54 protein-coding genes and 2 riboswitches (1 of these 56 running past the window's edge) are annotated in these 56,783 nt (G+C 66.3%); of the genes, 39 read left to right on the top strand and 15 right to left on the bottom strand.

The window, feature by feature from the left end; genetic code table 11:
- The 7 genes from kdsA to J2X06_RS09350 form a co-directional block, all read left to right on the top strand.
- A protein-coding gene (gene kdsA, locus J2X06_RS09380) for a 3-deoxy-8-phosphooctulonate synthase (protein WP_310061463.1) crosses the window boundary here: on the top strand, positions 1-635 show its 3' portion. 196 nt of this gene lie to the left of the window's left edge; 635 of the gene's 831 nt are visible here — the last part of the coding sequence; its start codon lies off the left edge, out of view; its stop codon occupies positions 633-635.
- A gap of 120 nt (positions 636-755) precedes the next feature.
- Entirely contained in the window at positions 756-2,042 is a 1,287-nt protein-coding gene (eno, locus tag J2X06_RS09375; protein WP_310061461.1) for a phosphopyruvate hydratase, read from the top strand.
- Between the two features lie 9 nt (positions 2,043-2,051).
- Positions 2,052-2,408, top strand: coding sequence for a cell division protein FtsB (gene ftsB / locus J2X06_RS09370; protein WP_430539555.1), 357 nt, complete (start codon positions 2,052-2,054; stop codon positions 2,406-2,408).
- Positions 2,405-3,109 (top strand): 2-C-methyl-D-erythritol 4-phosphate cytidylyltransferase, encoded by a 705-nt coding sequence (ispD, locus tag J2X06_RS09365; RefSeq protein ID WP_310061458.1) that lies wholly within the window; start codon positions 2,405-2,407, stop codon positions 3,107-3,109. The genes ftsB and ispD overlap by 4 nt, the downstream gene beginning before the upstream one ends.
- 28 nt (positions 3,110-3,137) lie before the next feature.
- Complete coding sequence (ispF, locus tag J2X06_RS09360) at positions 3,138-3,617, top strand: 2-C-methyl-D-erythritol 2,4-cyclodiphosphate synthase (RefSeq protein ID WP_310061454.1); 480 nt, start codon at positions 3,138-3,140, stop codon at positions 3,615-3,617.
- Complete coding sequence (truD, locus tag J2X06_RS09355) at positions 3,596-4,684, top strand: tRNA pseudouridine(13) synthase TruD (RefSeq protein WP_430539554.1); 1,089 nt, start codon at positions 3,596-3,598, stop codon at positions 4,682-4,684. Before ispF ends, truD begins: the two co-directional genes overlap by 22 nt.
- Positions 4,685-4,838: 154 nt before the next feature.
- Complete coding sequence (locus tag J2X06_RS09350; protein WP_310061449.1) at positions 4,839-5,078, top strand: hypothetical protein; 240 nt, start codon at positions 4,839-4,841, stop codon at positions 5,076-5,078.
- A 48-nt stretch (positions 5,079-5,126) separates the two neighbouring features.
- Here J2X06_RS09350 and J2X06_RS09345 read toward each other — a convergent pair whose 3' ends face one another.
- Positions 5,127-5,690, bottom strand: coding sequence for a Smr/MutS family protein (locus tag J2X06_RS09345; RefSeq protein ID WP_310061446.1), 564 nt, complete (start codon positions 5,688-5,690; stop codon positions 5,127-5,129).
- Between the two features lie 113 nt (positions 5,691-5,803).
- Between J2X06_RS09345 and surE the strand changes: the two genes are divergently transcribed.
- From surE to J2X06_RS09320, 5 genes are read left to right on the top strand one after another with little or no spacing between them, the layout of a single operon-like run.
- On the top strand, positions 5,804-6,592 hold the full coding sequence (gene surE, locus J2X06_RS09340) for a 5'/3'-nucleotidase SurE (protein WP_310061444.1): 789 nt from the start codon (positions 5,804-5,806) through the stop codon (positions 6,590-6,592).
- A complete protein-coding gene (locus J2X06_RS09335; RefSeq protein ID WP_310061442.1) occupies positions 6,589-7,272 on the top strand; it encodes a protein-L-isoaspartate(D-aspartate) O-methyltransferase in 684 nt (227 codons plus the stop codon). Before surE ends, J2X06_RS09335 begins: the two co-directional genes overlap by 4 nt.
- Positions 7,273-7,297: 25 nt before the next feature.
- Positions 7,298-7,915 carry a YqaA family protein gene (locus tag J2X06_RS09330; protein WP_310061441.1) on the top strand — a complete coding sequence of 206 codons (618 nt, stop codon included), beginning with the start codon at positions 7,298-7,300 and terminating at the stop codon, positions 7,913-7,915.
- A gap of 8 nt (positions 7,916-7,923) precedes the next feature.
- Positions 7,924-8,727 (top strand): peptidoglycan DD-metalloendopeptidase family protein, encoded by an 804-nt coding sequence (locus J2X06_RS09325; protein ID WP_310061437.1) that lies wholly within the window; start codon positions 7,924-7,926, stop codon positions 8,725-8,727.
- A 56-nt stretch (positions 8,728-8,783) separates the two neighbouring features.
- Entirely contained in the window at positions 8,784-9,659 is an 876-nt protein-coding gene (locus tag J2X06_RS09320; RefSeq protein ID WP_310061434.1) for an endonuclease/exonuclease/phosphatase family protein, read from the top strand.
- Between the two features lie 33 nt (positions 9,660-9,692).
- Here J2X06_RS09320 and J2X06_RS09315 read toward each other — a convergent pair whose 3' ends face one another.
- Both J2X06_RS09315 and yhbY read right to left on the bottom strand, forming a co-directional pair.
- The gene (locus J2X06_RS09315) at positions 9,693-10,067 is read right to left on the bottom strand and encodes an Mth938-like domain-containing protein (RefSeq protein WP_310061432.1); all 375 of its coding nucleotides are present in this window, start codon (positions 10,065-10,067) and stop codon (positions 9,693-9,695) included.
- Positions 10,068-10,101: 34 nt separating this feature from the next.
- The gene (gene yhbY / locus J2X06_RS09310) at positions 10,102-10,407 is read right to left on the bottom strand and encodes a ribosome assembly RNA-binding protein YhbY (RefSeq protein ID WP_310061430.1); all 306 of its coding nucleotides are present in this window, start codon (positions 10,405-10,407) and stop codon (positions 10,102-10,104) included.
- Between the two features lie 82 nt (positions 10,408-10,489).
- Here yhbY and rlmE point away from each other — a divergent pair, with 82 nt between their 5' ends.
- From rlmE to J2X06_RS09260, 10 genes are all read left to right on the top strand, one after another.
- A complete protein-coding gene (gene rlmE, locus J2X06_RS09305; protein ID WP_310061427.1) occupies positions 10,490-11,137 on the top strand; it encodes a 23S rRNA (uridine(2552)-2'-O)-methyltransferase RlmE in 648 nt (215 codons plus the stop codon).
- A 64-nt stretch (positions 11,138-11,201) separates the two neighbouring features.
- Positions 11,202-13,100: an ATP-dependent zinc metalloprotease FtsH gene (gene ftsH, locus J2X06_RS09300; protein WP_430539553.1), complete on the top strand. Its 1,899-nt coding sequence runs from the start codon at positions 11,202-11,204 to the stop codon at positions 13,098-13,100.
- A 295-nt stretch (positions 13,101-13,395) separates the two neighbouring features.
- On the top strand, positions 13,396-14,298 hold the full coding sequence (gene folP, locus J2X06_RS09295) for a dihydropteroate synthase (protein WP_310061425.1): 903 nt from the start codon (positions 13,396-13,398) through the stop codon (positions 14,296-14,298).
- Between the two features lie 785 nt (positions 14,299-15,083).
- The gene (gene miaA, locus J2X06_RS09290) at positions 15,084-16,046 is read left to right on the top strand and encodes a tRNA (adenosine(37)-N6)-dimethylallyltransferase MiaA (protein ID WP_310061423.1); all 963 of its coding nucleotides are present in this window, start codon (positions 15,084-15,086) and stop codon (positions 16,044-16,046) included.
- Positions 16,047-16,239: 193 nt separating this feature from the next.
- Positions 16,240-16,518 carry an RNA chaperone Hfq gene (gene hfq, locus J2X06_RS09285; protein WP_310061422.1) on the top strand — a complete coding sequence of 93 codons (279 nt, stop codon included), beginning with the start codon at positions 16,240-16,242 and terminating at the stop codon, positions 16,516-16,518.
- A gap of 143 nt (positions 16,519-16,661) precedes the next feature.
- Positions 16,662-17,981 carry a ribosome rescue GTPase HflX gene (gene hflX / locus J2X06_RS09280; protein ID WP_310061420.1) on the top strand — a complete coding sequence of 440 codons (1,320 nt, stop codon included), beginning with the start codon at positions 16,662-16,664 and terminating at the stop codon, positions 17,979-17,981.
- A 183-nt stretch (positions 17,982-18,164) separates the two neighbouring features.
- Positions 18,165-19,292 carry an FtsH protease activity modulator HflK gene (gene hflK / locus J2X06_RS09275; RefSeq protein ID WP_310061417.1) on the top strand — a complete coding sequence of 376 codons (1,128 nt, stop codon included), beginning with the start codon at positions 18,165-18,167 and terminating at the stop codon, positions 19,290-19,292.
- Complete coding sequence (hflC, locus tag J2X06_RS09270; protein WP_310061414.1) at positions 19,289-20,152, top strand: protease modulator HflC; 864 nt, start codon at positions 19,289-19,291, stop codon at positions 20,150-20,152. The genes hflK and hflC overlap by 4 nt, the downstream gene beginning before the upstream one ends.
- Before the next feature lie 16 nt (positions 20,153-20,168).
- Entirely contained in the window at positions 20,169-20,357 is a 189-nt protein-coding gene (locus J2X06_RS09265) for a DUF2065 domain-containing protein (RefSeq protein WP_310061411.1), read from the top strand.
- A gap of 210 nt (positions 20,358-20,567) precedes the next feature.
- The gene (locus J2X06_RS09260; protein WP_310061410.1) at positions 20,568-21,860 is read left to right on the top strand and encodes an adenylosuccinate synthase; all 1,293 of its coding nucleotides are present in this window, start codon (positions 20,568-20,570) and stop codon (positions 21,858-21,860) included.
- A 224-nt stretch (positions 21,861-22,084) separates the two neighbouring features.
- Here the strand turns inward: J2X06_RS09260 and J2X06_RS09255 are convergent, their stop codons facing one another.
- The 5 genes from J2X06_RS09255 to J2X06_RS09235 all read right to left on the bottom strand — a co-directional run bounded on the left by J2X06_RS09255 (position 22,085) and on the right by J2X06_RS09235 (position 25,418).
- Positions 22,085-22,480 (bottom strand): VOC family protein, encoded by a 396-nt coding sequence (locus J2X06_RS09255; protein WP_310061407.1) that lies wholly within the window; start codon positions 22,478-22,480, stop codon positions 22,085-22,087.
- A gap of 16 nt (positions 22,481-22,496) precedes the next feature.
- On the bottom strand, positions 22,497-22,868 hold the full coding sequence (locus tag J2X06_RS09250; protein WP_310061404.1) for a VOC family protein: 372 nt from the start codon (positions 22,866-22,868) through the stop codon (positions 22,497-22,499).
- A 145-nt stretch (positions 22,869-23,013) separates the two neighbouring features.
- On the bottom strand, positions 23,014-23,700 hold the full coding sequence (locus J2X06_RS09245) for a hydrolase (protein WP_310061401.1): 687 nt from the start codon (positions 23,698-23,700) through the stop codon (positions 23,014-23,016).
- A gap of 91 nt (positions 23,701-23,791) precedes the next feature.
- On the bottom strand, positions 23,792-24,433 hold the full coding sequence (locus J2X06_RS09240; protein WP_310061399.1) for a hydrolase: 642 nt from the start codon (positions 24,431-24,433) through the stop codon (positions 23,792-23,794).
- Positions 24,434-24,554: 121 nt separating this feature from the next.
- Positions 24,555-25,418: a pirin family protein gene (locus J2X06_RS09235; RefSeq protein WP_310061397.1), complete on the bottom strand. Its 864-nt coding sequence runs from the start codon at positions 25,416-25,418 to the stop codon at positions 24,555-24,557.
- Positions 25,419-25,558: 140 nt separating this feature from the next.
- Between J2X06_RS09235 and J2X06_RS09230 the strand changes: the two genes are divergently transcribed.
- From J2X06_RS09230 to J2X06_RS09190, 9 genes are all read left to right on the top strand, one after another.
- A complete protein-coding gene (locus J2X06_RS09230) occupies positions 25,559-26,464 on the top strand; it encodes a LysR family transcriptional regulator (protein WP_310061395.1) in 906 nt (301 codons plus the stop codon).
- Between the two features lie 296 nt (positions 26,465-26,760).
- Positions 26,761-27,222 carry a hypothetical protein gene (locus tag J2X06_RS09225; protein WP_310061393.1) on the top strand — a complete coding sequence of 154 codons (462 nt, stop codon included), beginning with the start codon at positions 26,761-26,763 and terminating at the stop codon, positions 27,220-27,222.
- A gap of 73 nt (positions 27,223-27,295) precedes the next feature.
- The gene (locus J2X06_RS09220; RefSeq protein ID WP_310061391.1) at positions 27,296-28,432 is read left to right on the top strand and encodes an AI-2E family transporter; all 1,137 of its coding nucleotides are present in this window, start codon (positions 27,296-27,298) and stop codon (positions 28,430-28,432) included.
- A gap of 12 nt (positions 28,433-28,444) precedes the next feature.
- On the top strand, positions 28,445-30,016 hold the full coding sequence (locus J2X06_RS09215) for an efflux transporter outer membrane subunit (RefSeq protein ID WP_310061389.1): 1,572 nt from the start codon (positions 28,445-28,447) through the stop codon (positions 30,014-30,016).
- The gene (locus J2X06_RS09210) at positions 30,013-31,170 is read left to right on the top strand and encodes an HlyD family secretion protein (RefSeq protein ID WP_310061387.1); all 1,158 of its coding nucleotides are present in this window, start codon (positions 30,013-30,015) and stop codon (positions 31,168-31,170) included. Before J2X06_RS09215 ends, J2X06_RS09210 begins: the two co-directional genes overlap by 4 nt.
- A gap of 31 nt (positions 31,171-31,201) precedes the next feature.
- Complete coding sequence (locus tag J2X06_RS09205) at positions 31,202-32,224, top strand: DUF2955 domain-containing protein (RefSeq protein WP_310063571.1); 1,023 nt, start codon at positions 31,202-31,204, stop codon at positions 32,222-32,224.
- A gap of 23 nt (positions 32,225-32,247) precedes the next feature.
- On the top strand, positions 32,248-32,682 hold the full coding sequence (locus tag J2X06_RS09200) for a potassium channel family protein (protein ID WP_310061384.1): 435 nt from the start codon (positions 32,248-32,250) through the stop codon (positions 32,680-32,682).
- A gap of 123 nt (positions 32,683-32,805) precedes the next feature.
- Complete coding sequence (locus tag J2X06_RS09195) at positions 32,806-33,507, top strand: DUF4410 domain-containing protein (RefSeq protein ID WP_310061381.1); 702 nt, start codon at positions 32,806-32,808, stop codon at positions 33,505-33,507.
- A 139-nt stretch (positions 33,508-33,646) separates the two neighbouring features.
- Entirely contained in the window at positions 33,647-34,486 is an 840-nt protein-coding gene (locus J2X06_RS09190) for a carbonic anhydrase (protein ID WP_310061378.1), read from the top strand.
- Positions 34,487-34,553: 67 nt separating this feature from the next.
- Here J2X06_RS09190 and J2X06_RS09185 read toward each other — a convergent pair whose 3' ends face one another.
- The gene (locus tag J2X06_RS09185; protein ID WP_310061376.1) at positions 34,554-34,958 is read right to left on the bottom strand and encodes a hypothetical protein; all 405 of its coding nucleotides are present in this window, start codon (positions 34,956-34,958) and stop codon (positions 34,554-34,556) included.
- A 338-nt stretch (positions 34,959-35,296) separates the two neighbouring features.
- Here J2X06_RS09185 and J2X06_RS09180 point away from each other — a divergent pair, with 338 nt between their 5' ends.
- The gene (locus J2X06_RS09180; RefSeq protein WP_310063569.1) at positions 35,297-36,562 is read left to right on the top strand and encodes a phospholipase D-like domain-containing protein; all 1,266 of its coding nucleotides are present in this window, start codon (positions 35,297-35,299) and stop codon (positions 36,560-36,562) included.
- Between the two features lie 273 nt (positions 36,563-36,835).
- A complete protein-coding gene (locus tag J2X06_RS09175; protein ID WP_310061374.1) occupies positions 36,836-39,493 on the top strand; it encodes a M1 family metallopeptidase in 2,658 nt (885 codons plus the stop codon).
- A 105-nt stretch (positions 39,494-39,598) separates the two neighbouring features.
- Here the strand turns inward: J2X06_RS09175 and J2X06_RS09170 are convergent, their stop codons facing one another.
- Together J2X06_RS09170 and J2X06_RS09165 are read right to left on the bottom strand one after the other, a co-directional pair.
- Positions 39,599-41,296, bottom strand: a complete 1,698-nt coding sequence (locus J2X06_RS09170; RefSeq protein ID WP_310061371.1) for an esterase/lipase family protein — start codon at positions 41,294-41,296, stop codon at positions 39,599-39,601.
- Positions 41,297-41,405: 109 nt separating this feature from the next.
- Entirely contained in the window at positions 41,406-41,891 is a 486-nt protein-coding gene (locus tag J2X06_RS09165) for an MgtC/SapB family protein (RefSeq protein WP_430539552.1), read from the bottom strand.
- Positions 41,892-42,211: 320 nt separating this feature from the next.
- On the opposite strand from J2X06_RS09165, the gene J2X06_RS09160 reads away from it, so the two are divergent.
- The gene (locus tag J2X06_RS09160) at positions 42,212-42,646 is read left to right on the top strand and encodes a BON domain-containing protein (protein WP_310061366.1); all 435 of its coding nucleotides are present in this window, start codon (positions 42,212-42,214) and stop codon (positions 42,644-42,646) included.
- An 82-nt stretch (positions 42,647-42,728) separates the two neighbouring features.
- Here the strand turns inward: J2X06_RS09160 and J2X06_RS09155 are convergent, their stop codons facing one another.
- The 3 genes from J2X06_RS09155 to J2X06_RS09145 form a co-directional block, all read right to left on the bottom strand.
- Positions 42,729-43,127, bottom strand: a complete 399-nt coding sequence (locus tag J2X06_RS09155; protein ID WP_310061363.1) for a low affinity iron permease family protein — start codon at positions 43,125-43,127, stop codon at positions 42,729-42,731.
- A gap of 136 nt (positions 43,128-43,263) precedes the next feature.
- Positions 43,264-45,714: a hybrid sensor histidine kinase/response regulator gene (locus J2X06_RS09150; RefSeq protein WP_310061361.1), complete on the bottom strand. Its 2,451-nt coding sequence runs from the start codon at positions 45,712-45,714 to the stop codon at positions 43,264-43,266.
- Between the two features lie 100 nt (positions 45,715-45,814).
- Positions 45,815-46,534: a response regulator gene (locus tag J2X06_RS09145; RefSeq protein ID WP_310061359.1), complete on the bottom strand. Its 720-nt coding sequence runs from the start codon at positions 46,532-46,534 to the stop codon at positions 45,815-45,817.
- Positions 46,535-46,688: 154 nt separating this feature from the next.
- On the opposite strand from J2X06_RS09145, the gene J2X06_RS09140 reads away from it, so the two are divergent.
- The 4 genes from J2X06_RS09140 to J2X06_RS09125 all read left to right on the top strand — a co-directional run bounded on the left by J2X06_RS09140 (position 46,689) and on the right by J2X06_RS09125 (position 49,442).
- The gene (locus J2X06_RS09140; protein WP_310061357.1) at positions 46,689-47,489 is read left to right on the top strand and encodes a methyltransferase domain-containing protein; all 801 of its coding nucleotides are present in this window, start codon (positions 46,689-46,691) and stop codon (positions 47,487-47,489) included.
- Between the two features lie 52 nt (positions 47,490-47,541).
- The gene (locus J2X06_RS09135) at positions 47,542-47,820 is read left to right on the top strand and encodes a DUF4242 domain-containing protein (RefSeq protein ID WP_310061355.1); all 279 of its coding nucleotides are present in this window, start codon (positions 47,542-47,544) and stop codon (positions 47,818-47,820) included.
- Between the two features lie 51 nt (positions 47,821-47,871).
- Positions 47,872-48,846 (top strand): hypothetical protein, encoded by a 975-nt coding sequence (locus tag J2X06_RS09130; protein ID WP_310061353.1) that lies wholly within the window; start codon positions 47,872-47,874, stop codon positions 48,844-48,846.
- A 92-nt stretch (positions 48,847-48,938) separates the two neighbouring features.
- Positions 48,939-49,442, top strand: a complete 504-nt coding sequence (locus tag J2X06_RS09125; protein WP_310061350.1) for a hypothetical protein — start codon at positions 48,939-48,941, stop codon at positions 49,440-49,442.
- Between the two features lie 90 nt (positions 49,443-49,532).
- Here J2X06_RS09125 and gcvP read toward each other — a convergent pair whose 3' ends face one another.
- The gene (gene gcvP, locus J2X06_RS09120) at positions 49,533-52,403 is read right to left on the bottom strand and encodes an aminomethyl-transferring glycine dehydrogenase (RefSeq protein ID WP_310061347.1); all 2,871 of its coding nucleotides are present in this window, start codon (positions 52,401-52,403) and stop codon (positions 49,533-49,535) included.
- A gap of 60 nt (positions 52,404-52,463) precedes the next feature.
- A riboswitch (glycine riboswitch) is annotated at positions 52,464-52,573 on the bottom strand.
- Positions 52,574-52,576: 3 nt separating this feature from the next.
- Positions 52,577-52,675: riboswitch (glycine riboswitch) on the bottom strand.
- A gap of 404 nt (positions 52,676-53,079) precedes the next feature.
- On the opposite strand from gcvP, the gene J2X06_RS09115 reads away from it, so the two are divergent.
- Positions 53,080-56,783: ESPR-type extended signal peptide-containing protein (locus J2X06_RS09115; protein WP_310061345.1), on the top strand; the 3,704-nt coding region annotated here is incomplete at its 3' end.

Here is a 56,783-nt window from a genome sequence, read left to right as displayed (position 1 = left end):
GCCCCGGCCTGGAAGAGGGCCTGAAGGTGCTGGCCGAAGTGAAGCGACAGATCGGCGTGCCGGTGTTGACCGACGTGCACGAGTACACGCCGATGAACGAGGTCGCCGCCGTCGTCGACGTGCTGCAGACGCCGGCGTTCCTGTGCCGCCAGACCGACTTCATCCAGAACGTCGCCCGCGCCGGCCTGCCGGTAAACATCAAGAAGGGCCAGTTCCTCTCCCCGTGGGAGATGAAGCACGTCACCGACAAGGCCAAGGCCACCGGCAACCAGCAGATCATGGCCTGCGAGCGCGGCGCCAGCTTCGGCTACAACAACCTGGTCAGCGACATGCGCTCGCTGAGCGTGATGCGCGATACCGGCTGCCCGGTGGTGTTCGACGCCACCCATTCGGTGCAGTTGCCCGGCGGCGCCGGCGGCAAGAGCGGCGGCCAGCGCGAGTTCGTGCCGGTGCTGTCGCGCGCTGCGATGGCGGTCGGCATCGACGGCATCTTCATGGAAACCCATCCGGTGCCGGACGAAGCGTTGTCCGACGGCCCCAACGCCTGGCCGCTGCCGAAGATGCGCGCGTTGCTGGAAACCCTGAAGCAGATCGACGAAGTCACCAAGCGCAACGGCTTCCTCGAGCAGGAATAAGCACGCTTCGCATGCCTGGCGCGATCCGCGCCGGCGTCCGGGCGCGCGCCACGGCGCCAACTCGGCTATCGTCCGGGCTGGTGACGCAACCCTTTCCCTTGACCCTTTGATCCATTACCAATGACCACGATTGCCAAAGTCCACGCCCGCGAAATCCTCGACAGCCGCGGCAACCCGACCCTCGAGGCCGAAGTCACCCTGAGCGACGGCAGCTTCGGCCGTGCCGCGGTGCCGTCCGGCGCGTCCACCGGCACCAAGGAAGCCGTGGAACTGCGCGACGGCGACAAGACCCGCTACCTGGGCAAGGGCGTGCGAAAGGCGGTGGAGAACGTCAACGGCGCGATCGCCTCGGCGCTGGCCGGCTTCGACGCCGACGACCAAGCCGGCCTGGATAAGCGCCTGATCGACCTGGACGGCACCGAGAACAAGGGCCGCCTGGGCGCCAACGCGCTGCTGGGCGTGTCGATGGCCAACGCCCACGCCGTGGCCGCCTCAAAGAAGATGCCGCTGTGGCAGCACCTGGCGCATGGCCGCCAGGCCGTGCTGCCGGTGCCGATGATGAACATCATCAACGGTGGCGCGCATGCCGATAACAACGTCGACCTGCAGGAATTCATGATCCTGCCGGTGGGCGTGGACAACTTTGCCGAAGCGCTGCGCGCCGGCACCGAGGTGTTCCACGCGCTGAAGTCGGTGCTCAAGGGCCGCGGCCTGTCGACGGCCGTGGGCGACGAAGGCGGTTTCGCGCCGGACCTGCGCAGCAACGAAGAAGCGCTGGAGACGATTCTCGAAGCCATCGGCCGGGCCGGCTACACGGCCGGCGACGACATCCTGCTCGGTCTGGACGTGGCGTCGAGCGAGTTCTTCGAGAACGGCAAGTACAACCTCACCGGTGAAGGCAAGCGCCTGACCAGCGAGCAGTTCGTCGATTTCCTCGCCGGCTGGGCCGCGCAGTATCCGATCGTCACCATCGAGGACGGCATGGCCGAGCACGACTGGGCCGGCTGGAAACTGCTGACCGACAAGATCGGCAACAAGGTGCAGCTGGTCGGCGACGACCTGTTCGTGACCAACCCGAAGATCTTCAAGGAAGGCATCGAGCAGGGCGTGGCCAACGCGATCCTGATCAAGGTCAACCAGATCGGCACGCTGACCGAGACGCTGGAAGCCATCGCGATGGCCGATGCGGCCAAGTACGCGGCGATCGTCTCGCACCGCTCCGGCGAGACCGAGGACACCACCATTGCCGATATCGCGGTCGCGACCACGGCAACGCAGATCAAGACCGGCTCGCTGTGCCGCAGCGACCGCGTGGCCAAGTACAACCAGCTGCTGCGCATCGAGGAGCAGCTCGGCGCAGCGGCGAAGTACGCCGGCCGCAACGCCTTCGTCTCGCTCAAGCGCTGATCCGGCACGATGCGCTGGACCCGACTCCTGCTGGTGGTACTGGCGGCGCTGCTGGCGCTGCTGCAGTACCGCCTCTGGTTCGGACAGAGCGGCCGCCATGCGGTGGCCGCGCTGGACCAGCAGGTGCTCAAGCAAACCCGCGAGAACGAGGGTCTGCAGCAGCGGAACGACGCCCTCGCGGCCGAAGTCGAAGACCTCAAGTCGGGTGAAGCCGCAGTCGAGGAGCGCGCCCGCAGCGAGCTGGGCATGATCAAGCCGGGCGAGACGTTCTATCGCGTGGTCGAGCCGGAAGGCGCAGCGACCGAAGGCGAGGACAAGGCCGAAGGCGACGCCCCGGCCGGCGACGCCAGCGACAACGCGCCGTGAGCGGCACGGAACTCTGGGCCGTCATCCCTGCCGCCGGTCGCGGAACGCGATTCGGTGGCGATGTTCCCAAGCAATACCTTGAAGTTGCCGGCCGGCCGCTGATCGCGCACGCGTTGCAGGCGCTGCTGGCGCACCCGCGCGTCGCCGGAGCCATGGTGGCGCTCTCGCCCGACGACGCGCGCTGGCCGGGCTGGAAGCAGTGGAACGGCAAGCCGGTCATGCGTTGCGTGGGCGGCGGCGAGCGCGCCGATTCGGTACTGGCGGCATTGCGCGCCCTGCCGGCGCAGGTCGACGACAACACGCTGGTGCTGGTGCACGACGCCGCACGTCCCAATCTTCGCGACACCGATCTCGAACGCCTGATCGCCGTCGCCGAAGCGGCCGAACACGGCGCGATCCTGGCCGCTCCGGTGCGCGATACCCTCAAGCGTGCCGGCGAAGGCGACCGTATCGCGGCGACCGAATCGCGCGAAGGCCTCTGGCGCGCCTTCACTCCACAGGCGTTTCGCCGCGGCGCACTGATCGCAGCGCTGGAACAGGCGCGCATCGATGGCGTCGTGGTCACCGACGAGGCGATGGCGATGGAGCGCACCGGTGCCCGGCCGGCGCTGGTGGAGGGCCGCGAGGACAACCTCAAGGTCACCACGGCGGCCGATCTGGCCCTGGCCGAATACCTTCTTTCGCTGCGTGATCCGCGGTGACGGCGCCAACACAGGAAATCGCAACACCATGAACATCCGCATCGGCCAGGGCTTCGATGTCCACGCATTCGGCGAAGGTGACCACGTCGTGCTGGGCGGCGTGCGCGTGCCGCACGACCGCGGCGTCGTCGCCCATTCCGATGGCGATGTCGTGATCCACGCGTTGTGCGATGCGATGCTCGGCGCTCTGGCGCTGGGCGATATCGGCCAGCATTTCCCGCCCTCCGATGCGCGCTGGAAGGACGCCGACAGCCGCGCCTTCCTGCGCCACTGCCTGGCCTTGGCCAGCGAGCGTGGCTGGCGCATGGGCAACGCTGACATCACCGTGATCTGCGAGCGTCCCAAGGTCGGCCCGCATGCGCAGGCGATGCGAGAACTGCTGGCGCAGGACCTCGCGGTGAGTGTCGAGGAGGTCAGCGTCAAGGCCACCACCAGCGAGAAACTCGGTTTCACCGGGCGTGGTGAAGGCATTGGGGCGATGGCCGTATGCCTGCTGGTGCGCGCTTGAACGCGACCGGACACGCAGCCGAACCGGGTTTGCCGCGTGCGCTTGGCGCCGCGGTGCTGCGCGCTCAGATCCGCACGCAGCCGGAGGATTTCTTCGTCGAGGAAATGGCCGGCTTCGAGCCCACCGGCAGCGGCGAGCACCTGCTGCTGACCATCGAGAAGCGCGGCATGAACACCGCGTTCGCCGCGCAGCGCATCGCGCAGTGGGCGGGCGTGGGTGATGTCGCGATCGGCTATGCCGGACTCAAGGACCGGCACGCCGTCACCCGACAGCGCTTCAGCGTGCACCTGCCAAAGCGTGTTTCGCCGGATACGGCGACGCTGCAGCTCGACGGTCCGGGTGAGGCGCTGCGCGTGATCGACGCGCAATGGCATGCCAAGAAACTGCCGCGCGGCGCGCTGGCAGGCAATCGCTTCGTGCTGGTGTTGCGCGAAGTGCAGGGCGAGCCGGCCGCGATCGAGGCACGCCTGCAGGCCATCGCGGCGCGCGGCCTGCCGAACTACTTCGGCGAGCAGCGTTTCGGCCGTGGCGGCGACAACGTCGCCCAGGCGCTGGCGATGTTCGCCGGACGCCGCGTGCGTCGCGAGCAGCGCACGCTGCTGCTGTCGGCGGCGCGATCGGAGCTTTTCAACCGCGTCCTGGCGGCGCGCGTGAAGTCGCAGTGTTGGGATGAGCCGCTCGAGGGCGAGGTGTGGATGCTCGACGGCAGCCGCAGCGTGTTCGGTCCGGAGCCCTGGAGCGACGAACTGGCGCAGCGGCTCGGCGCGTTCGACATCCATCCGACCGGCCCGTTGTGGGGCAGGGGAACGCTGCGCAGCACCGGCGAGTGCGAGGCGCTCGAAGTCGCCGCGCTCGATGGCAGCGATGCCGCCGCGCTGCGTGCCGGCCTGGAGGCCGAAGGCCTGAAGCAGGAGCGCCGTGCCCTGCGCCTGCGGCCGGAAGGCCTGCAGTGGCGCTGGCTCGAGGAAGGTTCGCTGGAGGTAGGGTTCTCGCTGCCGGCCGGAACCTACGCGACGGTGGTGCTGGCCGAACTGGGCGACATAACCAGCCTCGGCCGCGACGGCTGACCGGCGAACAACGCCGTCTGTCGGGATATAACTTTAGTCACTGGCAGGCTTCAGGCGTCGGCGTATAAGCCACAATTGCGCACTGGCATATTCGTTGCGTGCCTGGCGTCGCCCGCTGCACTGGCACGGGCGAGGTTGTCATGGAGATGTCGTCATGAACGCATCGTTACGCATGGCTGTCCTGTCGCTGTCCGTCCTCGGCTTGGCTGCCTGCGCCGGCACCGAGGTCAAGACCGCCTACACCCAACCCAAAGATCCGTCGATCATGGATAACGACGAAGCCTATATGGCCTATGTCCAGCGCGTGGCCCAGCGTCGCGGGATCGACGTGGTATGGGTGAACACGCCGCGCAAGTCGGCTGAACAGGTGGCCAAGGAAACCGGCGAGAAGTAATCGCTGCTCGGCGCCCTGCGGCTGCCGCCGGGGTTCCTGTGCCCCGGATCAGCGGGGTCGACGGGGCGCGAGCAGTACCAATACCGCTCCCGTGCCGCCCTGGGTGGAAGGCGCGGAGTGGAAGGCCAATACGTCTGCGCGATGCCGCAGCAGGCGATCCACCAGGTTCTTCAGCACCGGCATGCCGCCGCTGGCGATAGAAGCGTGGCCGTGCAATCCCTTGCCGTGAATGATCCGCACGCAGCCCACGCCGTGCTGGGCGGCGTCGCGCAGGAAAGCGCGTAGCAACTGCTCGGCCTCGCGCGCATCCGACCCGTGCAGGTCCAGTTCCTCCTGGACCGCGATCTCGCCCCGTTTCAGGCGCTGCAGCACACGCGGCGACAACTCCTCGCGGCGATAGGAGAGGGCATCGCCCGCCTCCAGGGGTTCCGCTGACGAGCTGAGCGCGTGCCTGAATTCGTCGCGTGCGTGCGCCTCGTCGCGCTCGGTCATCCGGGCGCGCGGCCTGGGCCGCGGCGCCGTCGGCGGAGGCGCCGTCTCGCGGATGCGCCGCACCGGTCCGATCGCGGCGCGGAACAGTTCGGCATCGTCGTCGTCGCGATCTTCGGCCATGCGTCAAGCTTAGGGGCTGGCGGCGACATCGCAAGCCATGGCCGGCAATCCTCATCGGCTATCATTGGGACATCGCGGCGGATCCCTCGCCGCCGGAATGTTCAAGGGAGTTCATGCGAGTCCTGGTCAGCAACGATGACGGCGTCGATGCCCCCGGCATCCGCATCCTCGCCGAGGGCCTGCGCGCCGCCGGCCATGAAGTGCTGGTCGTCGCTCCGGACCGCGATCGCTCCGGCGCCAGCAACTCGCTGACGCTCGACGCTCCCGTGCGCGTGCAGCAATTGGACGCCTCGACCTGGCGCGTCTATGGCACCCCGACCGACTGCGTGCACGTGGCGATCACCGGCATGCTCGAGGTCGAGCCCGACATCGTCGTCTCCGGCATCAACAACACCGCCAACCTCGGCGACGACGTGATCTATTCGGGCACGGTCGCCGCGGCGATGGAAGGCCGTTTCCTGGGCCTGCCGGCGGTGGCGATGTCGTTGCAGACCGTCGACCACATCGGCCGCCATTACGAAACCGCCGCGCGGGCCGCAGTCGAGATCATCGCGCGCCTGGCGACCGATCCGCTGCCGGCCGACACCATCCTCAACGTCAACGTGCCCGACCTGCCGTGGGAGGAGGTCCGCGGTTTCGAGGTTTCGCGCCTGGGCAACCGCCACCGCGCCGAAGCCTGCATCCCGCAGCAGGATCCGCGCGGCCGGCAGTGGTGGTGGATCGGCGCGGCCGGTCCCGAACAGGACGCTGGACCGGGCACCGATTTCCATTCCGTTCGCACCGGCCATATCTCGATCACGCCGATCCAGGTCGACCTGACCCGTTACCAGGCGCTGGAACAGGTTGCCGGCTGGGTCGGCGGACTCGCCGCTTCGCTGCGCACGTCGGACGCGCCGGCATGACCCTGCGCATGCGCCTGCAGGCCGATGCGATCGGCACCGGCATGACCTCGCAACGGGTGCGCGACCGCCTGGTCGACCGCTTGCGCGAGAACGGCATCCGCGACGAGCGCGTGCTCAACGCCATTCGCACGGTGCCGCGCCACCTGTTCGTCGACGAGGCGCTGGCCACGCGCGCCTACGAGGACACCGCGTTGCCGATCGGGCACGGCCAGACCATCTCGCAGCCGTGGGTGGTGGCGAAAATGACCGAGGCACTGCTCGAAAACGAGAAGCTGCCGGTCAAGGTGCTGGAGGTCGGTACCGGTTCCGGTTACCAGGCCGCGATCCTCGCCGCGCTGGGCCTGGAAGTGCACACGGTGGAGCGCATCGGCGAGTTGCTGCGCACCGCGCGCAAGCGTTTCCGCCAGTTGGGCATGAACATCCGCAGCAAGCACGACGACGGACGCATCGGCTGGCCCGAGAACGGCCCGTTCGACGCCATCATCGTCACCGCCGCCGCGCCGGCGCTGGTGGAGGCGTTGACCGAACAGCTCGCCCCCGGCGGCACGTTGGTCGCGCCGGTAGGCGGGCCGTCGTCGCAGTCGCTGCTGAAGCTGCGCAAGGACGCCGATGGCGTGATCACGCAACAGTCGCTGGCGCCGGTGGTGTTCGTGCCGCTGCTGTCAGGGATGATCGATTGAAAGCAGTTGGGCACAGGGGAATGCATTGAAGATTTTTGGACCGCTTTACGAGCGCGCCCTGATCTGGGCCCGCCACCGCCACGCCCCTGCCTACCTGGTTGGCCTCAGTTTCGTCGAGGCGATCATCTTCCCGGTCATGCCGGAGGTGATGCTGGCGCCGATGTGCGTGGCCCAACCCAAGCGCGGGTTCTGGTTCGCAACGTTGAGCCTGTCCGGTTCGATGGTCGGAGCGCTGGTGGGTTATGCGCTCGGCCACTACGCGTTCGAAGCGGTCAAGCCGCTGTTCGCGGCGATGGGCATGCTCGGCGGCATCGAGGCCGGCATCGCGACCGTGCAGGCGAAGATGGCGGAGTCGCCGTGGGCGGTGTTCCTGCTGCTGGTGGTGGGCGGCTTCGCGCCGATCCCGATGAAGGTGTTCACCTGGGCGTCGGGAATCGTCGGCGTGCCGATGCTTCAATACGTGCTGAGCATGCTGATTGGCCGCGGCAAGCGCGTGTTCGTCATCGCCCTGGCGATACGCATGTTCGGGCCGCGTGCCGAAGCGGTGTTGCGACGCTACATCGAGCCGATCGGCTGGGCGGCCTTGGTGCTGCTCGCGGCACTGGTTGCGTGGGTGGTATGGAAGGCGAAGTTCGCCGGGTAAGGAAACGCATGACTGAACGTAGCAAGGGGATATCCACTGAGGCACGCATCGCCATCGTCGTGCTGGCGATTGCCGCTATCGGTGGTTGTTCCAGTCGGGTCATCCGCGAATCGGGCACCGCTTCGGTGGTCCAGCCTTCCAAGCCCAAGTACGGCGCCACGGCCGTGGTCAGGCGCGGCGACACCCTGTACCGCATCGCCTCCAGCAATGGCATCGCCGTGCGCGATCTCGCCGCCTGGAACGGCATTGCCGAGCCCTACACGATCCAGCCGGGACAGCGCCTGAAGCTGTATCCGGCGACCGGTTCGCGTCCTTCGACGAGCACGGCCGGTACAACCGTGACGTCCAAATCCGCGACACCGCCACGGACCCCGACGTCGGGCAAGCCGAAACCGGCGACACCAGTGGCGCCCGTGGCACCCTCGATTCCGTCCAGCAGCGGCTTCAACTGGCGTTGGCCGGCGGACGGCGATCTGATCGGCCGCTACGTCGCGGGCGATCCCACCAAGCAGGGTGTCGACATCGCCGGTAACGGCGGTGCGGCGGTGCGCGCGGCGGCCGATGGCGTCGTCGTGTATTCCGGCTCGGGTCTGGTGGGTTATGGCGAACTGGTCATCATCAAGCACAGCGAGCAGTGGTTGTCGGCCTATGGCCACAACCGCAGCCGACTGGTGAACGAAGGTCAGCTGGTCAAGGCGGGCGAGCAGATCGCCGAGATGGGACGCAGCGGCGCCGCGCGCGACATGCTGCACTTCGAGGTGCGCTACAACGGCAAGCCGGTCGATCCGCTGCTGTACCTGCCCAGGCGATGATCCGGGGCGAGGGTGCGCGCGAACCTTCGCGGTGCGCGCCGCGTCAGGTTCGTGCGTTGTTCGGCCTTCTGCTGGTCGTACTGCTCGCGTCGTGCCGTAGCGCTCCCGCTCCGACAACGCCGGTCGGTTCAGAGCAGACGCTGGACGCGGTCACTCTCAACCTTTGGCACGACCGCTCCGACTGGCCGCGGCGGCAGGCGCTGATCGTCGAAGAACTACGCCGGTTGCAGCCTGACGTCATCCTGCTGCAGGAAGTCCTGCAGGACGCAGGCCTGCCCAACCAGGCCGGGAGCCTTGCCGCACAGTTGGGCTATCAATGGTATTTCGTCTCGGCCGATCCGCCCGACCGGGTGCGCCGTTACGGCAACGCGATCCTTACCCGGCAAGCGCCGTTGGCGCGCGGCGGACGTCTGCTTCAACCTCTGGATGACTACCGCGTGGCCGGCTGGGTACGGTTCGAGTCGCATGGACGAGCGGTCACTGTCTACGTAGCGCACTTGAACTTCACCGACACCAGCGGTGCGGTTCGTGCCAAGCAGGTGAGCGACCTGTTGTCGCTGATCGAGGCCACCCACGGCGATGCGCCGGTCGTGATCGGCGGCGACTTCAACACCACGGCGGACAGCGATGAACTTGTCAGCCTGCGTGCGCGCTATCACGACGCCTATGTGGCCGCGAACGGGGTCGAGAACAGCGACGGACCTGCGAGCGTCACCCTGAATCCGCACTATCACCCGCAAGCGCGGCGCATCGATCATGTCTTTGCACAGACAAGTGCATTCCGTGTCGTGCAGGCGCGCCGGATATTGGACGAGCCCGCTCCTGGGCCGATCTGGGCGTCGGACCACTTCGGGGTCTGGGTGCGACTGCGTTTCGAGGCTACGAACCAAACGGGTAGGGCAGGCTCGCCATCTCCCGGAGTCAATCGATAGACAATCGCCCACATCGCTGGGCCTGGGACCGACCTACGCGTTCAGCAGGAAACCAGCGACCACGCGCCGCCCTTCGCCGGCGAGCACGTTGAACGTGCGGGCGGCGGCAGCATTGGTCATCACTTCGACACCGACGTTCCGGCTCAGGCAGGCCGCCAGCGTGGCAGCAGGCGGAAACACCTGGGTGGCGCCGGTGCCGAGCAGGATCACTTCCGGCTCCAACGCCAGCAGCGGCTCCATGTCCTCCGGCGCCAGCGCCTTCGCCTCGTGCGCGCGCCAGCCCTCGATCAGCCGATCGGGCGCGAGTACGAAGCTGGCCTGCAGGTGGCGGTCGTTGACCAGCGCCGAGGCGCCATCGGCACCGCGCAGGAAAAATTCGTGGTCAGGACGTTCCAGGTTCAGCTGCATGTTTCGGTTCGGCTGAGGTTGGAGCCGTGCGCGCTCAGGCCCGCGGCAGCACGATCTGGCGCCTTTCCTTGCTGGGACGGTACAGGATCGCGGTATGGCCGATCCGCTGCACGAGGGCGGCACCGGTGCGTTCGGCGAGGTCGTCGATCATCGCGTCGCGGGCGTCGCGATCCTCGGCGCCCACCTTGACTTTGATCAGTTCGTGGTGCTCCAGCGCCAGGTCGATCTCGGCCACCAGCGACTCGGTGATGCCCTTGCCGCCGACCTGCAACATGGCCTTCAGATCATGGGCCTGGCCGCGCAGGAAACGGGTCTGGGCGGCGGTCAGGAGGGTCGGCATCGGGGCACGCGAAGCGGGAGCGGGGAGGTCGTGCAGGGTATCATGACCGCCCCCTACCGATCGCCGACCGACGTCCGCGCCCATGGCGACCCGCAGCAAATCCAGCCAGCGCTGGCTCAAAGAGCACTTTTCCGACCCCTTCGTGAAGAAGGCCCAGGCGGAAGGGCTGCGTTCACGTGCCGCCTACAAGCTCGAGGAAGTGGTCGCGCGCGACCGTCTGCTCAAGCCGGGCATGGTCGTGGTCGACCTGGGCGCCGCCCCGGGCGGCTGGTCCCAATGGATCCGCCAGGAACTGGACCGGCTCGATCCGGCCCGTCCGGGCCGCGTGATCGCCCTGGACATCCTGGAGATGCCCTCCCTGGCCGGCGTCGAATTCCTTCATGGGGATTTCAGGGAGGATGCGGTGCTATCGCAGCTGGTGGACAGCCTGGGCGGCAAAACGGTGGACCTTGTCCTGTCGGATATGGCCCCCAATAAGAGCGGTGTGGATGCCGTCGACATGCCGCGGGCGATGTACCTGTCCGAGCTGGCGATGCATTTTGCCGACCAGCACCTGCGTACCGGTGGCGCGTTCCTGATCAAGCTGTTCCAGGGCGTGGGTTTCGACGAGTACGTGAAGGAGCTGCGCCGGCGCTACGACAAGGTCGTGATCCGCAAGCCGGAGGCCTCGCGCAAGCGTTCGCCCGAGGTGTATGCCCTGGCACAGGGCAAGCGTGCGGTAATGAAGTAAGGTGCCACCGGCGCATTGCGCCGCCCCCGCGGTAACAACGCCGACAGGCGACAGGTAGGAATAGATGAACGACTTGGCCAAGAATCTGCTGCTCTGGGTGATCGTCGCCGTCGTGCTGATGGTGGTGTTCCAGGCGTTCGGCCCGCGCGCTGCCGGCAGCGAGACGCTGGCCTACGACCAGTTCGTGCAACAGGTTCAGACCGATCGGATCAAAGAGGTCAAGATCGGCGAGGATCACTCCACGATCACTGGCGAACGCAAGGACGGCAGCAAGTTCACCACCTACAGCCCGGGCGACAAGGATCTGGTCAACGACCTGATCACCCACAAGGTCGCCATCGAGCAGGCGCCGCCGCAGAGCGGCCCATCACTGCTGTACATCCTGATCAACGTGCTGCCGTGGCTGTTGTTTGTCGGCATCTGGATCTATTTCATGCGCCAGATGCAGCAGGGTGGCAGCAAGGGCGCGATGAGCTTTGGCCGCTCGCGCGCCAAGCTGCAGGGCGAGGACCAGGTCAAGGTCACCCTGGCCGACGTCGCCGGCTGCGACGAGGCCAAGGAAGAGGTCGGCGAGCTGGTCGAGTTCCTGCGCGATCCGGGCCGCTTCCAGAAGCTGGGCGGCAAGATTCCGCGAGGCGTGCTGATGGTCGGCCCGCCGGGCACCGGCAAGACCCTGCTGGCCCGCGCCATCGCCGGCGAGGCCAAGGTGCCGTTCTTCAGCATTTCCGGTTCTGACTTCGTCGAAATGTTCGTCGGCGTCGGCGCCAGCCGCGTGCGCGACATGTTCGACCAGGGCAAGAAGCACGCGCCGTGCATCATCTTCATCGACGAGATCGACGCGGTCGGCCGCCATCGCGGTGCCGGCCTGGGCGGCGGTCACGACGAGCGCGAGCAGACGCTGAATCAGCTGCTGGTCGAGATGGACGGCTTCGAAGGTGGCGAGGGCGTGATCGTGATCGCCGCGACCAACCGTCCCGACGTGCTCGACCCGGCGCTGCTGCGTCCGGGCCGCTTTGACCGCCAGGTCGTGGTCGGCCTGCCGGACGTGAAGGGCCGTGAGCAGATCCTGCGCGTGCACATGCGCAAGCTGCCGCTGGCCGACAACGTCGAGCCGATGACGATCGCTCGCGGCACTCCGGGCTTCTCTGGTGCGGACCTCGCCAACCTGTGCAACGAGGCGGCGCTGTTCGCCGCGCGCGAGAACGCGAAGGAAGTCCGCATGGACCACTTCGACAAGGCGCGCGACAAGATCCTGATGGGCGCCGAGCGCCGCTCGATGGCGATGAGCGAAGACGAGAAGAAGCTCACCGCCTACCACGAGGCCGGTCACGCCATCGTCGGCCGCATGGTTCCCGAGCACGATCCGGTCTACAAGGTCACGATCATCCCGCGCGGCCGCGCGCTGGGCGTGACCATGTACCTGCCCGAGGGCGACAAGTACAGCTACAACCGGACCGCGATCGAGTCGCAGCTGTGCTCGCTGTATGGCGGCCGCGTCGCCGAGGAGCTGATCTTCGGCACCGACAAGGTCACCACCGGCGCCTCCAACGACATCGAGCGCGCGACCAAGATGGCGCGCAACATGGTCACCAAGTGGGGTCTGTCGGACGAACTCGGCCCGATCGCCTACGGCGAGGAGGAAGACGAGGTGTTCCTGGGCCGTTCGATCACGCAGCACAAGAACGTGTCCAACGAAACAGCGCGCCGCATCGACGAAGTCGTGCGCGGCATCCTCGACAAGGCCTACGGACGCACCACGCAGATCCTCAAGGACAACCTCGACAAGCTGCACGCGATGGCCGAGGCGCTGCTGCTTTACGAGACCATCGACGCCCATCAGATCGACGACATCATGGCCGGCCGTACGCCGGGTCCGCCGGCCGACTGGTCCAAGTCGAACAAGCCGGCCAAGGACGACGGCGAGCGTCCGGGCGCGATCGGCGGGCCTGCGGCGCAGACCTGATCCGAACGTACGTCGAAAAGGCCGGGGAAATCCCCGGCCTTTTTGTTGGGCGGGTCCTGGTGCCGGAGCGCCTGCTTCACTGCGCTTCCTTCGACTTCGCTGCGCTACGCTCAGGACGAACGGAACGGGCGATCGGGCTGGTTCCCAAGAACATCTTGGTGCCGGGCAGATCCACCGTTCGTCCTGAGCGTAGCGCCGCAGGCGCGAAGTCGAAGGTGGACCAGACGAAGCGGCCGATCCTTCCGCCGCCCTCCCGCTCCGGCTACGCTGCCGCAACGCCTTCAGGAGCCGCGCGATGTTCGACACCTCCCTGACCCTCGACTGCAACGGCCGCGCGCTGGTGCTCGACCGCCCGCGCATCATGGGCATCGTCAACGTCACGCCCGATTCGTTTTCCGACGGCGGCGCCCATCACACGTTGGAAGCGGCCGTCGCGCACGGGTTGCAGCTGGCGGAGGAGGGGGCCGACATCCTCGATATCGGCGGCGAATCGACGCGCCCCGGCGCCGCCGACGTGTCGCTGGAAGAGGAACTGCGCCGCGTGGTCCCGGTGATCGAACAACTCGCCCGGAAGACATCGCTGCCGATCAGCATCGACACCTCCAAGCCGGAAGTGATGCGTGCAGCGGTCGCCGCCGGCGCCGGCATGATCAACGACGTCTATGCGTTGCGTCGCGATGGCGCGCTCGATGCTGCCGCCGCGCTCGGCGTGCCGGTGGTCCTGATGCACATGCAGGGCGAGCCACGCTCGATGCAGGAGTCGCCGCAATACGACGACGTCGTCGCGCAGGTGCATCGCTTCCTCGCCGAGCGCATCTTCGCGGCTGAAATGGCCGGCATCGCCAAGAAGAAGATCGTGGTCGATCCCGGCTTCGGTTTCGGCAAGAACACCCGGCACAACCTGACGCTGCTGTCGCAACTGGAGCGCTTCAGTGAGCTTGGCGTGCCCTTGCTGGCGGGAATGTCGCGCAAGCGCACCATCGGCGAACTGACCGGTCGCGACGATCCGCGCGATCGCGTGTACGGCTCCGTGGCAGCGCACCTGATCGCCGCGCAACACGGCGCACTGCTGTTGCGCGTGCACGACGTGGCCGCCACCGTCGATGCGATCAAGGTGTGGAATGCGCTGGCAGCGATGCCGCAGCCGCGCAAGGAAAAGACCACGGCTGCCAGTTTCAAGTGGCCGGATGACGAGTGAGTGGTTTGTCGATCGATAGCGAATTTGCTTTCACTATGTGGCCGTTCAACAAGGGCGCACTTTTCGAGGCACGCGTTCCACGCAGATCGCCGTTTTGCATGCGTGGAAGTTTTCTTAAGACGGGCTCGATCCCCTGCTGGACAATATTTCACCATTCCTTGCGAACCCCTTGCCACGCAAGGCTGACAGCATCCTTTCCACACTGCTGTCCGCAGCGTTGTCCACAGCGTCTGTGGACACGTGACATGCATGTCCTCGCGCGGCGTGGGAAGGCGGCATGTCACAACCGATCCGTCAAGAAAAAACATTGGACAAAAATTCGCCAAAGTCGCGAAGAGGCCCGCCGCAGCTGGCCTGCATGGTCATAGTCCCGGGAATGTCCGCAGGCTTGTCCACAGGTAATGTGGACAGCATGTTCCACGCGCGAAGTTGATGCGATGCGACATGGGCGCGATGGAGATTCGACGCCCTGTCCGCCGATTGCGATCTGTCAAGCCGAAGCGCTGGTCAAAAAATAGCCAAACTCCAGAGGCGTCCCGTCGTTGCAGGCTCGCGCCGCCTTCATCACGCGTCTGTCCGCAGGCTTGTCCACAGGCAATGTGGACAGCGAGAGTGGGCTGGCGAAAAAACCGCCAAACACCCGCGGGCCCTTGCCAGGACTGGTCCGTAGCGTCTTATCAACAGGCTTGCCCCATCGGTTCTCCACAGCCATTGTGGAAACCCCGAGCTCGACTGTGCGAGGCTTCGCTTCCGCCACCGGTCCAGGGCCTGTTCGACACCTCGCCATGCCCGCTGATCAACGCCCGATCGCCATCGCGCTGATGGGCCCGACCGCATCGGGCAAGACCGCGCTTGCGCTGGAATGGGCGCAACGCCTGGGCGGGGAGATCGTCAGCGTCGACTCCGCGCTGGTCTATCGGGGCCTGGACATCGGCGCGGCCAAGCCCACCGCCGACGAGCAGGCCCAGGTGCCGCACCACCTGATCGACCTGCGCGATCCCTGGCAGCCGTATTCGGCCGCCGAGTTCGCGGTCGATGCGCGACGAGCGCTGGACGATATCCACGCGCGGGGCCGAATGCCGATCCTCGCCGGCGGCACCGGCCTGTATTTCCACGCGCTGCTGCATGGGCTGTCGCCGATGCCCGAAGCCGACCCGGCCACGCGCGCCCGGATCGAGGCCGAGGCGGGCGAGCGCGGGTGGGCCGCGCTGCATGCCGAACTGGCGGCGATCGATCCGCAGGCCGCGATGCGCATTCACGCCACCGATGCGCAGCGTATCCAGCGGGCACTGGAGGTCTACCGGTTGTCCGGTCGCACCATCAGCCAGTGGCGGCTGGAGTCCATTGCCGCGCCACGCCTGCCGTACCGGGTGCTCAAGCTGGTGCTGGCACCGGGCGACCGCGCGGTGCTGCATGAGCGCATCGCGCTGCGCTTCGATGCAATGCTGGCGGGAGGTTTCCTGGATGAAGTCCGGCAGCTTCGGGCCGTGCCGGAGCTCCGCGACCATCCGAGACCGCTGGACTTGCCGGCATTGCGCGCGGTCGGATACCGCCAGGCCTGGGAACATCTTGAGGGCGCTTGCGACGCCGCAGCGTTCCGCGACCGTGGCATCTACGCCACGCGCCAGCTCGCCAAGCGCCAGCTGACGTGGTTGCGGGGTGAACTCGATGCGCGCTGGTTCGATCCGCAGCACGAGCGCGCCGCGCTGGAGGCGGCCTTGGCGCTGTTTGTGGGCACAGGTCGCTGACTGCGATCCCGCGAAAGGGGTGTCGCATCCCCGACGCCGGTCGCAGACCTGGCATTCGACTGAACTGGACACGAACAGCACTACCGACTTGCGTTACCATCGGCCCCGTCGCCGCTGTGGGGACAGGCCGGCGACACGGCCACCCGAACCAGGCCGATCACCCTATAACTAGAACTCGACCGGGGAGTAACAGATGTCCAAGGGGCAATCTTTGCAGGATCCTTTCCTGAACGCGCTGCGTCGCGAACGTGTGCCGGTTTCGGTGTACCTGGTCAACGGCATCAAGCTGCAGGGGACCATCGAGTCCTTCGACCAGTTCGTGGTGCTGTTGCGCAATACCGTCAGCCAGATGGTCTACAAGCACGCCATTTCCACCGTGGTGCCGGCGCGCAACGTGCGCGTGGGACCGGGCGGCGGCTACGTGCAGTCGTCCGAGGGCGGCGAGGGCGGCGAGGGCGAGGAAACCGAGTAAGCCCGACAAGCCGGATAGGACCGGTTGAAGGCAGGGCGGCCGCGCCAGCGATGGCCGGTCGGTGCCTGCCCTTGCAACCGGCCTGCGGCGTGCCCATCTTGGGGCTAGGCCTCGTCCGAGGCTCTACACAGGCATGAACCGGTTTGTTTGAAAGATCCCGCAAAGGCGAAAACGCACTGCTGATACAGCCCCATGCCGGCGGACCGCCGGACGAGGGGTTGCTGGAGGAGTTCGCCGACCTCGCGCGTTCGGCTGGCGCCACCGTGGCCGCCGTGCTGACCGCCCGCATCGACCGTCCCAATGCCGCCACGCTGATCGGCAGCGGCAAGCTGGAGGAGGTCAAGGCCGCCGCCGACGCCTCCGGCGCCGACCTGATCCTGGTCAACCATCCGCTGTCTCCCGGGCAGGAGCGCAACCTCGAGCGTGCGCTGGAGCGCCGCGTGGTCGATCGCACCGGCCTGATCCTCGACATCTTCGCCCTGCGTGCGCGCAGCCACGAAGGCAAGCTGCAGGTCGAACTCGCCCAGCTGCGCCACATGGCCACGCGCCTGGTGCGCGGATGGACCCACCTTGAGCGCCAGCGCGGCGGTTCGATCGGACTGCGCGGCCCTGGCGAGACCCAGCTCGAAACCGACCGCCGCCTGCTGCAGAAGCGCCTGGAGCAATTGCAAAAGCGCCTGGACAAGGTCGAAGTGCAGCGCACCCAGATGCGTCGTGCGCGCATGCGCAGCGAACTGCCGCGTGTGGCGCTGGTCGGATACACCAACGCCGGCAAGTCGACGCTGTTCAACGCGCTGACCGGTGCCGATGCCTACGCCGCCGACCAGTTGTTCGCGACGCTGGACCCGACCGTGCGCCGCATCGAACTGCCCGGTGGTGGCGTGGTGCTGGCCGACACCGTCGGTTTCGTCCGCGACCTGCCGCACGACCTGGTCGCGGCGTTCCGCTCGACCCTGTCGGAGGCGCGCGACGCCGATCTGCTGCTGCACGTCATCGACGCGGCCGATCCTTTGCGCGACGAGCGCATTCGCCAGGTCGACGAGGTGTTGCAGGACATCGGCGCCGGCGATCTGCCGCAGTTGCTGGTGTTCAACAAGATAGACAAGGTAGAGGGCGCCGCCCCGCGCCACGACCACCCGGGCGAGGGCCACGACCGCGTCTGGGTGTCCGCGCGCGACGGCGTCGGCCTGGAGCTGCTGCGCAAGGCGCTGGCCGAAGCCCTGGAGTTGCGCCACGTCGCCGGCACGCTGCGGGTGCCCCCCCAGGCGGCGCGGCTGCGCGCCCGTCTGCACGAGCTGGGCGCCGTGCGCCGCGAGTCGCACGACGAGCACGGCTGGCTGCTCGACGTCGACCTGGCCATTGCCGATGCGCAGCGCCTGTTCGCGCAGGCGCACGGCGAGTGGCTGCGGCCGCTGCTGGAAACCCTGCCAGCCGATCACGAGGTGCATCATCACCTTGCTTGAGTTGCCTGCCGAAGCCGCATTGCTTGAGGCGGGGTTAACCCCCACCTAGAATCACCGAGCGTCCGCGATCGACTGTTCAGCCGGCCTGTCCGACCAGTCGATCGCGTTGCCGTATCCGGCGCCGCTTCATTGCGGCGCCCACGTCCCAGGAGGGGACGTGCCTTCCATAACCTAGGAGCAGGCATGGCCTGGAACACCCCTGGCAGTGACAATTCCGGCGGCGACCGCCGTCCCCCGCGGCGACGCGGCAGCGGTGGGCTCGACGGCCTGCTCGATTCCCTGCGCGGCCTGTTCGGCGGCCTGGGGGGTGGTGGCGGTGGCGGTGGCGGCATTCTGCGCTGGGTCGGCATCGTCTTCGCGCTGTGGCTGGCCTTCAACTGCTTCGTGCTGGTGACCGAACAGGAACGCGGCGTCGTCCTGCGCTTCGGCCAGTTCTCGCGCGTGCTGCAGCCGGGCCCGCACTTCAAGGCACCGTGGCCGATCGAGCGCGTGACCAAGCTCAACGCCACCCAGATCAAGACCTTCAGCGACAACGTGCCGATCCTGACCGCCGACGAGAACATCGTGTTCGTCGAGATCAACGTCCAGTACCGCGTCAGCGATCCCAAGCTGTACCTGTTTGGCACCCGCGACGGCGACCAGATGCTGCACCAGGCAGCGCTCAGCACCGTGCGCGAACAGGTCGGCCGCTCCACGCTGGACACCGTGCTCGGCGCGCGCAACGAGTTGGCCGCATCGGCGAAGGTGCAGCTGCGCAAATCGCTGGCCGCATACCGCACCGGCCTGGACGTTACCGAGCTCAATCTGCCCAACGCTCGGCCGCCGGAAGAGGTCAAGCCCGCGTTCGACGACGTCAACAGCGCCCAGCAGGACAAGGACCGCCTGATCAGCGAAGCCCGCGCCTACGCCGCGCAGGTGGTGCCGGAGGCGCGCGGCCAGGCCGCCCGCGTGCGCACCGTCGCCCAGGGCTACAAGACCGCGATCATCGCCCGCTCCGATGGTGACGCCGACCGCTTCTCGCTGCTGGTCGACCAGTACCAGGCGGCGCCGGAAGTCACCCGCAAGCGCCTGTGGCTGGAAACCCTGCAGGAAGTGCTGGCCGACAACCGCAAGATCGTCGGTGGCGACTCGCGCCAGCTGCTCTATGTGCCGATGTCGGACAAGGGCGGTGCACGTCCCGGCAGCGCAACGGGCATGCTGGCTCCGGAGAACCTCGCGCCGACCATCACCACCATCGAGCAACAAGCGCAGGAGGCAGCCCGCACTGGCCGCACGCCACGCCCCGCCGGCCGTGAGGAGGTCACCCGATGAGAGTTTCCATGTGGGTCGCCCTGATCGTGGCGGCATTGCTCGCATTGCTTGGTTCGGTCTTCGTCGTCAACGAAGGCCAGACCGGCATGGTCCTCAACTTCGGCCGCGTCTCGCGCAGTGACATTGGGCCCGGCCTGCACTTCAAGGTGCCGCTGGTCGAAACCGCGCGCGTATTCGACCGCCGCCTGCAGGTGCTCGATTCCGAACCCGAGCGTTATCTCACCTCCGAGCGCAAGGACGTCAGCGTCGACTTCTTCGCGGTGGGCATGATCAAGGACGTGCGTGCGTTCTACCGCGCCACTGGTGGCGACGAATCGCTCGCGGTGCAGCGCCTGGCGCCGATCATCAGGGACTCGCTGCGCAACGAGATCAACACCCGCACGCTGCAACAGGTGGTGTCGGGCTCGCGCGCCGAGGTCATCGGCCGCCAGATCGAGGCGATCAACCAGGGCGCGGCGACCATGGGCGTGCGCATCGTCGATCTGCGCATCAAGCAGATCGACCTGCCGACCGACAGCCAGGTCATCCAGGACGTCTACCGCCGCATGCGCGCGCAACGCCAACAGGTCGCCAGCGCCCTGCGTGCCGAAGGCGCCGAGCAGGCCAACACCGTGCGCGCGCAGGCCGACCGTGACAAGGAAGTGATCGTGGCCGAGGCCGAGCGCGACGCCCAGCGCCTGCGCGGCGAAGGCGATGCCCTGGCCGCGAAGACCTACGCCGCCGCTGCCAACAAGGATCCGGGCTTCTACGCGTTCCAGCGCAGCCTGGAGGCCTACCGCAAGTCGTTCAACGACGGCGAGGCCGTGATCGTGCTCGAACGCGACGATCCGTTCCTGCAGTACCTCAAGTCCGACCGCTGACGGACCGCTGCACCGCATGAAGCTCGAACTATTGTCGGCGTTGTGCCTGGTCGCGGTGCTGGAGGGATTGTTTCTCTTCATCGCGCCGCGCGGCTGGAAGCGGGCCGCCGAACATCTGCACGCCTTGCCCGACCGCTCCCTGCGGGTGGTCGGCGCGGTGGTGGTGGGCGCCGGGCTGATGTCGTTGTGGCTGGTGAGGCAGTAGGCCGACCCGGGTTCGCCGCACAGGGACGGGCCACCTGTCCCTAATCTGTCCGTTCCGACTGCCGGGGTGGCCCCGCTGCCCCAAAACCCGGATAATGCACAAAAGCCGGACGGGGGCATCCCCGCCGGCTTTCTTGCTGTTTGCGGGGCCGTCCCGCGATTGCCCGGATAACCGGGTCCCCCACCGTATTTGCAGTACAGGAGCTCTGTGATGGGTCAGTCAGTCGTCGTTCTCGGTGCCCAGTGGGGCGATGAAGGCAAGGGCAAGATCGTCGATCTGCTGACCAAGGAGATCGGCGCCGTCGTGCGCTTCCAGGGCGGCCACAACGCCGGCCACACTCTGGTCATCGGCGGCAAGAAGACCGTCCTGCACCTGATCCCTTCCGGCATCCTGCGCCCCGACGCGCTGTGCCTGATCGGCAACGGCGTCGTGCTGTCGCCGGCCGCTCTGCAGAAGGAAATCGCCGAGCTCGAAGGCAACGGCGTTGAAGTGCGCTCGCGCCTGAAGATCAGCCCGGCCACGCCGCTGATCATGCCGTACCACATCGCCCTGGATCAGGCTCGCGAGAAGGCCGCCGGCGGCAAGGCCATCGGCACCACCGGCCGTGGCATCGGCCCGGCCTACGAGGACAAGGTGGCGCGTCGCGGCATCCGCGTCGCCGACCTGCATTACCCCGAACAGCTCGCCGAGAAGCTGCGCAACACGATGGACTACCACAACTTCGTGCTGACCAAGTACCTGGGCGTGGAAGCCGTGGACTTCCAGAAGACGCTGGACGAAGCACTGGCCTTCGGCGAATACGTCGAGCCGATGAAGTCCGACGTGGCCGGCATCCTTCACGAGCTGCGCAAGCAGGGCAAGCGCGTGCTGTTCGAAGGCGCGCAGGGCTCGCTGCTCGACATTGACCACGGCACCTATCCGTACGTCACATCCAGCAACACCACCGTCGGCGGCGCCTATGCCGGTGCCGGTGTCGGCGCCGATGCCATCGATTACGTGCTCGGCATCGCCAAGGCCTACGCCACGCGCGTCGGTGGCGGCCCGTTCCCGACCGAGCTCGACGACGCCGTCGGCCAGGGCCTGCGCGATCGCGGCCAGGAATACGGCGCCACCACCGGTCGTCCGCGCCGCTGCGGCTGGATGGACATCGTCGCGCTCAAGCGCGCGGTCGCCATCAACGGCATCACCGGCCTGTGCATCACCAAGCTCGACGTGCTCGACGGCATGGAGAAGCTGAAGATCTGCATCGCCTACGAATACCGCGGCAAGCGCACCGAGTACGCGCCGCTCGATGCTGCTGGCTGGGAAGAGTGCACGCCGGTGTACCTGGAATTCCCGGGTTGGGACCAGAACACTCACGGCATCACCGAGTGGGACAAGCTGCCGGCCGCCGCCCGCGCCTATCTGCGCGCGCTGGAAGAGCTGGCCGGTTGCCCGCTGGCCATCGTTTCGACCGGCCCGGATCGCGATGCGAACATCGTGTTGCAGGATCCGTTCGCGTAAACGTTGCAGCGGATTGCTGAAAAGGCCCCGCGATGCGGGGCCTTTTTGTTTGCGCGCGTGCAGTCTTCCTGCCCGCTCATGCTTCGACTTCGGCGCTTCTCGCACCTACGCTCAGCACGAACGGTGGGGGGTGAGGCAGGTTGTAGATCCGATGTCGATCACTTACTTCCGTTCATCCTGAGCGTAGCGCCGCAGGCGCGAAGTCGAAGGACGGATGGTGACCCTCAGCATCCGGAAGGCTGCCGCGCATAACTCACCGTCAATATCTCCCAGTAGTGCCCATCGGGCTCGTTCCAGTAGACGATGCTGCCGCCGTGATCGGTGTTGATCCGCATGTCGACCGGGCCTTGCGGCGTGCTGCGGTATTCGATGCCCGCCGCCTTTATCCGTCCCAGGATCGCATCGAACTCGTCCTGTCCCACGAGAAACGCGTAGTGGCTGATGGGAAAGGGATCGTCGGTCTGGTCGAAGTCCAGCGTCAGCCCATCGTTCACGTACACGGGCGAGAAGGGGCCCACGCCGCTTTCCGCCCAGGCCACGCCCAGCAGTTCGCCCAGTAGTTTCGCCGCCGCCACGCGGTTGCGGCTGGGCACCATGAAATGATCGAGCTGTACGGCCATGCATCCCCCTGCGGATCTACTGCATCGAATGCAGCCCGATCATGTTGCCTTCCGTATCGGTCACCAGCGCGATGAAGCCGTACTGGCCGATAGAGAATTTTTCCTTGAAGATCGCGCCACCATGGGCCGCGGCGCGTTTTGCCTCCGTGGCGCAGTCCGAACAGCTGAAATACACCAGCGTGCTGTTGCCGCCGGACGGATAGCCTTCGTACTTCACCAGCGAACCGGCGGCACCCGCGGCGTCGCGGTGCATCGGAAAGGCCCACATCTCGATGCCCGGGCTCTCCAGCCGCTCCAACTTCGTGGCCAAGACGGATTCATAGAAGGCTTTCGCCCGGCTCATGTCCTGCACATAGATTTCGAACCAGCCGACGGGGTTGTTGGCCATGGCAATGTCTCCGTTGTGGTTGCGTCGCGTCGCGTGGCGCGGCGCACGGAGGCAATGTGGGGCATGGCCGGTTATGCAGGCGTGTAGCCCCGTCGGCACGCGGGAAAGTGAGGCGCGAAGACGCGCCTCACTTTACGACTCCTGGTCAACCGCGCTGCGAATCCAGCACTTCGTGGTGCTTCTCCACGTCCTGCGCCTTCATGTAGCTCTCGATCAGCAGTTGGTACGGCGGGAAGATCATCGTGTAGACCTCGGCCCACTGCTGCGCATCATCGCGATGCCAGGTCTTCTGCAACTCCGATGCGACAGCGGCGGTGTCCATCGGCACCACGCCGGCCTGCACGATACGGGCCAGGGTGATCTCCTGTGCCATCTTCGAGTACGTTCCCGACGCGTCGACGACCGCGAACACCTGATATCCGTCGGCCACCGCAGCGATGCTCGGGAAGGCCATGCATACGCTGGTGATGGTGCCGGCGATGATCAGTTGCTTGCGCCCGGTAGCCTTCACCGCGGCGACGAAATCGGGGTTGTCCCAGGCGTTGATCTCGCCGCGGCGCGGCACGTACTTCGCATGCGGCGCGAACTGGTGGATCTCGGGAATGAGCGGGCCGTTCGGGCCCTGCGGCACCGACGCGGTAGTGATCACCGGCAGCTTGGCCAGCGTCGCCATCTTCGCCAGCGCCGTGGCATGCGCGCGCAACACCGTCATCGGCATGTCGGCCACGGTCTGGAACAGTCCGCTCTGGTGATCGATCAGCAGCAGCGCGGCGTCGTCGGGGTTGATGATCGGCTTGGCGCCGTTGAAGTTGGCGGTGGCGGGTAAAGTCATGCTGGTTCTCCATGCCTCGGACGGCGTCCGCAGGCGGGCAAGGGTAGGACGATCCGGCTCATGGCAAGCCGAGAGCCGGTCGCGTTCAAATTCACTCGGTGCGGTCGTAGGAGAACTGGATTCCCGCCGTGCCGCCGGTTTCGATGAACAGGTTCATGAAGGCCGGAACGGTCTCGCTGCGCTGCCAGTCGCGCTGCAATTCGCAGAACAGCTGCGGCACGCTGATCATCCTGCCGCCGGCCTGCTCGATGCGGCGCAGCGCCATTTCGTGCGCGGTCACAGAAGTGCCGCCGACGGCGTCGGCGACGACATAAACCTCATAGCCTTCCTTCAGCGCATCCAGGGCCGGGAACGTCAGGCAGGCCTCGGTCCACAGCGCGGTCATGATCAACTTCCTGCGACCAGTGGCTTCCACTGCCTTGCGGAACTCCAGGTCCTCCCACGAGTTGATCGTGGTGCGGTCGTACGTCGGGAACCCGTCCAGCACCTTGCGCAGTTGCGGAATTGGCGGCTTGTTCAATCCGGTCCTGACGTTGACGGTGGAGTGCACGATCGGCAGGCCATAGGCGACTGCGGCCCTTGAGGCGCCGACGATGTTGTTGACCAGCAACTGCCGGTCCATCGAGGCGATCGAGTTCACCTGGACGGGTTGGTAGTCGATGATGACGAAGGCCGAGTTCTGCGGCGTCAGCAGGTGATCCTTGGACGGATCGCGGATGGGTTCGCTTGCCATGGTCTTTCTCCAAACGCAGTGAGTGGGGGATGGAGCAGTAGCGCTGAGACGTGCTGAAGCGTCCTGCCGAAGCAGCACGCGGTAGTGCAGGGCGCCGGTCGTCGGACCGGCGCCCCCGGGGTCAGTGGACCTGACCGAACTTGCCGCCGTTGAAGTCGCTGATCGCCTGAGCGATCTCTTCCTGCGTGTTCATCACGAAAGGCCCGTAGCCGACGATCGGCTCGTCGATCGGCTCGCCGCTGAGCAGCAGGATCGTGGCGTCGCTGTTGGCCTCGATCGACACGTCGGTGCCGTCGCGGCCGAGCATCACCATCTGCGCATCGCGCACGACGTGCTCGCCGTTGACCAGCACCGTGCCGCGCATCACCACCAGCGCCAGCGTGCGTCCCTCCGGCATGGCGAACTGCGCGGTGTGGCCTTGTGTCAGGCGCACGTCCCACACGTCCATCGGCGTGAAGGTGCGCGCCGGGCCGCGATGCCCGTCGTACTCGCCGGCGATCACCCGGACACGTCCGCCGCCATCGCGCAAATCCACCGAAGGAATCTGCGCATCGAGTAGCGTCTGGTAGCCCGGCGCCGCCATCTTGTCGCTGGCCGGCAGGTTGACCCACAGCTGCATCATTTCCAGCGTGCCGCCGGTGCGGGTGAACTCGGGCGAGTGGAACTCCTCGTGAAGAATGCCCGACGCCGCCGTCATCCACTGCACGTCGCCCGGGCCGATCTTGCCGCCCGCGCCGGTGGAGTCGCGATGCTCCAACTCGCCCTCGTAGACGATGGTGACCGTCTCGAAGCCGCGGTGCGGATGCTGGCCGACGCCGCGCGGCTGCGCGGCCGGGTCGAACTTCATCGGTCCGGCATAGTCCAGCAGCAGGAACGGGCTCAGGTGTTTGCCGTGGGTGTTGTACGAAAACATCGAGCGGGCTGGAAAGCCGTCGCCCACCCAATGCGGCTTGGGAGCGGTGTAGACGCCGAGGACCTGCTTCATCGTGATCTCCGAGACTCTTGGAACCGGCCCGATGCGGGCGGTTTCTCCGGGAACACACGCTAATCCCGGAACGATGGCCCCAGTAGCTGCCAGGATTTATCCTCAGAGTCCTATCTGGTGAACGCTGGCGGGCACGGCCGATGCAGGACCTCAACGACCTGTACTACTTCGCCCAGGTGGTCGAGCACGGCGGCTTCGCGCCGGCCGGACGCGCGCTGGGCATGCCCAAGTCCAAACTGAGCCGGCGCATCGCGCTGCTGGAGGAGCGCCTGGGCGTGCGGCTGATCCAGCGGTCCACGCGCCACTTCTCGGTCACCGACATCGGCCAGACCTACTACGTGCACTGCAAGGCGATGCTGGTCGAAGCCGAAGCCGCCCAGGAAGCCATCGACGTCACCCGCAGCGAGCCGCGCGGCACGGTGCGCATGGCCTGCCCGGTGGCGTTGCTGGATGTGCATGTCGGCGGCATGGTGGCCGCCTTCATGGCCGAGCACCCGCACGTCGACGTGCACCTGGATGCGACCAACCGCCGCGTCGACGTGATCGGCGAGGGCATCGACATCGCGATCCGCGTGCGCCCGCCGCCGCTGCAGGACAGCGACCTGGTGATGCGCGTGCTGGCCGAGCGCAGCCAGTGCCTGGTCGCCAGTCCCGCGCTGGTGCAGCAGTTCGGGCTGCCGCAGGGACCCGCGGACCTGTCGGGCTATCCCAGCCTCGACCTGGGCACGCCGCAGAACGAACACGTGTGGACGCTGTACGGCCCCGACGGCGCCCAGGCCTCCGTCTTCCACCGCCCGCGCTACATCACCCGCGGCATGCTGGCCCTGCGCGCCGCCGCCGTCGCCGGCGTAGGCCTGGTGCAACTGCCGACGATGATGGTGACGGCCGAACTCGCCCGCGGCGAACTGTTGAGCGTGCTGCCCGACTGGGCACCGCGACGCGAGATCATTCACGCCGTCTTCGCCTCCCGCCGAGGCCTGCTGCCGTCGGTGCGCGCCGTGATCGACTACCTGGCCGATGGGTTTGCCCGGTTGCACGAGGACTGACCGGCGCTCGGGAACGGGGCGGAATCCGGTTGGCCGCAAAACGAAAAAAAAACCGTCCTGCGGTCACCGCGCGCGCCGTTCCAATGGATTGCAGGCCGGATGGTCCGGCTGCGTCGCCGAATGACGTCACATTAACGAGAGCCTAGGCATCGTGAATGGGGTTTCGGCGTGGCCGCGACATCTGCATGGCAATGGAATCGGATCGAGCGACGTCCTGAGCACGATTCAGACAAGCGCGTTTCAGATTGGTAACGCCGCGGCACCGTTGAACCGGCTCCATCATCACGGGGAAGCTCATGGCGCATACAGAACACGACTTCATGCCGGCCTCGGCCGAGACGCCGTCGAACAGGCAACGGCTATTCCTGCGCTATTTCGCCGGGACCCTGATCGACCTGGTGGTGCTGAACCTGTTCGCCGAATACTCCGATCGCGTCTACGTCTCCGGGTTCACGGTCTCCCTGTTCGCCGCGCTGCTGCTGCAGATCCTGCTGAAGCTGACGATCGCCGCCGAGCACTATGTCGCCGAGTTCTTCAAGGCCAGGCCAGGTGGGTTCATGAAGTTCATGCGCTGGTTCGGCGCCTGGGTGGTTCTGTTCGGTTCCAAGTTCGTGATCCTGGAAGCGCTCGACTTCGCGTTCGGCGATAGCGTGGCGTTCGAGGGTCGATTCCACGGATTGATCGTCCTGATCATCGTGGTCGTCGTGATGCTCGTCGTCGAGGAACTGATCGCGCGGTTGGTTCGTCGCCTCGCCTGAGTGGAGTCGAAAGTCCCCAGCTTTTCCAGTTGACCAATCGCGGAGCCGTCGCAGACGCCCGGAGGTTTTCCAAATGAACGTAGACCAGTCGACGTTTCGCAAACTGCTGCGACAGGACCTGATGGAGACGCTGATCCGGATCGCGCTGATCGGCTTCCTCGTCTATTTCTGCGTGCGCGTGTTCACGCCGTTCGCCAGCCTGATGATCACCGGCCTGATCCTCGCCATCGCGCTTTATCCCCTGTTCGTGCGCATTGTCCGTTGGTTCGGAGGCAAACGCGGGCTCGCCGCCACCGCCATGGTGCTGACCAGCCTGCTGCTACTCGGCATTCCGCTGGTGCTGCTTGGAAATTCGCTTGCCGGCCAGGTGAGCGATCTCTACCACTCCGTCGAGAACCATACGCTGGCCATCAAGCCGCCCAATCCCAAGATCGCCGAGTTGCCGCTGGTCGGCGACAAGATCTACAACACATGGAACGACGCGGCCGCCAACCTGCCGGCGTACGTCGTGAAGCACAAGGAAGTGATCAAGAACTACACGCGCAAGGCGCTGGCGATGGTGGCCGGTGGCGCACTGGCTGTCCTGGCGTTCCTGGCCGCTCTCGCGGTGGCGGGGATCATGATGGTCTACGAGGAGTCGGGCAGGCGCGGCTTCGAGCGCATCCTGGTGCGGCTGACCGATCAGGAGCATGGACCCAAGCTGCTGAACCTCGCGGTCGCCACCGTGCGATCCGTGGCCGTGGGCGTGGTGGGTGTGGCCTTCATCCAGGCCATCCTGCTGGGCGTGGGCTTCCTGCTGGCCGGCATTCCGGGCGCTGGCGTGCTGGCATTGCTGGTGATGTTCCTCGGCATCCTGCAATTGCCGGCGCTGCTCATTTCGCTGCCCGCGGTGGGATACCTGTGGGCGGCTGGTGAAGGCTCCACGACCATGAAGATCATCTTCAGCATCTACCTGGTCATCGCCGGCATGGCCGACAACGTGCTCAAGCCGTTGCTGCTGGGCCGCGGCGTGGATGTGCCGATGCTGGTGGTGCTGATTGGCGCGATCGGCGGCATGGTCACCGGCGGCATCACCGGCCTGTTTGTCGGCGCGGTGGTGTTGGCCCTGAGCTACAAGATCTTCATGGAATGGGTCGATACCCCCGGTGCCGTCGCGCCGCTGCCTCCGGCACCGTCGGCGGACGCCGTACGCACGGATACGCCGACCTAGTCCTTCAATCCAATGATCGCGGGCGAACGTCAGGCGCGAGGCATCGGGACGGCGTTCGTCATTGCGACGGCCGTGCTGCTGAGCGCCTGCACCACGCTCGGTCCCGACTACAAAGAACCCGAGGTGGCCTGGCTCAAGTCGTGGCAGTCCGATCTGTACGGCCAGCTCGAAAGCCCGGAGCAGCAGACCCAGGTCGACCTGCGCTTCTGGTGGCAGGCCTTCAACGATCCGGTGTTGAACGGGCTGATCGAAACCGCGCGCCACGAGAATCCGTCGCTGCGCATCGCCGGACTGCGGATCCTGGAAAGCCGCGCGGTGCTCGGCATCGCCAGTGCCAACCAGTACCCGCAACTGCAGCAGATCAGCGGCGCGGCCACCTACGTCGACAACAAACAAAGCGGTGGCGCCGGCCCCGACATCCACCAGAACTACGGCGCTTTCAGTGCCGGCTTCGACTTGGCCTGGGAGCTGGATTTCTGGGGCCGCTTCAGGCGCGGCATCGAATCGGCCGAGGCCGGTTTCTTCGCGTCGATCACCAACCAGCAGGATGTGCAGGTGCTGCTGAGCGCGCAGGTGGCGGACCTCTACTACGCCTACCGCACGACGTTGCTGCGGATCAAGATCGCCCAGGACAACGTCGCCTTGCAGAAGCGCAGCCTCGAGATCACCGAGCAGTTGTTCCGCGGCGGACAGGAAACCGAGCTGGACCTGCAGCAGGCGAAGTCGCAGTACCTGGGCACGCTGGCCACCATCCCGGAACAGGAGGCGAACCTGGTCCGCTTCCGCAATGCGTTGTCGGCGCTGCTGGGACGGCCACCGGGCGACATACCGGAGCTGGCTTCAGTGGGCGGACCGCTGCCGACTGTCGAAAAGGCGGTGATCACGGAAATACCCGCGCGCCTGTTGCTGCGGCGCCCCGACATACGCACCGCCGCCTGGCAGGTCGCTGCGCAGTCGGCGCAGATCGGCATCGCGCAGGCCGACTACTTTCCGGCCATCACGCTGCTGGGCAGCATCGGCTGGTCGACGAACACATTGGACGGCAGTCCCGAGATCCGCAGCTTCGCGGGTGGTCCCGCGCTGACGTGGAACATCTTCGACTACGGCCGCATCCGCAACAACGTGCGGGTGCAGGACGCGCGCCTGCAACAGTCGATCGAACTGTTCCAGAACAGCGCGCTGCTGGCGGCGCAGGAAATCGACGACGCGGCGATCAGCGTGGTGAAGACCGGCGAGCAGCAGGAACCGCTGAGCGGCGCGGCGCGCGCGGCGGAGCGTTCGCTGGAACTGGCCAATACGCTCTACCGGGAGGGTTACGCGGACTTCGAGCGGGTGCTGGACGCGCAGCGCGTCTTGTTCACGCAGACCGAGCGCGAGCTGCTCAACATCAGTGCGCACATCAGTGCCGTCATCACTTTGTACAAGGCGGTCGGAGGCGGTTGGGTGGACATGCCGATGGAGCAGATGCTGCCCGAGACCGTGCGTGAGGAAATGCAGACCAGGACCAAATGGGGCGATCTGCTGACAGCGCCGCTGCCGGCCAGCGCGGACGGGCAGGCCAGGAAAACCGGGGAGTCGAAATGAGTCCAGTTGAAGAAAAAGGCGGAAGCGCCGGCGCCACTCCTGCCGACGGCGCTGCGAAGAACGGCCAGGAAGCTACGACCAAAACCGTCAAGAAGGGCGGACGCATCGTCGCCATCGTGATCGCGGTGAGCCTGCTGCTGTACCTGTTCGGCGACCGCTACACCCCGTACACGTCGCAGGCCAGGGTCGATGGTTTCGTCGTCGGCGTTGCGCCGAAGGTCGCCGGCGAGGTGACCAAGGTGTCCGTCATCAACAACCAGACCGTGAAGGAAGGGCAACCGCTGATCGAGATCGACCGTTCGCAATACCGCATCGCTTTGGCCAAGGCGCGTTCCGATCTCGCGAACGCTCGCAAGCAGGTGGGCGCCGGTGGCGCGGCCGTGGAAGCGGCCCGTGCCGCACTGCTGGCCGCGCGCGCCAACGAGTTGAAGGCGCGACAGGACGCGACACGACTGCGCCGCCTGCGCGAACAGGACCCGGGCACGATCTCGGTACGCCGCCAGGAAATCGCCGACGCCAGCTACGAGGCGGCCAAGGCCCAGGTGACCGCCGCCGAGGCCGACATCCGCCGAGCCATCGACACGATGGGTGGCCTGAACATCGAAGAGAACACGATCCTCCAGACCGCGTTGACCGCCGTCGACAAGGCGGAGCTGGACATGACTAATACCCTGGTCCCGGCGCCGTCGGACGGCGTCATCACCGACCTGCGCACCGACGTGGGCCTGTATGCCGGCACCGGCAGCCCGGTGCTGACGCTGATCGCGATCCGCAACGTGTGGATCAATGCCGAGTTCACCGAGAACAACCTGGGCCACATGAAGGTGGGGACACCGGTCGACATCGTGTTCGACGTACTGCCAGGGCGCGTCTACAAGGGCAAGGTACGCAGCATCGGCCTGGGCGTCAGCGGCAGCCGCAACCCGCCCACGGGCACGTTGCCGACGATCCAGAACGACCGCGACTGGTTGCGGCAATCGCAGCGGTTCCCGGTGATCATCGACTTCGATGCCAAACAGGATGCGGAGCTGCGCGAGGCGGTGCGCGTCGGTGGACAGGCCGCCGTCATCGCCTACGGAGAAGGCAGCGGGCTCCTGAAACCGCTCGGCAAGATCTACATCCGCATCGCGAGCTGGCTGACGTATGCCTACTGAGCGGGCCAGTTGAGAGGGAGCCGATGCCGTGATGCCGCTGGGCGCCAGGCGTACGTTCCGATTCGGTGCCGTCGTGGCGTTGTCGCTGGTGCTGGCCTATGGCCTGGCCACGCCGATGCCCTTCCTGGCGCCGATCTTCGCGGTGTTGCTGACGGCCGCGCCTGCACCGCCGATGGGGCCAAAGCAACTGCTGGGGCTGCTGGTGGTCGTGACCATCACGCTGGGCATCGGACTGGTGTTGATGCCGCTACTCAGGACCTACCCGATCTCGGCCGTGATGATGATCGCCGCCGGTCTGTTCGCCAGCACCTACCTGGGCGTGGGGAAAGGCAAGGCCATGGTGGGGACACTGCTGACGATCGGCCTGACGATGATTCCCGCCGCCGGATTGCTGGAAATCACGCTGGCCCGCACGGTCGTGAAGGGATTGCTGATCGGCATCGGCATGGTCGTCGTCTGCCAGTGGATCGTCTATCCGCTGTTCCCCGAAGATCCGGTCAGGGTGGCGCCTCCGAAGGCGCCGCCCGCGGATCCGCAAACAGCGGCGTGGCTCGCCCTGCGTACCATGCTGATCGTGTTGCCGTCAGTGATGCTGGCATTCACCAATCCCACGCTGTACATGCCGCTCATCATGAAGTCGGTGATGCTGGGACAGCAGGGTTGCCTGGTAACCGCACGCGCCGCCGGGTATGAACTGCTCGGCTCCACGTTCCTGGGGGGCGCATTCGCGATCGCATTCTGGTTCGTGCTGAAGTTCTGGCCCAGCCTTTGGATGTTCGGCCTGTGGATGCTGCTGTTCGGCATGTTTTTCGGCGCGAAGCTCTATCGCGTCATCGCCACGCGCTATCCGGCTTCGTTCTGGATCAACGTCGGCGTGACGATGCTGATTCTGCTCGGTCCCGCGGTCCAGGACAGCGCCGGCAGCGATCCCTCCAGTGCGTTCATCCGGCGCTTTTCCTTGTTCGTCCTGGTCACGGTGTATGCGTGGTTCGCGATCCTGCTGCTGGAGTGGTTGCGCGAGCGCACATCCTCCCGCAGCGCCAGTGCGGCATAAGAGATGGAGGACTGGTGATGTTGATGAATATCCTGATCGGTCTTGTGACGATGGCGGCCTGCCTCGCGCTGCAGTCGTGGCTGATCGTGGTGGCGCTTCGCTACTACGTTCGCCGCAACGTCTTGGGAGACGATCCGTCGGGCTGGGTGACCTTCCGTGTCCTCAACGCCGTCATGGCCGTGCTGGTGCTCGGCAACTGCGCGCAGCTGACCATCTGGGCCATCGTGTTCCGGATTCTGGGCGAGTTCGACGCGCTGGAGGTGGCCGTGTATCACTCCGCCGTCAACTTCGCGAGCCTCGGTTACGGCGACATCGTCATGTCCGATCGCTTCCGCTTGCTTGGTCCGCTGGAGGCGGTCAATGGCGTGCTGATGATCGGCGTCTCCACGGCGGTGTTGATGAATGTCTTGCAGGACGCATACCAGAAAACCAAGGCGGCGCGAGGCGGGCAGGTGTGAAGGCGTCTCCCGCTCGTCCGCCTGAAGCAAGTCCTCAGTCCGCTCTTCAAAGGGAGTTGGTTCACGACCTCCTATCTCCTGTCGGAGTAGATTTCCGTCGAAGCAGATCGGGAGGACAAGATCATGGCGCGTCTTGGAATGACCCTCCTTATTGCCGGCATCGCGATGCTCGCCGGTTGCGCATCCAGCAATGTCGAGCAACCGCAGAACACTCCTCTGGCGGACGTCATGACTCGCCCAGAGCGCGTCGTCGTCTACGACTTCGTCGGGACCGGCGACGACCTGCCCGCGGACTCGGCGATTGCGCGCTACTACGAGCAGCGGACCATTCCCCAGACCCGGGCTGAAATCGATCTCGGCCGCAAACTGGGGCGTCTGGTGGCGCAGAACCTCGTCAAGGAACTCAACAGCGCAGGCATCCCGGCGCAACACGCCATCTCGACACCGCAAACGCGGATCGGCGACGGTGTCATCCGTGGCGAATTCATCTCCGTCAAGGAAGGCAGCCGCACCATGCGCGTGCTGGTCGGATTCGGGGCTGGCGCAGGTGAACTGAAGACCCTGGCCGAGGCATATCAGGTCACCGATGCCGGCTTGCGTCCGGTCGGATCGACGCAGGTCGACACGGCAGGCGGCAAGCTACCGGGCATGCTGGTGCCGCTCGGTATCGGGGCCGGTAGCGCCGCGACGACGGCCGCGGTTGCCGGCACCTCCAACGTCATGCAGGAACGCGGACCCGAGGGGATCGAGGCTGCAGCGCAGCGCACGGCCAAAGAGTTGGCCAAGCTGATCGTCGATGCCTACAGGAAGCGGGGCTGGCTGTAAGCGTTGCGACACGCGAAGGAGCCTCGCATCAGGTGGGTAATGCTTGCGGTGATCACAAATAACTCAACGAGATAGCAGCGGACGCTGCACCCCGCTGCGCCATCCTGTTGCAACTGCTTATCGGGGAAGCCCAGTTGTTATGCCTGCCGGCGTCGAGCAGCATGCATCTTTCACGTATTGGTATGCAGGCGCACGTTACGTTTGGTTGTTAATTCGCCATCAGGTGAACGTCATGAGGCATCCAGATTTGAAACCTGCGGAGCCATCGTGTGTATGCGGCGATGGTTTGACTGCCGACGAAGGCACGAATCTGTCGCGTCGAGGTTTCGTTGCCAGCACGATCGTCGGCGCGGCCGCGGTGATGGTGGGCACCACAGTCCTGCACGTCCCGCCCGCAATGGCGCAGAGCACCCTGACGCCCGATGCGGCGCTCAAGTCATTGATGGATGGCAACAAGCGTTATGTCGATGGGCAGCTCAAGTGTTCCAGCGAGAACCTGGCGATCCTCAAGTCCAAGACGGCCGAGAAACAGGAACCCTTTGCCGCCGTGTTGTCCTGCGCCGATTCCCGCGTACCGGTGGAGATTGTCTTCGACCAGAGCATTGGCCAGCTCTTCGTCGTCCGCCTGGCTGGCAACATCGCCACGCCCGAGGTCATCGCCAGTCTCGAATACGGCGTTGGCGTCCTGGGGACCAAGGTGCTGATGGTGCTGGGACACGGCAACTGCGGCGCGGTCAAGGCCGCCATCGAAGGCAAGGCGGTGCCCGGCCAGATCAGTGCCCTCTACGCGCCGCTCCGCATGGCCGTGGATCAAGCCGGCCCCAACCTCGACGCCGCGATCGACGCCAATGCCAGGATCCAGGCAGACCTGTTGAGCAAGGCCTCGGTCATCATCGGCGGCGCGATCAAGGAGGGGAAGCTGAAGGTCGTTCCTGCCCGATACGATCTCGCCAGCGGGAAGGTCTCGTTGCTGACGTAGTGCGCCTGTCTCTCTGCCACGGAACACGCGCGGAAAGTTGAGAGCGTTGGTCGAGCGGGCGTGGAGCCTACTTGACGGTGAACGTCACCGCGTAGCCCGGGTTCTTTCCCTGCCGTGTGGCGGACCGCATCTGGTAGACGCGCACGAGGTAATCGCCCGTCGTCGGCAACTTTCCGCTCCATGTGCTCTCGCCTGTGATGGAGGTATTGACGGTGGCGGTGTCGTTGCCCGGCGCCATCACGTTGAAATAGACGCCCGGCGTGGCCTTGAGCGCCACCGTCAACGTCTGCCCGGCGTTGGCGCGCAGCGAGTAGTCGTGGCCGTCTTCGACCTTGCCCGAGACGGTCACCGAACTGATGCCTTTGTCGAACGACACGCGCTCGGCCGCCGAGGTGCTCGCGGCCATCAGGATCACGATCGCCATAGCCGCCAACCAGGGGCGCATCCGCGCCATTACCATTTCCGCATCCATCGCTTTCTCCACAGACAACCGTCCGCGACCCGGTGGCGCGGCCAGTTTGAACACTCAGGGGGTACCCCTTTCGGGGGAGGACTTTGGGGCAAGGGGCGTTATGAGGGCGTGTATCGGTGGCTGAATGAGGCGGCTGGCGGCGCTGGCGAGGACGCCCTCATCCGCCTCCGGGCACCTCTCCCGCAAGCGGGGGAAGGGCAGGTCGGGTGCGCGCGGGGCCGTCCATATGCGTGCGTTCTTCACGCCGCCGGCCCGATGTCCCCCGCTAGTCTTGCCCCCTGCGCCACCTGAAGCGGACTCCGGAGCATGCCTCCATGAAGCATTGGGGCAGGACGAAGATGATCTTGACCGTGCTGGTGACCATCGCGCTGACAGTGCTGGTCGTGGTGATCGCCCAGAACTTCAGCACGCCCGAGAAGAAGCTGGAGCGGCGCATCGAGCATCACTACGCGGTGTCCGACCGGCAGTTCGTGCGCGAGATGTCGGTGCTGCTGGGCCCTTCCATACTGCCCGGCAACCATGTCGAGGACCTGCAGAACGGAGATGAGATCTTTCCCTCGATGCTGGAAGCCATCGCGTCGGCAAAGAAGACCATCACCTTCGAGACCTACATCTACTGGTCCGGCGAGATCGGCAAGCAGTTCGCCGAAGCGCTGTCGGAGCGTGCGCGCGCCGGCGTGGAGGTGCGCGTCACCATCGACTGGGTCGGCAGCGCCAAAATGGACGACGAACTGCTCGACCAGATGAAGGGCGCCGGCGTGGAGATCGTCCGCTACCGTCCGCTGCGCTGGTACAACCTGGGGCGGCTCAACAACCGCACGCACCGCAAGATCCTGGTGGTGGACGGCAAGGTCGGCTTCACCGGCGGCGTGGGTATCGCCGACATCTGGAGCGGGCATGCGCAGGACGTCGATCACTGGCGCGACATGCATTTCAGGATCGAGGGGCCGGTGGTCGCGCAGATGCAGGCGGCGTTCAACGACAACTGGATCAAGACCAGCGGCGTGGTGCTCAACGGTGACGGTTATTTCCCGGAGCTGCCGCCGGTCGGCGACCAGGCAGCGCACATGTTCATCGCTTCGCCGTCGGGCGGCAGCGAGAGCATGCACCTGATGTACCTGATGTCGATCGCTGCCGCGCAGAAGAGCATCGACATGGAAGCGGCGTACTTCGTCCCTGACGATCTGGCCATCCATGCGTTGCTGGCGGCGCGCAAGCGCGGCGTGCGGGTGCGCGTGATCGTGCCGGGGCCGCATATCGATTCCGAATCGGTGCGACTGGCGTCGAAGGCACAGTGGGGCGACCTGCTGGTGGCAGGCGTGGAGATCTACGAATACCTGCCGACGATGATGCACAACAAGCTGCTGATCATCGACAAGGGCATGGTGTCGGTGGGCTCGACCAATTTCGATCCGCGCTCGTTCCGCTTGAACGACGAGGCCAGCCTCAACGTCTACGACCGGGCGTTCGCCGAGCGGATGACACAGGTGTTCGAGGAGGATCTCAAGCCGACCAAGCGCTATACGTTCGAGACCTGGGAGCGGCGGCCGTGGAGGGAGAAGTTCGTGGAGAAGTTCGTTCTCCCCATCCGGTCGCAGTTGTGATGGCTGGGGACGGTCCGGCCCGATCTTCCCGACACATTTAGCAAAGTTGGACGCCTCGCTCCGAAGGGATTACGGCGGCAGGCGGGCGATGTGACGAGATTCCCCCTTTCTGCCATGACTTCCGGGGGCTGCCCCCTGCGCGGCTCGCGCCCACTATGTTGGCCGACATGACCGCCACAACGGTGTCTGGCGCAGGCTCTGCGGAGATGCTGAGCCTGCCTGGCATCGCACTGGCTTTTGGGCCCCACAGGCCTTCGACTTCAAGGGGATGAGATGCGTCGTTTTCTGGTTTCCGCCATTGCGCTGTCGCTTGCCACGGGTTCCGCGGGCGCGCTGGCACAAACGTCCGCGGCCATGCCTTCCTTGCAGGCGCAGGCGACCACGCAGTTGCCGCGCAACGTGCGGCCTACGCATTACGACGTGGCGATCGTTCCGCATGCGGCGTCGCTGAGTTTCGACGGTCGGGTGACGATTGCCATCGACGTGCTGGAACCCACGACCAGCATCACGCTCAACCAGATCGACATGACCTTCTCCTCCGTGCGCCTGGCGCCGGAGGGCGGCAAGGGCAAGTTCGCCGCACCCAAAGTGGCAGTGGACCAGGAGGCGCAGACGGCGACATTCACGTTCGACCGGCCCATTCCCGTGGGCCAGTACACGCTGGCCATGGACTACACGGGCAAGATCGGCACGCAGGCCAATGGCCTGTTCGCGATCGACTACGACACCAAGGCCGGCAAGAAGCGCGCGCTGTACACGCAGTTCGAGAACTCCGATGCGCGCCGGATGATCCCGTCGTGGGACGAGCCCGCGCACAAGGCGACCTTCACCCTGGAAGCCACCGTGCCGACCGGCGAGATGGCCGTCAGCAACATGCCGGTCGCGTCGTCCGCCGACCTGGGTGGAGGCCTGACGCGTGTGCGCTTCGCGCCGTCGCCGAAGATGTCGACCTATCTGCTCTTCTTCGGCCTGGGCGAGTTCGAGCGCGCCACCGCGCAGACCGACGGCGTCGAAGTCGGCGTGGTCACCCAGAAAGGCGTGGTGTCGCAGGCGAAGTTCGCCCTGGAGTCGTCGCAGGCGGTTCTGCACGAGTACAACGACTATTTCGGCGTGCCGTACCCGTTGCCCAAGCTCGACAACGTGGCCTCGCCAGGCCGCAGCCAGTTCTTCGGCGCGATGGAGAACTGGGGCGCGATCTATACCTTCGAATACGCGCTGTTGCTGGACCCGACCATCTCGACGCAGTCCGACAAGCAATCGGTATTTTCGGTCGCCGCACACGAGATCGCGCATCAGTGGTTCGGCGACCTGGTGACGATGAGCTGGTGGGACGACCTGTGGCTCAACGAAGGCTTCGCCTCGTGGATGGAGGGCCGCACCACCGAGAAGCTGCATCCGGAATGGAACACCGCGCTGTCGGCCGTGGACGTGCGCGAGCGCGCGATGTCGCTCGACGCGGTCGCCACCACGCATCCGGTGGTGCAACACGTGGAGACGGTGGAACAGGCCAGCCAGGCCTTCGATTCGATCACCTACTCCAAGGGCGAGGCGGTGATCCGCATGCTGGAAGGTTACGTCGGCGCCGATGCCTGGCGCGACGGCGTTCGCCGGTACATGAAGGCGCATGCCTACGGCAACACGGTGTCCGACGATCTGTGGCGCCAGATCGAGGCCGCCGCGGGCAAACCGGTCACGTCCATCGCGCATGACTTCACGCTGCAGCCGGGCGTGCCGATGATCCGCGTCGAACAGGCCTCGTGTGCCGGCGGCAAGACCACGCTGACGTTGTCGCAGGGCGAGTTCACCAAGGACCGCCCGGACAAGGCCACGCTGTCCTGGCGCGTGCCGGTGATCGCGCAGGTCGTGGGCAATCGCGACATCGCGCGTACGCTGGTCGAAGGCGGCCACGCAAAACTCGACGTGCCGGGCTGCGGCCCGGTCGTCGTCAATGCCGGACAAAGCGGTTACTACCGCACGCTGTATGCGCCCAAGCAATTCGCGGCGATCAGCGCCGGCTTCACCAGGCTCGCGCCGATCGACCAGCTGGGCCTGATGAACGACACCTGGGCGCTGGGCTTGGCCGGCCAGCAGCCGGCCTCGGATTACCTGGACCTGGTCAAGGCCACGCCGCCCGATGCCGATCCGCAGATCTGGGGCGACGTTGCCGCCAGTCTCGACAGCCTGGATGCGTATTACCGCGGCGACGCGGAGCGACAGGCGCGCTTCCGCCGGTTCGCGATCAAGCAGTTGGCCCCCGTGCTTGCCCGCGTCGGCTGGGAAGAGAAGCCGGGCGAGGCCGATCCGGTCAAGATCCTGCGCACGCAACTGATCTCGACACTCGGCGAGCTTGGCGACAGCACGGTGATCGCCGAAGCCCGCCGTCGCTATGCGGCGCAGGCCAGCGATCCCGGTGCGATGCCGGCGGCGCTGCGCAAGACCATTTTGGCCGTGGTGGCGCACCATGCCGACGCCGCCACCTGGAATCGCCTGCATGCCGAAGCCCAGGCCGAGAAGACGCCGCTGGTGAAGGATGAGCTCTACGCGCTGCTTTCATCGACGCAGGATGAGACCTTGGCGAAGCGCGCGCTTGAGCTGGCGTTGACCGACGAGCCCGGTGCGACCAACAGCGCCGGCATGATTTCCATGGTCTCCGGGCTCCATCCCGACCTCGCCTTCGACTTCGCCGTGGCCCATCGCGCGCAGGTCGACGGCATGGTCGACACGACATCGCGCAGTCGCTATTACCCGGGCCTGGGCTATGGCTCGCTCGACCCGGCGATGGTCGGCAAGATCAAGGCCTATGCCGCCGCGCACGTTGCGGCCGGCTCACGCCGGGCCTCCGACACCGCCATCGCCAACGTGCAATACCGCATCAAGGTGCGTAACGAGCGGTTGCCGGCGGTGGATGGCTGGCTGCAGAAGCACGACTGAGTGTAGCGGTGGGCGGGCGTCGGCCCGCCTCCGGTTCGATTACCGGGCGCGCGAGCCGCGTCCGGCCATCAGGGATCAAGGGCGGCGGGCCGAGGCCCGCCTGCCTCAAGGACCTTCCTCGCTGCGCTGGCCGATGTCCTCGCGCAGGATGCGCAGCACTTCGGCGACGGCTTCGGCGTTCTCCTGCACGTTGTGCTCGGAGGAAATCACCAGCGTCGATTGCGCGCCGGGGATGATAGCGCTGGCCAACGGAACCACGCCGTCCGATTCGGGCCGGCTGCCGGGTTTGATGCCCGCGATGGTGTGGTAAGGAATGCCGGGACCAGGCATCAGCGTTTCGCCGGCGCGTCGCACTGGCTGCAGTGGTTGCAGGGTCGCAATGCTGTTGAGGCGCGAGCGGGTGAATATCGGGCGCATCAAGTCGGTGACCGCCTCGGGATTGTCGCGGGCGACGCGATTGAGTGCTTCGAGCTCCGGCGCGCGTCGTCCGACCAGCACGCGCATGAACCGACCGATGAAACTGCCGGCGGTCGGGCTGCCGCGGTGCGGAGAGGCCATGAAGATCGCCCGCGAGATGCCAGGATAGGCCGTGAAATGGAATACCTCGTCGATCGATCGCAGGTCCTCGGGGTCGCCCTTCAGCGACGACACGGGTTCGGTGAAGCCCACACTCCACAACACCTCGCCGCTGTCCACGCTGAGCAGCCGCGAGACCACGCCGCCCAGGCTGTGCCCGATCAGCACCATGCCGTTGCGGGCTGGATCGTCGCCCTCCGGATCGAGCACTCGCCAACCTTCATCGAGATAGCCCTTCACGCGGTGGCGGATCACCAGCAGCGGTGCATTGGTCTGGTACACGACGTGCCACACCTGGAATTGCGAGCGCAGCAGCGGATCTCCCCAGATCGCATTGGATAGTCGCGCCCATGTCAAAGGACTGCTGCCCAGGCCGTGGATCATCACGATCGGACGCTTGTGGGGGTCGTAGTCCTCCAGCAGATAGAGGCCGGCACGGCGTCCCACCTCGTGGCCGCCCAACAGTCCCCAGATCGCCAGCCGCGGCAGCTTCGATGTGCCGGCGCCATAGGCGAAGAACGCGGAAGTGTCTTCGGCCAGCGGATACTGCCAGGTGCCTTCCGTCAGGTTGCCGATCGCGACCGGATCGCCGATCACCAGCCGCGGCGGCGCACTGTCTTCAACGCCCGGTTCGATCCACGCCGTCGCCCAGCGGAACACGCCTTCCGGCGGCCACAAATGGCACGCGGGCGCATCCTCGCAGCGCGGTGTGACCAAGGCCAACGGGACGCCGAGTCCAGGCCGGGCGAAGCGCTCGCCGCCGAACATCTGCATCGGGACGTCCTGCGCGCGGACCATCGTCAACGGTCCACGCAGCGCCGGCGAGAGCTGGCGGAACTCGACTGTCAATGTCGTCCCATCGATCTGTGTCGGGCCTTCGGACCAGCGACGGCTGCGTTGCCGCAGCGCGCTCTCGAGCAACCGGTCGGTGCAATGCGTCGCCAGCGCCGAAGCCTGCTTGCCGATGGCTTGCGAGGTCGCGGCCAATGCACCGTGAGCCGAGGTGGCACAGCGGACCCAGCCTGCGGCGGCGTCGCTTGCGCGATGGCTCTGATCCGCCGCGGTCGCCTCCGCCTGCGCCTGTTCGAGCAGTGATTGGCTGGAACCGATACCGGACGCAGGCGCACGCTTGGCGGGGCGCGTAGCGCATCCACCCAGCGCCAACGACAGGCACAGCACTGCCCATGCGAAAACGCGTGCGCATCCGTCGTAGGGAACCGGAGTCATCGGCCTCGGCACTGGTAGGGGAGAGGGACTGGCGTGCTGGCGATAACGTAACGCAGGCCGATGCCGCGATGCATGCCCAGCGCTGGAGGCGCAGCAGGAGCGGACTCGATCAGTGCTCCTTTCGCTCGCTGCCTTGGCCGTCCTTTGCGCGTGCCAGCAGGCGTCGCTCGAACACGTTGAGCAGGGTCAGCACCAGCAGCGTCAGCAGCGTGACCGCGGCGGCGATCAGGAAGTAGCGAAGGCCGACCGACACCCCGATCACTGCCACCATCAACAGCGAAGCCGCGGTGGTGATGCCGGCGATGGCGGCGCCGCCACGATGGGCGAAGATCGTGCCCGCACCGATGAAGGACACGCCTGCGACCACCGCCTCGACCAGGCGCAGCGGATCGACGGTCAGCAGGTCGTGACGGGTGTAGTTGGGATCGAGCATCAGCAGTTGCCCGAGGCCGATCAAAAAAGCGGCCGCGCCTGCGACGAGCATGTGCGTGCGAAACCCGGCGGGCCGGTTCTTGAGTTCGCGCTCAAAACCGATCACGCCGCCCAGAAGCATCGCGTACGCGACACCCGCCAGGACCCACAGCTGCTCGGCCACGCCCATGCCCGCTACGGTGCCGGACGATCAGTCAAGGTGCCGTCAGGGTGGGAAGCGAGGGAGCGGAAGCGCTTTTTTACCGTGGAATCACTGCGGCGTTCATCGGCGCGCAAGCGTCGTGACGATGGCGGCAAGGCCAATGGGGTATCGAGAGTGTCGGCCGGTGCATATGGGGCTGCGGCAGATGAACGCCTTCAGGCGCATAACAATGCACTGACAGCCAGCACCCCTGCGATTAACTTCGCCATCGCTACGGTGGATGCATGGAGCATCACTGCACGGAACAAGGCAATCGTTGCAATCCACCGGAGGGTAGATAGATGAGGTTCGAAAAGCGTTTCGTAAACATCACCGCGGCGATGGCCATCGTGCTCGGCGCCGGCATGGGTTCCATGGCCTGGGCGCAGGACCCAGCAGCGGAGCGGGCACAGGACGCCGCCACTGCGACGGCGCAGGATGATCCGGCCGCTGCCATGGCGCCGCAGGATCAGCAGGCCACCACGCCGGCACAGGGCGCATCGGACCAGCCGATGGGCGATGCGTGGATCACCACCAAGGTCAAGTCGGACCTGCTGGCCACGCCGGATGTGTCCGGCCTGGCGATCGACGTCGATACCAAGAACGGCGTGGTCATGCTGAAGGGTTCGGTCGACAGCAAGGCGCAGGCCGACAAGGCGGTTGCCGTCGCCAAGAAGATCGACGGCGTGAAGAAGGTCGATTCGAGCGGACTCAAGGTCAAAAAGAGCGGTTACTGATCCCGTCGCGAAGGGGCTTCGTTGGATCGGCGGGCTTCGCCGATTCGCAAAACAGGCGGCCCGGGCGCACTTGCCCGGGCCGCTATTGCTGTCTCCTGCGCTCGTGCACCTTCTTGCGTGCGCGCTCGGCCAGCTCCTCGTAATGACGCCGGTATTCGTCCAGCGTTTCCTCGTCCAGCTCCTCGAGATCCAGCAGCGAATTTTCCGCCGTTTTGGTCGCTCGGATGATTTCGTCCAGCTTGATCTGCATCGCCTCGGTGTCGCGGTTCTGCGTGTTCTGGATCAGGAACACCATCAGGAAGGTGATGATGGTCGTGCCGGTATTGATGATCAGCTGCCAGGTGTCGCTGAAGCCGAATAGCGGGCCGCTGACCAGCCATGCGACGATCGTGGCCAGGGCCAGTATGAAACACAGCGGTCGTCCCGTGAACTTCGAGGCGGCGCGTGCAGAGCGTGTGAACCAGTTCGAATGCTTGTCCATGAGCGCCCTCGCTCGAGGATGGTCTAAGCACACGTTGTGTGCGCAGACGATGGTGCATCCGGTTGGGTTGATGGGGCCGTGAACCCGTCTTGCTGGCGCCGCATTGGCTGTCGCAGTGGGCGCGAGTCGGGGTTGCTCAACCGTCGGCCGGTCCAAGCACCTCGCCCAGCACCTTTGCCAGGCGCGCATGGTCGATCGGCTTGTGCAGGACTTCGCGCACCATGTTGGCGGGCAACGCCTGCGTTTCCACGCCGTCGGCCAGGCCGGTGTATAGCAGCACCGGAATCCGTGGCACGCATTCGTTCAATTTCGTTGCCAACTGCAGGCCCGTCATCACCGGCATCGAGTGATCGGTGATGACGAGGTGGTAACCGTCCGGCGATGCGCACATACGCCCAAGCGCCTGCTGGGGCGAGTCGACGAAGTCCGCCTGCAGCCCCCACGTGGACAACAGTTCGCACAGGAATTCGCCGACGCTGCGTTCGTCGTCAACGACCAGCACGCGCCCACGAAGCATCTGCACTGGCGGCGGTATCGCGGCGAGCGTGGCGTCTTGCTCGTATGCGCATTCCTCGCAACGAGGCAGCAGCACGCCGATGCGCGTGCCCATCCCCGGCTGGCTTTCGACGAGCAGGTGTCCCCCATGTTCGTGGACGATACCGTGCACGGTCGCCAAGCCCATGCCGGTGCCTTTTCCGGTGGGCTTGGTCGAGAAGAATGGCTCGAAAATGCGGTCGAGCACGTCCGGCGGTATGCCAGGGCCGTCGTCCTGGACGAACAACTCCACATAGTCGCCGCCCATCTCCTGCCGACAGGAGCCGCATTCTCGGCGACCCGTATGGCGTCGTGCGCCGATCCGCAGCACGCCGTTGTCGCGCATCGCGTCGCAGGCATTGACGCACAGGTTCATCAGCACCTGGTCGAGTTGGACCGGATCGATCCTGGCGATGCCCGCGTCGCTCTCGATCTCCAGCGCCACGCTGATGCCGGGGGCGATGGTGGGATGGAGCATGCCCAGGCTCTGGCGGATGCGCTCGCCCACGTCGACCGGTTGCGGGTCGCCTTTCTGGCCACGGCTGAACATCAGCATCTGCCGGATCAGGTCGCGTGCACGCGTGCACGACTGCAACGCTTTTTCGAGATAACCGCCTAGGCGCTCGTCTTCGGTGCTGGCTGGACGCTCGCTGGCCAACACCACGTAGCCCATGATGCTTGCCAGCAGGTTGTTGAAGTCGTGGGCGATGCCGCCGGTGAGATGGCCCAGCGCTTCCATCTTCTTGGCCTGAAGCAGCTGCGCCTCCAACCGGCTGCGCCGTTCCTCGGCCAGCTTGCGTTCGGTGATATCGCGGGTGAAGGCGAGGATGCGCGGCTGGCCGCCGATGCTGGCGACTTTCAGGAACACCTCGTCCCAGTGCAGGCTGCCGTCCTTGTTGCGGCGATGCCACAGGAAGCCGGTCGAACCCAGTTCCCTGGCGCGCTGCAGGTGCGCGGCCGCTTCCGCGCCGGTGTAGGGAGGCTCGCCCGAACCGAGCCGGTCAACGGGCACCTGCAACATTTCGTCGTAGCTGTAGCCATAGGTGGAGCAGGCCTTCGGATTGACGTCGACAATGCGGCCGGTCTCGTGGTCGTGGACGAATATCGCGTCCTCGCTGGCCTCGAAGATCTGCCGGTAACTGGCTTGCGACGCGAGCAACGCCTGGTCGGAGCGAAGCCGCTCCAGTTCCGCAGCGGCACGCACCGCGAAGATCTTCATCACCGATTCGATGAACTCCGGCTGTTCCAGCGGGCGTCGCGCGACGATCGAGATGATGCCCAGCGGTCGCCCCTGCGTGTCGTTCAGCGGGTAGCCCGCATAGCTCTCGGCGCCCATTTCGCGAAAGTCGTCGTCGAGCGGGAAGCGGTCGCCCAGTCCCGCCGGGTAGATCCGAAAGCCGTGGCCGACCACGGTCTCGCAGGCGGTATCGGCCAGGGCATAGTCGAAGTGTTCGCTCGGGTTACCGTCGTTGACGAATCCGAGCACGTGCATTGTCGACGGATCGTCCTCGCGCATCTCGGCGATGAAGGCGACGTCGACGTCCAGGATCGCTGCGAGGTAGCGGGACAGGCCCACGAACAGTTCGCGTCCACGCTCGGCGGATACCGCCAGCGCGGAACTGCTCAGCGCGCTCTCGATCTGTTTGCGCCGGGTGATGTCGGTGGCGACACCGCAGACGGCATACGGAACGTTGTCGCTGTCGAACAGAGGAAACTTGGACGAAAGGTAGGTGCGCTGCTCGCCTGCGAAGGTGCCGCTTTCCTCGAACTCCAGCGCACGCCCCTCCAGCAGCACGCGCATGTCGTTGCGTCGGAAACCCGCGGCCAGATCCGGAGGGAAGATATCGCGGTCGGTGCGTCCTATCAGGCGTTCGGAATCAAGGCCGACGAGGCGCTCGAACTCGCGGTTGACGAACAGGTAGCGGCCGTTGCGGTCCTTGGCGAAGACGGCCGCCGAGGAATTGTCCAGCACCTGCTGCAATCGCGACTCGCTGTCGCGCAAGGCACGGATGGGGTCTTCGTCGCGGTGGGTCTGGGGGGCGCCGGGCTCCATGGGGAAAGCACTCGGTCAGCAGGTCGTGGGACGAGTATAGGAGCCGGAAAACGCGCGCCGGCGCCCTGTTACACGATGGAAACAAAAAGAACAGCGACGGTTACATGCCGGGTACGAACATGTAGCCGACGCCACGGACCGTGCGGATCGCGCGTGGTTGTTCGGGGTCCAGTTCGACCTTGCGGCGCAGTCGCGCTATGCGGATGTCGATGGAGCGGTCGAACGGCTCCCACTCGCGGTTCTTGGTCAGGGTCAGGATCTGGTCGCGCGACAGCGCCTTGCCGGCGTGCTCATGCAACACGCGCAGCAGGTCGAACTCCATGTGCGTGACCATCACCTCGTTGCCGTCGGCATCGAACACCTGGTGCGCCTCCAGGTCGATGGTGCAGCGACCGAAGGGAACCCGCCGTTCCGGCGGCGAGGTGGCCGGTGGCGCGGCGTCCGGCCGTGCCTGCAGCCGGCGCAGGACGCTCTTGATCCTGGCAAACAGTTCGCGCGGGTCGAATGGTTTGGCGACGTAGTCGTCGGCGCCGATCTCCAGCCCGACGATGCGGTCCACCACGTCACCCGAACCGGTGACCATGATGATGCCGGTGTCGTAGCGCTCCCGCAGATAACGTGCCAACGTCAGTCCGTCTTCGCCGGGCAGGCGGATATCCATCAGCACCAGGTCGGGGGCTTCGCGCTCGAGTTCGCGCCGCATGGCGGCACCGTCCTCGGCCTGCAGCGCGCGGTAGCCCTGGGTGGAGAGGAATTCCACCAGCATCTCGCGCGTCGCGCGGTCGTCGTCGACCACCAGCACACAGGGCGTATGGGTCATCGCCGTGCCTGCTTCATGAGAGTTGGAGCCAGTATCCGCCCGTGTTACCGGGCGATACAAATCCGCAGGGTTCGGAAATCCAACGGAAACCGGTGCTGAGTAGCGTCGCTCCCATGCCGTCAGGCGAGCTGGCGGAAACGAGCGGGAGGCCGCCGTGAGCCACTGTCCCATCGTATTGGATGCGAACGACCTGCAACGTCAGGTGCGGGCCACGTACGAGCGCGTAGCCCAGGCGCCGGCCAGCGGCTTCCACTTCCATACCGGCGCAGCCTACGCCGTGCAGCGACTCGGCTACGGCGCCGCCGAACTGGCGACGTTGCCGGCGATGTGCACCGAGCGCTTCGCCGGTGTCGGCAACCCGCTGCGGATCGGCGCCCTGCGCCCCGGCGCGGTGGTGCTCGATCACGCCTGCGGTGCCGGCATGGACCTGCTGCTCGCCGCGCGCGCCGTCGGGCCGGAAGGCCGCGCCATCGGCGTCGATCTGACTCCGGCCATGCGCAGCTGCGCGATGCGGGCGACCGCTCAGGCGGGCTTGCTGGGGCGTGTCGAGCTGCATGAAGGCACCTTCGAGGACCTGCCGGTAGCCGACGGCAGCGCCGACTACGTGATCTCAAACGGCGTGCTGAACCTGGCACCGGACAAGCCGCGGGCGCTGCGCGAGGTCGAGCGGGTACTGCGGCCGGGCGGCGCGATGTATCTGGCCGACGTAGTGCTGGACCGGCCGCTGGATCCGCGCGTGCGCGGCGACGCCGGCCTGTGGGCCGCCTGCATCGGTGGAGCGTTGACCGAACCCGAACTGCTGCGGCTGATCGAAGCCAGCGGCCTGCAGGGTGCACGCATCACCGAACGCTTCGAGTGCTTCGCCGGAACATCGCTCGACCGCAAGTTCCATAACCGCCTGCATGCCTATGGCGTGAACGTCTGCGCCGTGAAGGCGGGCAACCTGCCGGAGTGATACCGGCTTGTGCGTCCCGCATCCGGGACGCATCCCACGTGGAGGAAGTTCCATGTTCAAGAAGTACGTGATCGAACGCCAGATCGCCGGTATCGGCGGCGAGCCGATGGAAGCCCTGTGCGGCATCGCCCGGCGCTCCAACCAGGTGTTGGACGAGCTGGGTACCGACGTGCAATGGCTGCATTCGTACATCGCCGACGACAAGACCTATTGCGTCTATCTCGCCCGCGACAAGGCACTGATCCGCGAGCACGCCGTGCGCGCCGGCTTTCCGGCCGACGTGATCGTCGAGGTGCGGGCGGTACTCGATCCCACCATGGCGCCGGGTTGATACCGATGCGCTGATCTGCCGGCGACGCCGGCTTGCTGGAGTCACTACGCAATGAACGCTGCAACTGCCCTTGTCCAGGCGCAACCCTGGGAAAACCCCGCCACCACCAACGACCACCAGCGCTATGCGCGTTGCATCCAGGTGTCCAAGCGCGTGCGCTGGGACATCGACGCCGATGTGATCCGTGGCCGCGACTTCGACTATTCGCACACCTTCCTGCCGGCGGGCCTGTCCATGGTCGATGCGCTGGATTTCCTGGACCAGGACGAACGCCGGTTCCTCAGCCAGGTGCAGGGCCGCACCTATGCCTACGTTTTCGGCCTGGTCGAGCGCTTCATCGGCGCCAAGATGCTGCAGACCTCGGGCCAGCACTGGCTGGGAGACCAGACCGCGCTGGAGGCGCTGGTGCGCTTCTCGGACGAGGAACTGAAGCACCAGGAGCTGTTCCGGCGACTGGAGGCGCTGATGGAGGCCCGCATGCCACCGGGCTACGTCAAGGTCGCAGAGCCAAACGCCGTGGCGGGACAGGTGTTGCAGCGCCGCAGCTGGGCCGTGCTGGGGCTGATCTCGCACATCGAGCTGTTCGTGCAGAACCATTACGAGCAGAGCATCGCGCCGCAGACGGAACTCTGTCCGTTGTGGAAGGACGTGTTCCTGTTCCATTGGCGCGAGGAAAGCCAGCACGCGATCCTCGACGAACTGGAATGGCGCGCCGAATACGAACGCATCGACGACGCCGAACACGATGCCGCCGTCGACGACCTGATCGCCCTGGTCGGCGCCGTCGACGGGATCCTGCAGGCGCAGGCCGAGGCGGATTGCCGCTACTACCTGGCCGCCTGCGGGCGCGAGTTCGACGCCGAACAGTCGGCACGCATCGGCGACCTGCTGCTGCGTGCCTACCGCTGGCAGTACATCGTCTCCGGCGTCCAGCATCCGCGCTTCAGCAAGCTGCTCGCGGAAATGACGACGCCCGCTCAGATGCAGCGCATCGTCGCTGCCCTGGCTCCGATCCTGGGCGCCTGACCCGAACGCTTCCTCTCCCCGCACAACGCGGAGGCCGCGATGCAGCCGAGGAGAGGGAAGAAGTCCACGTACCGACTACAGGATTTGCCACCATGAAAGTCATGACACTGATGGCCGCCGCGGCGCTGATCGCCGCCACGCATTCCATCGCGACCCGTCTGGCGAGCGTGCGCCGCGCACCCGAGCGCGTGGCAGCCGAACGCATCTTCGACCTGCCCGCGGTGCGGGTGTACGCGACGCTCGAGTCGCCCGATACGCCGACCGTCCGGCCCGATTACAGCATCCAGCTCGCATCGCGCGTGTTCGACCTGCCGGCATTGAAGGTCTACGCGGAACCGACGCAGGCCTCGGTGGATCGCCCCGCGAAGATCCGCATGGCACTCGTCGTGCCGCGGGGCAGCACTCGTCGCGGCCTGCAACCGACGAGCGTCGCGCGCGAGGGCGCCAGGCCGTACGAGCACTGGCTGGCCGACTGCGCGTCGGCGCCGACCTTCGACATGCCGGTGCGCGGGTGCGAACCCGTGCAGCGGGTCGGGAGGATTCGTGGCGGCGTTCTATCGATGAATGCCGGCGGGCACGCCTTTGGCCAGGACTGAGAGCAGCCGCTCGCAAATTGGCCAGCGGCCAGGCAAAAAAGAGGCCCCGCAAATGCGGGGCCTCTTGTCGTCAGCGGATCGTGCGAGACCTTACGCCTCGACCTCGTCGTCCTTGTACGCATCCACCGGGATGCACGCGCACATGACGTTCTTGTCGCCGTAGACGTTGTCGACGCGCGCAACCGGCGGCCAGTACTTCTGCTGCTTCAGTACCGGCAGCGGGAACGCGGCCAGTTCGCGCGGGTAGGCGTGGGTCCACTCGCTGCCGGCCACCATCGTCGCGGTGTGCGGGGCGTTCTTGAGCGGGTTGTCCTCGCGGTCGAGCTTGCCTTCCTCGATGGCGCGGATCTCCTCGCGGATCTCGATCATCGCGTTGATGAAGCGGTCGAGCTCATGTTGCGATTCGCTCTCGGTCGGTTCCACCATCAGCGTGCCGGCGACCGGGAAGCTCAACGTCGGCGCGTGGAAGCCGAAGTCGATCAGGCGCTTGGCCACGTCCTCGGCCGACACGCCGGTGCTGTCCTTGAGCGGACGCAGGTCGAGGATGCACTCGTGCGCGACCAGGCCGTTGCGGCCGGTATAGAGCGTCTCGTAGTGCGGCGCCAGGCGCTTGGCGATGTAGTTGGCGTTGAGCAGGGCGACCTGCGTGGCCTTGCGAAGGCCGGCGCTGCCCATCAGCGTGACGTACATCCAGCTGATCGGCAGGATCGAGGCCGAACCGAAGCTCGCCGCCGAGACCATGCCCACTTCCCCGTCGCCGCCAAAGGTGCGCGGCAGGAACGGCGCCAGGTGCGACTTGACCGCGCACGGACCGACGCCCGGACCGCCACCACCGTGCGGGATGCAGAAGGTCTTGTGCAGGTTCAGGTGCGACACGTCCGAGCCCCACTTGCCGGGCTTGGCCACGCCGACCAGGGCGTTCATGTTGGCGCCGTCGGTGTACACCTGGCCGCCGTGGGCATGGACGATCTCGCAGATCCTGACCACGTCTTCCTCGAACACGCCGTGCGTGGAGGGGTAGGTGATCATCAGTGCGGCCAGGCGCTCGCTGTACTTCTCGGCGGCGCGCTGGATGTCCTCGACATCGACGTTGCCGTTGCTGTCGCACTTGGTGACGACGACCTGCATGCCGCACATCTGCGCCGAGGCCGGGTTGGTGCCGTGCGCGGACTCGGGGATCAGGCAGATGTCGCGATGGTCGTCGCCGCGCGAGCGGTGGTAGGCGCGGATCGCCAGCAGGCCGGCGTACTCGCCCTGCGCGCCGGAGTTGGGCTGCAGGCTGACCGCGTCGTAGCCGGTGCACTCGACCAGCATCGCTTCCAGGCCGTCGATCAGTTCCTTGTAGCCCTTGGCCTGCGCGGCCGGCGCCAGCGGGTGGAGGTTGCCGAACTCCGGCCACGTCACCGGGATCATCTCTGCGGTGGCGTTGAGCTTCATCGTGCAACTGCCCAGCGGGATCATGGTGCGATCCATCGCCAGGTCCTTGTCGGCGAGCGCACGCATGTAGCGCAGCAGCTCGTGCTCGCTGTGGTGAGTGTTGAACACCGGGTGGGTCAGGAACGCGCCGGTGCGCTTCAGGCCGGCCGGCAGCGCGTCGGCGGTGGCGGCGTCGAGCGCGTCGATGTCGGTGATGCTGGCGCCGAACAGCGCCGCCAGCGCGACGACGTCGGCGCGCGTGGTGGTCTCGTCCAGGCTGATGCCCAGGCTGCGTCCATCGATGCGGCGCAGGTTGATGCGCGCGGCTTCGGCCTTGGCGTGGATGGCGGCAGCGTCGACGTCGAGCACGTGCAACGTGTCGAAGAAGTCCGGACCGACGGTCAGGCCGGCCTGGCGCAGCGCGCCGGCCAGGATCGTGGCCAGGCGATGCACGCGGCGGGCGATGCGGGTCAGGCCTTCCGGACCGTGGTAGACGGCGTACATGCTGGCCATCACCGCCAGCAGCACTTGCGCGGTGCAGATGTTGGACGTGGCCTTCTCGCGGCGGATGTGCTGCTCGCGGGTCTGCAGCGTCAGGCGGTAGGCCGGCTTGCCTTCGGCATCGACCGACACGCCGATCAGGCGACCCGGCATCGAGCGCTTGTAGGCGTCGCGGCAGGCCATGAACGCGGCGTGCGGGCCGCCGAAGCCGTACGGCACACCGAAGCGCTGGGTATTGCCGACGACGATGTCGGCGCCCCATTCGCCAGGGGCGGCGATCAGCGTCAGCGCCAGCAGGTCGGTGGCGACGGCGACCAGGCCGCCGCGCGCGTGCACGGCGTCGGCCAGCGACTGGTAGTCGTGGACCTGGCCGAAGGTGTTGGGGTACTGCAGCAGCACGCCGAAGCTGTCGATGCTGTGGGCCTCGGCGTCATCGCCGATGACCAGTTCGATGTCGAGCGGCTCGGCGCGCGTGCGCAGCACTTCGACGGTCTGCGGATGCACGCCGCTGGAAACGAAGAACACGTTCGACTTGGACTTGGCCGAACGCTTGGCCAGCGTCATCGCTTCGGCGGCGGCCGTGCCTTCGTCGAGCAGCGAGGCGTTGGCGATCTCCATGCCGGTGAGGTCGGTGCACATCGTCTGGAAGTTGATCAGCGCTTCCATCCGACCCTGCGAGATCTCCGCCTGGTACGGCGTGTAGGCCGTGTACCACGCCGGGTTCTCGAGGATGTTGCGCAGGATGACGTTGGGCGTGTGCGTGCCGTAGTAGCCCTGGCCGATGAAGGTGCGGAACACCTGGTTCTTGTCGGCGACCGTGCGGATCTTGGCCAGCGCCTCGACCTCGGTCATCGCCGGCGGCAGCGCCAGCGGCGCGGACGACTTGATGTTGGCGGGGACGATCGCGTCGGTCATCGCGTCGAGCGAGTCGTAACCGACCGTGCGCAGCATCTGCGCGATCTCGGCATCGTTGGGACCGATGTGGCGCTCGATGAAGGCGTCGTGGTGCTCGAGGTCGCGCAGGGAAGGGGTCTTCTGGCTCATGCAGGGGCATCCGGGTGTGGCTGTGAAAGCCGGGTGTGCGCGAACGCACGTGGAGTGCCCCTCTGTCCTTTTGCCTGAGAGTTTGGAAGCGGGGGGCGGGGGAGGTGGCCCCGCTCGCTTCTTGCCCCTTCGGCGCCGGTTCTGCCGTGCGGCAGTCGGTCTCTCCAGAGTGTGAGCGGACGGCGGTATAGGGGCCTGAGCGATTCCGGGCGTTTGCGCCTTCGGCAGCGGTCCGCCCGTTCAGGCTGGACCGCTTCTCCCACCGTCTGCTTGCGGGCCGAATTATACCGGCGCTTGCTGCCCGCCGGGCCAATCCGGCGGTGCCTGGTCCTGGCGCCTCCCAAATGGTCAACCCTGGCGAAGGCCGCGGATATCCAACGCTGCTCTTCCCGGTCCGTCCCTCGCCGACCGTCACCTGCGTCCAAGGGCGCCAGCAGGCCAACGGATGCCTGTCCATTCCGCGCAATTCGGTCCGCTACCGGTTCGAAAGACTGAATCGCCGCTAAAAAATCTGCATGGGAAAACATCTGACGCGCGCCGATGAGTCCGGCCCAAGCGCGCTCAACGTGCAGCGAAACACTTTTCAGAATCGTCTCATGGAACAGAAAGTCTCAATTCGCAGAATTCGCCTCCTCGCGGCCGGAAGCCGGCCTCCTCTTCTCCCCAGGTGAATGCTGTGAACAAGATCTACCGAATCGTCTTCAATACCGTGACCGGCCGCTGGGTCGTCGCGTCGGAAATGGCCAAGGGGCGGAGGAAGGGGTCCCGTTCGGCCCAGGTCGGGGCGACGGCTGCATTGATCGGCGCGTTGGCCACGCTGCCCGGCATGAGCCATGCCGCCGTCGTGGTGAACGGCAATCCACAGGAAGGCACCGTCGGTTGCGAATACGTCCAGGACCAGGCCTCCGCCACCTGGATCAATTCCAGCTCGTCGACCTATTGCATCGTCGCCGCTGGCACCGGTGCCAGCGGTCAGGGCAATCCGGGCAAGCGCGCGGTCTTCTATTCGTCCGATGCCGTCAATGGCAACGAGGACTCGCTGAACCTGGGTGGCTATCTCGACGTGTGGAAGACCGCGACGTTCTGGGGCGGCGCCAACATGCAGGGCACCAGGATCACCGGCCTGGGCGCCGGCCTGGTCTCGGCCGCAAGCACCGAGGCCATCAACGGTGGCCAGCTGTTCGACAGCAATTCGGCCGTCGCCGGCGCCTTCGGCGGTACCTCCACCGTGAACGCGGCCGGCAACGTGACCGCCCCGAGCTACGCGCTGTCCAACGCCAACACCATCGCCGGCAACACGGGTGCGGCGGGCGACGTGGGCACGGGCTTCGGCAAGGTCGATGCGGCCCTGGGCAAGCTCAATACCTCGGTCACCAACCTCAACAACGGCAGCACCCGCTACTTCAAGGCCGGCGGTCTGAGGGACGGGACGGACGACGCTTACACCACTGAAAACTCGGTCGCCGCAGGTGCGAGTGCATCGGCCATTGCCGCGTATTCCGGATACAACCCCACGCCATACAGCCAAGCCGTGGCCATCGGCAACCACGCCTCGGCCTACGGTGCGGGCGCGATAGCCATCGGCGACACCGCAAAGGCCGATTACACCAACATCGCGCTCGGTGCGGGTGCGGATGCGTCGGGATCGGAGCGCCGTTCCATGGCATTGGGCATCAACAGCAAGGTGACGGCTTGGGACGCCGTGGCGCTGGGTGCATCTTCCGTTGCCGACCGCGCCAACACGGTGTCGGTCGGTTCGAGCACGGCGCAGCGCCAGATCGTGAACGTCGCTGCCGGCACGCAGGACACCGACGCGGTCAACGTCAGCCAGCTCAAGGGCGTGACCACCGCGCTGGGCGGCGGCGCGGCCGTGAATGCCACCACCGGTGCGATCGTCGCGCCGAGCTACACCTTGTCCAACGCCAACACCATCGCCGGCACCACGGGTGCGGCGGGCGACGTGGGCACGGGCTTCGGCAAGGTCGATGCGGCGCTGGGCAAGCTCAACACCACGCTCACCAGCATCACCACCGGCAACGCCGGCATCAAGTACTTCCATGTCAACTCCGGTGGCGCAGACTCCACCGCCACGGGCGCCGAGTCCATCGCGATCGGTCCGACGGCCAACGCCATCGGTGCGGCCAGCATCGCCATCGGCCAGAGGGCGACGATGAGCGCTACCGCCAATAACGGCGTCGCCATCGGCGGTGACTCGAAGGCGGGCGACAAGTCGGTGTCCATCGGTAACGGTGCCGCCACCGGCGCCTCGACCTGGGCAGTGGCCGCGGGTACCAACGCGACGGTGACCGGCCAGTGGGGCATCTCGATCGGCGGTGGCAGCGCTGTCGCAGGCGACTACGGCGTAACCGTGGGCACGAACTCCAGGGCTTCAGCGACCAACTCGGCCGCTCTGGGCACCGCCGCCAACGCGTCGGCGGTCAACTCGGTGGCGCTGGGCGCCAACTCGACGACCACGGCCAACCTGGCCACGGCCGGCTACAACCCCGGCAGCGCGGCGCTGGCCGGCACGGCCTCGACCGCCAATGGCGAAGTCTCGCTGGGCTCGGCCACCAAGGAACGCCGCCTGACCAACCTGGCCGCCGGTTCGGCCGCGACCGACGCCATCAACGTCAGCCAGCTGCAGGCTGAAGACGCGACCGTGGACCTGCAGGGCGCCAACACGGCCGCCGTCTTCGGTGGCGGTTCCACCTACAACGCCATCACCGGTGCGATCAGCGCGCCGAGCTACGCGCTGTCCAACGCCAACACCATCGCCGGCACCACGGGCGCGGCGGGCGACGTGGGCACGGGCTTCGGCAAGGTCGATGCGGCGCTGGGCACGCTCAATACCAGCATCACCAACATCAATGACGGCGCGGGCATCAAGTACTTCCACACCAATTCCTCGTTGGCTGATTCCAGCGCGACCGGTCTGGATACCGTAGCCGTGGGGCCCGCCGCCGTGAGCAGCGGCAGCAGTGCCGTTGCGATCGGCCTGAACGCGAATGCCAGCGCCATTGGGAGCGTTGCCATCGGCTCGGGTTCTGGTGTGGCCGCAGGTGCAACCAATGGCGTGGCCATTGGCAACGCAACCGGCGTGGTAAGTGCCAACAGTGTTGCGCTGGGGCAGGGTTCGTTCGCCGACCGCGCCAACACCGTGTCGGTGGGGGCGGCGCAGCCCTGGGACGACACCAACGGTGGTACGCATCCAATGTTGAATCGACAGATCGTCAACGTCGCCGCCGGCACGCAGGACACCGATGCGGTGAACGTGTCGCAGCTCAAGGGTGTGACCGCCGCGCTGGGTACGACCGTGGACGCCAACGGCAACATCGTGGCGCCGCAGTACATCGTGACCAACCCCGATGGCACGACCACGACGACGTACAACAACGTCGCCAGTGCCGTGACCAACATCGACGGCCGCGTCACGCAGAACACCACCGACATCACCAACATCACCACCCAGCTCAACAGCGGCACGGTGGGCCTGGTGCAGCAGGCGGCGGCCGGTGCCGACCTGACCGTGGGCAAGGACACGGACGGTGCGGCGGTGGACTTCGCCGGCACGACCGGTGCGCGCAAGCTGCTGAACGTGGAAGACGGCACCGTGGCGACCGGCAGCAAGGAGGCCGTGAACGGCGGCCAGCTGTCGGCCACCAACGACCGCGTGGCTACGGCCGAGGGCAACATCACGACGCTGCAGGGTGACGTGACCAACCTCGACGGTCGCGTGACCACGGCCGAGGGCAACATCACCAGCCTCGACAGCCGTGTCACCACCAACGAAGGCGACATCAGCACGCTCAACACCAACGTCAGCAACATCGACAACCGCGTGACCACGGCCGAGGGCAACATCACCAGCCTCGACAGCCGAGTCACCACCAACGAAGGCGACATCACCGACCTGCAGACGACGGTCAACAACATCAGCAGCGGTACGGTGGGTTTGGTGCAGCAGGCGGCAACCGGCGCCAACCTGACCGTGGGCAAGGACACAGACGGCGCGGCGGTGGACTTCGCCGGCACGACCGGTGCGCGCAAGCTGCTGAACGTGGAAGACGGCACCGTGGCGACCGGCAGCAAGGAAGCCGTCAATGGCGGCCAGCTGTCGGCCACCAACGACCGCGTGGCCACGGCCGAGGGCAACATCACGACGCTGCAGGGCGACGTGACCAACCTCGACGGTCGCGTGACCACGGCTGAGGGCAACATCACCAGCCTCGACAGCCGTGTCACCACCAACGAAGGCGACATCACCAACCTCGACAACCGTGTCACGACCAACGAAGGCGACATCAGCACGCTCAACACCAACGTCAGCAACATCGACAACCGCGTGACCACGGCCGAGGGCAACATCACCAGCCTCGACAG

It is taken from the genome of Lysobacter niastensis, from assembly GCF_031457115.1.
Lineage (GTDB): Bacteria > Pseudomonadota > Gammaproteobacteria > Xanthomonadales > Xanthomonadaceae > Lysobacter_J > Lysobacter_J niastensis_A.
The sequence above is the reverse complement of the archived record's forward strand: the minus strand, read 5'-3'. Positions and strand labels throughout refer to the sequence as shown.

Coding starts and splice junctions, on each gene's coding strand:
- hfq (WP_310061422.1), top strand. CDS start 16,240: ATGTCCAAGGGGCAATCTTTGCAGGATCCTTTCCTGAACGCGCTGCGT.
- J2X06_RS09225 (WP_310061393.1), top strand. CDS start 26,761: ATGGCGCATACAGAACACGACTTCATGCCGGCCTCGGCCGAGACGCCG.
- J2X06_RS09200 (WP_310061384.1), top strand. CDS start 32,248: ATGAATATCCTGATCGGTCTTGTGACGATGGCGGCCTGCCTCGCGCTG.
- ftsH (WP_430539553.1), top strand. CDS start 11,202: ATGAACGACTTGGCCAAGAATCTGCTGCTCTGGGTGATCGTCGCCGTC.
- folP (WP_310061425.1), top strand. CDS start 13,396: ATGTTCGACACCTCCCTGACCCTCGACTGCAACGGCCGCGCGCTGGTG.
- J2X06_RS09175 (WP_310061374.1), top strand. CDS start 36,836: ATGCGTCGTTTTCTGGTTTCCGCCATTGCGCTGTCGCTTGCCACGGGT.
- J2X06_RS09160 (WP_310061366.1), top strand. CDS start 42,212: ATGAGGTTCGAAAAGCGTTTCGTAAACATCACCGCGGCGATGGCCATC.
- hflK (WP_310061417.1), top strand. CDS start 18,165: ATGGCCTGGAACACCCCTGGCAGTGACAATTCCGGCGGCGACCGCCGT.
- J2X06_RS09180 (WP_310063569.1), top strand. CDS start 35,297: ATGATCTTGACCGTGCTGGTGACCATCGCGCTGACAGTGCTGGTCGTG.
- J2X06_RS09150 (WP_310061361.1), bottom strand. CDS start 45,714: ATGGAGCCCGGCGCCCCCCAGACCCACCGCGACGAAGACCCCATCCGT.
- J2X06_RS09185 (WP_310061376.1), bottom strand. CDS start 34,958: ATGGATGCGGAAATGGTAATGGCGCGGATGCGCCCCTGGTTGGCGGCT.
- truD (WP_430539554.1), top strand. CDS start 3,596: ATGCCTGCTGGTGCGCGCTTGAACGCGACCGGACACGCAGCCGAACCG.
- J2X06_RS09315 (WP_310061432.1), bottom strand. CDS start 10,067: ATGCAGCTGAACCTGGAACGTCCTGACCACGAATTTTTCCTGCGCGGT.
- J2X06_RS09130 (WP_310061353.1), top strand. CDS start 47,872: ATGAACGCTGCAACTGCCCTTGTCCAGGCGCAACCCTGGGAAAACCCC.
- ispF (WP_310061454.1), top strand. CDS start 3,138: ATGAACATCCGCATCGGCCAGGGCTTCGATGTCCACGCATTCGGCGAA.
- miaA (WP_310061423.1), top strand. CDS start 15,084: ATGCCCGCTGATCAACGCCCGATCGCCATCGCGCTGATGGGCCCGACC.
- J2X06_RS09235 (WP_310061397.1), bottom strand. CDS start 25,418: ATGAAGCAGGTCCTCGGCGTCTACACCGCTCCCAAGCCGCATTGGGTG.
- hflC (WP_310061414.1), top strand. CDS start 19,289: ATGAGAGTTTCCATGTGGGTCGCCCTGATCGTGGCGGCATTGCTCGCA.
- J2X06_RS09230 (WP_310061395.1), top strand. CDS start 25,559: ATGCAGGACCTCAACGACCTGTACTACTTCGCCCAGGTGGTCGAGCAC.
- J2X06_RS09250 (WP_310061404.1), bottom strand. CDS start 22,868: ATGGCCAACAACCCCGTCGGCTGGTTCGAAATCTATGTGCAGGACATG.
- J2X06_RS09215 (WP_310061389.1), top strand. CDS start 28,445: ATGATCGCGGGCGAACGTCAGGCGCGAGGCATCGGGACGGCGTTCGTC.
- J2X06_RS09325 (WP_310061437.1), top strand. CDS start 7,924: ATGACTGAACGTAGCAAGGGGATATCCACTGAGGCACGCATCGCCATC.
- J2X06_RS09345 (WP_310061446.1), bottom strand. CDS start 5,690: ATGGCCGAAGATCGCGACGACGACGATGCCGAACTGTTCCGCGCCGCG.
- J2X06_RS09155 (WP_310061363.1), bottom strand. CDS start 43,127: ATGGACAAGCATTCGAACTGGTTCACACGCTCTGCACGCGCCGCCTCG.
- gcvP (WP_310061347.1), bottom strand. CDS start 52,403: ATGAGCCAGAAGACCCCTTCCCTGCGCGACCTCGAGCACCACGACGCC.
- J2X06_RS09170 (WP_310061371.1), bottom strand. CDS start 41,296: ATGACTCCGGTTCCCTACGACGGATGCGCACGCGTTTTCGCATGGGCA.
- J2X06_RS09135 (WP_310061355.1), top strand. CDS start 47,542: ATGTTCAAGAAGTACGTGATCGAACGCCAGATCGCCGGTATCGGCGGC.
- J2X06_RS09335 (WP_310061442.1), top strand. CDS start 6,589: ATGACCCTGCGCATGCGCCTGCAGGCCGATGCGATCGGCACCGGCATG.
- yhbY (WP_310061430.1), bottom strand. CDS start 10,407: ATGCCGACCCTCCTGACCGCCGCCCAGACCCGTTTCCTGCGCGGCCAG.
- J2X06_RS09245 (WP_310061401.1), bottom strand. CDS start 23,700: ATGACTTTACCCGCCACCGCCAACTTCAACGGCGCCAAGCCGATCATC.
- J2X06_RS09190 (WP_310061378.1), top strand. CDS start 33,647: ATGCCTGCCGGCGTCGAGCAGCATGCATCTTTCACGTATTGGTATGCA.
- J2X06_RS09265 (WP_310061411.1), top strand. CDS start 20,169: ATGAAGCTCGAACTATTGTCGGCGTTGTGCCTGGTCGCGGTGCTGGAG.
- J2X06_RS09210 (WP_310061387.1), top strand. CDS start 30,013: ATGAGTCCAGTTGAAGAAAAAGGCGGAAGCGCCGGCGCCACTCCTGCC.
- J2X06_RS09145 (WP_310061359.1), bottom strand. CDS start 46,534: ATGACCCATACGCCCTGTGTGCTGGTGGTCGACGACGACCGCGCGACG.
- J2X06_RS09195 (WP_310061381.1), top strand. CDS start 32,806: ATGGCGCGTCTTGGAATGACCCTCCTTATTGCCGGCATCGCGATGCTC.
- J2X06_RS09255 (WP_310061407.1), bottom strand. CDS start 22,480: ATGGCCGTACAGCTCGATCATTTCATGGTGCCCAGCCGCAACCGCGTG.
- J2X06_RS09240 (WP_310061399.1), bottom strand. CDS start 24,433: ATGGCAAGCGAACCCATCCGCGATCCGTCCAAGGATCACCTGCTGACG.
- J2X06_RS09260 (WP_310061410.1), top strand. CDS start 20,568: ATGGGTCAGTCAGTCGTCGTTCTCGGTGCCCAGTGGGGCGATGAAGGC.
- J2X06_RS09350 (WP_310061449.1), top strand. CDS start 4,839: ATGAACGCATCGTTACGCATGGCTGTCCTGTCGCTGTCCGTCCTCGGC.
- surE (WP_310061444.1), top strand. CDS start 5,804: ATGCGAGTCCTGGTCAGCAACGATGACGGCGTCGATGCCCCCGGCATC.
- rlmE (WP_310061427.1), top strand. CDS start 10,490: ATGGCGACCCGCAGCAAATCCAGCCAGCGCTGGCTCAAAGAGCACTTT.
- ftsB (WP_430539555.1), top strand. CDS start 2,052: ATGCGCTGGACCCGACTCCTGCTGGTGGTACTGGCGGCGCTGCTGGCG.
- J2X06_RS09205 (WP_310063571.1), top strand. CDS start 31,202: ATGCCGCTGGGCGCCAGGCGTACGTTCCGATTCGGTGCCGTCGTGGCG.
- J2X06_RS09125 (WP_310061350.1), top strand. CDS start 48,939: ATGAAAGTCATGACACTGATGGCCGCCGCGGCGCTGATCGCCGCCACG.
- J2X06_RS09220 (WP_310061391.1), top strand. CDS start 27,296: ATGAACGTAGACCAGTCGACGTTTCGCAAACTGCTGCGACAGGACCTG.
- eno (WP_310061461.1), top strand. CDS start 756: ATGACCACGATTGCCAAAGTCCACGCCCGCGAAATCCTCGACAGCCGC.